This is a genomic window from Bacteroides sp. MSSM.1001136sp1_RTP21357st2_D2_RTP21359_211015 (assembly GCF_040913205.1).
Classification (GTDB): Bacteria; Bacteroidota; Bacteroidia; order Bacteroidales; family Bacteroidaceae; genus Bacteroides; species Bacteroides ovatus.
The window spans coordinates 1-57,671 of sequence record NZ_JBDFVF010000025.1 but is presented as its reverse complement, the minus strand read 5'-3'; the positions used below and the strand labels follow the sequence as shown (position 1 = coordinate 57,671).

The window sequence follows — 57,671 nt, the reverse complement described above, 5'->3', positions numbered from 1 at the left end:
CTGCTCCAGTCAGCACTGAGATACTTTCAATGTCATCCGGATTGATGTCGGCAATGCTCTCAGTCACTCCCTGTGAACCATTCTCCATACTACCGCCACCTCCGAAATTAAACATGGGAATACCGTCAATAACATACAATGCATTACTGCTTTGTTCTATCGACTTTGTACCACGCATCACCACCTTGCTAGCTCCACCTACTCCTGAAGAACTACTGTTTATATTAACTCCTGCGACTTTACCATTCAGGCTATTAATAAAGTTTGCATCCTTGACATTTGTCAACTGGTCGGATTTTACCTGTTGTACATTGTAACTCAGAGCCTTTTGTTCCCTCTTGATACCCAAGGCAGTTACAACTACTTCATTTAGCGCCTCTACGTTAGCAGACATTTGTATATTGTACACATTCTTATCTGCTATTTTTACATAAGACGAAATATAGCCAATATAAGTAAAGCTTAATATACTACCTATAGAAGCTTTTATGACGTACTTACCCTCCAAATCAGTAACAGTTCCATCATCAGTCCCTTCTACCCGTATATTTACTCCTATCAGTGGTTCATTTTTCTCATCAACAACCCTTCCTGTTACCTGTTTAACAACCACAGTTCCAGTCTTTGGTTGAGGAATAATATTAATATAATTTCTTTTAATTCCATAAGTAAATCCTGTTCCTTTAAGGATAATCGAGAGGGCTTTTTCCAAATCAATATTTTTCAAATTGAGATTGATAGCCGGTTTATCAATTAATTGCGAATCGTTATATCCTACTGAAAGCTTTGATTGCTTCTCCACTTCTTTCAGTGCTTCAATAACAGTTATATTTTCTTTTTGAATAGTAATTTTCATACCACCTTGGGCAAAAGCTGTAGCTTGTATTACAACCATAAATAAAAACAACACAAATCTTATCCCTTTTGCCTTCTTATCATTTTTCAATGTATAACTGTGTAACATGAATTTTAAGTATTAGTTTGCTAACTTTTTTATTCGCAACACATGTCTATCTGTTTTAATTTTCGATTTCATATCCAAGGCAGGAAGATTCCTGGCATAGATACTTTTTCACATATATCTTTATTATTAAGCAGTGCCTATCAACAAATGAAAGGCATCTGCAGTTTGTATATTCAGGTTAATTTATAAAAGACCGGAAGTGTCCTTCTCTGAAAGTCTATCACTTCCAGTCTTCAATTCATTCACATGGAGCGTCCTGATATCTTAATAATTCTTCGCATAGATAGTCGTCGTACGAGATACGGTCTTGCCTCCCCAAACTCTTGAAGCAAAGTTATTCATTAAGCTTGTTTGACCGGACTCGCGTAGATTGAACATCATAATGGCGCCATAGCCACTATAATTTGCAGCGCTACTTTGTATCACACCTGCACTTGGTCTACCATCCGTACAGTGTATTGACATCTTTGCCCATTTGCTATTCCCTAATCCGGCCGGAGTACTCCAATCCGCCCCGAAATCAGGCCACATGTAACTAATGGCATTCATTGTAGTCGCATCAAAATTTGTATAACCACCAAAACTGAATACTGTAATCAGTTTATCAGGCAACAACTGACGCACTCTTTTTACAAGATTTCCAAAAATCGTAGTACTTGGTGAAGGTAAATTAGAAGGTGCCTTCCAATAGTCTGCATATTCATCATCAAAATCCACACCATCTAAATTGTATTGCTTAACACAAGCGGCAATCTGTTGTGCAAAACTTTCAATCATAGCCGGTGTCAAGTTACAGAACCCCACTCCGGTGTGATCACCCAACAGCCCTAAAGAGACTCTGATACCTTTCTGTTGTAAAGGAGCGATAAGCGTACCGGCATTGGTCAATATATGAGACTGATTATTGTTATGATACAATTGAACAGTACTAGCCGCACCCCGAATATTAGAAGCAAACAGAATCACATTATCAATCACCTGCTCTTGCGGATCCGTACCTGTAAAATAGTACTCTCCTGCATTTAGAGGATTTACATCATTAGTTTCAATATAAGTAGTCAACTTCGGCATCTTGTCGCTGACGCCGCAAGTAGTTGGCGAAATACCTTGTTGTTGTGCCTCTCCCATGTAGTCATCACTACTGCAACTTATGATCAAAGTTCCTGCCACCATTGCTACAACGAGTAACAAGAAGTATTTCAAATTTTTCATATAGTATTACTTTTTATATGGTTACTATTTTGCTTAGGTAATGCGTTCTAAAAGCTTAATAATTCCTCCTTTCTCCGTTTTAGTTATTCGACATACCTTCCACCGCTTTAACTTTCTAATATCAAAATTATTTCTGCATAATATAGCATTTATCATGTTCTATCTTAAAACATAAATCTCCTGCTACATCAACAATAACATCCATAACTTCAGACAAAGGTGGATTATCTTTAAACCTGAAACTATAACGATCATTCTTTAAGCTATGCTGATTATAAAAGAACTTACAATCGTACTTACGTTCCAATATCGTTATAATCTCCGTTATAGTCTTTCGATTAAATACCAACTCACCTTTTTGCCATGCTGTCACATCTTTCATATCAGGATAAGTCAGAGTATCTTGACGGCTCTTCCTATTATACACCAATTGTTCATTTGGCTTAAGCAACTTCTTTTTGCCCAAGTCGTCAAATTCCACAAGAACACTCCCTGTTATTAGAGTTGTAAAAACATTATTATCTTCAGTATATGCGGATACATTAAACTCGGTTCCCAAAGCTGTTATTTGAAAATCATTGGTTTTGACAATAAACGGTTTGTTTTTATTAGCTTTTACTTTAAAATTAGCTTCGCCAATTAGAAAAACACTACGGTACTTTCCTGTAAATTGTTCGGGATATAATAACATACTCCTCGAATTCATGCTTACCCGACTTCCGTCAGGCAAAAAAAATGTCTTCATCTGAGTGCCCGATATGCATTGCTGAGTTATTCCTGAATCGTCTTTTTCTGCCTTACAAAGCAGATATCCTAAAGATATAGATACTATTAATAATATAACAGCTACCGATTGCCACAATCGCATAAACAGTTTTTTATCGGACTTTTGTTGAGGTTGAACATGTGTAAGATTGTTATCTAACTTCCAACGTTCCAGTGATTTCTCCAGGTCGAATACTTTTCCTTTTTTTCTTGCTTCTAGATAAAGCTCCTGTAATGCTTCATCCTTTTCTTTTTCATATTCATTATCAACCAACCACCTGTAAAACATTTGATTTGTTTGTTCCGAATAATTATGTCGGGCAAAAAGGGATAATATTTTCTGAAAATAATTCTTCATGTTATCATTATATTAGATTTTGAAATTTCATATATAACGATTGAAACATTCCAGCTACTTAAAGAAAATACAGGAAAAATAAAATTAAAATGATTCTCTTTAAAACTTGAAGCGACAAATATATCTGATGCTCTATTGTACGAACAGAAAGATGTAAGGATAATGCAATCTCCTGATTGCTCATATTATTGAAACGGCTCATCTCAAAAATCCTTCTGCGACGTTCAGGAAAGTTTTCAAGAGCCATTCTTATTATTAGTTGCATTTCTTTATAATAAAGCGAATTTAACGGATCTGAGAAGCCTAACAAATCCTTAATTGTACTTTTCTTTATTTGTTCCTCCCGATAATCATTTTCCAGTCTTTTGTGCTTGATAAAATCAAATGCAACATTTTTTGCCATAGCGTATATATACCCTTCTTTTCCATCATTATTTTGCCACGTCTCAAAATTAGTCCATAATTTGGTAAATACATCTTGAGCCAAATCTTCCGCATCTGCTTCCGATTTAAGAAACATATTGATAAAAAACTTCACTGAAGAGAAATGAGCTCTAAATATCATTTCAAACTGTTCTACTAAACAATGGTCTTGATTCATATAAGGTTACACTTTTGTTTGTGTTACCTTACAAAGATAGAGTAACTTATCTAGAATTGAAAGTAATAATGGTTTTATTTTTAATAAAATATTACTATAAATTAGATAGGGGATGATTTCTCTGTTATATCATGGCAAGCGAAGTATTACACCAATAATAGTTATAGACCATGTACTAGAAATCCATCCAATTGTTTCTTGATATTCTCAAAATCCTGATTCAGATCAAGTGTCCGGTAATATATGATATTCCCATCCCTAAATGTCGTCTGTCCATCAGGTGTTATATCTTCTTCTGTCTTGGCATACAGCAACATTCCATCCACGTTCCCAGCATGATTAACATCATAATTCATTACATAAGAATGAATTTGATACAGGTTATTAGAATGAATAGTTCTCTTGTCAAATTGACATTGCATTGATTTACTATAATATTTGGTATCAATAATCAATATTCTCTCTTTAAATGTCAACGTTATATCCGTCCGCATTATAGGAAGAATGCTGGAAGTAGACTGTTCTTTATCAATATTCCAGTCTATTTGAGTAGCCTTTGCTTTTAATTCCGGATAATGCTTTCGGTAATATTCCAAAACAAACTTCTCGTAAAGCCTACACATATGTTCATCGGAGAAATCCCTCATTTTATACGTACCCTTTTCCGTAGTCATTAACATCCCGTCGAGAATGAAATAACAAACATATAGAAGCATCTGATAAGTCTTACAATTTCTATCAAAGCGCATAGTAGTCCAGTTTATCGTCGGAATATCAATAACTTCTACATTGCTAAAGAAAAGCATAAGACGCTTCAACGAAGCTTTCCTGTCCGATTTGACATTCGGATGTTTCAGCAAGAATTGAACAGTCGTCTTTAATATCTGATTAAATTTGTTATTCTCTGATAATTCATCATACTCACAATCTATTTTCTGTTGTTTTCGCATCAAATTATTGATAGTACCATTTATATCAAGCTTGCCCTTTAACGTAGATAATGAACCATGACAGGAAATATATTCTTTATGTAACCCTTGCTTAAGTTGATACGAAATGCCACGAACTAGAATTTCGGCAAATAAATCATGAATCTCGTCAAATTCTTCACCTGCTATTTCTTCATAGTTATTCTGCTTAAGCTCTTGAAAAGCATAAGTCAACATATAATAGATATTGCGAATGAATATACCTTTGTCTATTGTCATTTTATCAGGCTCAATAATTTGTCTGTTTCTTCTTTGAATTTCTTATCATTGTCAAACCAATATTCGCGTAACATAGGGGCAATATCATATTCAATCACATTTCCAAGCCACATATCATCAATAGATTCCTGATTACAGAAATAACTATGACCGATACAAAAGCCTTTTCCGAGTGAATCATCTTTAGCAATCTCAACATTCAGAGCTTTGATGGCATCAATCACCCTATTAAAGGCGTCACAATCAAGATTCTCCTGATACTTTTTGAAACCATCCGAATCAAATCCCGGCACCATATCAAAGAAACTGAACCGACGACGTAAAGCGTAATCAATCATAGCCAGGCTACGGTCTGCCGTATTCATCATACCTATGATGTAAAGATTCTCCGGTACAAAAAAATACTCATCATTGTATGCAAGACGGATTTGATGTTTTTCGCCCCGATAATCTTTTTCAATAAGCATCAGTAACTCACCAAAAATCTTACTCATATTTCCTCTATTAATTTCATCAATAATAAAGAAATACTTCTTATCCGGATCACTTTGGGCTTTCCGGCAGAAATTATAGAATACCCCTCGTCTAAGTTCAAAACCACCATCTTCTTTTGGCTTATATCCCATCACAAAATCCTCGTAGGAATAATTCTGATGAAATTGAATGAACTCTATTTTAGTTCTATCTTCTTCCCCTATAATAGAATAAGCCAGACGCCTAGCCGAATACGTTTTACCAACACCCGGAGCGCCTTGTAATATGACATTTTTCTTTGCCAACAACAGGTTTCTCAATTTGTTATACTCTTCTGATTTTATAAATACATTATCCAAAAAATTTGTTTCGGAATATTGAGGATTATGCATAGGATTTCCGCCACGTATTAATTTCATCAATATGTTATACTCGTCTTTTGTCAGTTTGAAAAACGAGCCGTTCTTATTCTTCAGGAATTCCATGCCACTTAATCCCGGTATATCCTTTATAACTGAATAATCAACAGGATTCAATAAGCTCTCAGTCTTTTTGAAATATATTTTTTGTCCATCGGCAGATTTGGCTATTTCTGCAATAGCTACCACCTGTTTAACAGGAGTAGCTTCATAGCCAATAACAACATCTCCTTCTTTTGCATCAATAAAATTTTGGAATACCCTTCGTTGATTTCCACTATCATTATAAAGAGTATAGTCTTGTATTTCGCCAACCGGAGTTTTCGAAAAGCTCCATATTTTAGGACTTGCCACAAGCCACCAATATTGTTTTTGAGATTTATTTTCAAATAGCTTCTCCAAAGATTTCACAGAATCCGGCTGCTTGGTTATATCGGTCAAAGTCTTTTGGACATTCTTGCCTACTGTCTCCCATTCTCCGACATTCGTCCATTGCATTTTACGAACATGCTTAAAATCAGAGAAAGAATCATCAAAAGTATAGTCACTTTTCACAATACCACGCCCTATTATTTGATTCTGTCCCTTTTTGACTATAACAATATCACCCACTTGCATCTCATAAGCAAACTCCCATAATGCCAAACTATCATTTTTAAACGAGGATCCCGGCTTGCCATATATATCCTGCAATTTAGCTGCCATTTCTTTCTTAGAAGAGTATTCCAAAAGGTTACCCATATCATCCCAACCAATACACATTATGTTTTGAGATAAACACACATCCCACTTAGATGCATTTTCTCCCGGAGCGTATAACCAAATCTTATGTTCCATATTTGAACTATCTAATTCATTTACAATATTTAGTAACTCCTCATAAAATTCGAAAAGGTCTTTTTCGCCTTTCTGTTCTATCAGGAACCTTTGCAAATCAGAAATTTTAGTTTTATTTGTGACAGACATACCAAAATAACTAGCCAACTTAACCAACATATCACGCTTATATACTGGTATTAAAGTCTCATCTGAATATAAAAATGCTATTTTCCATTTGTAAGCATCGCCTAACTCATCTATTTTCTCTATTGCTTCCAATTCACCTTTGCCCGCATGTTCTGCTATTTTAAATATAGTGCTTCTGACAATAGCAAAAGCTTCATCAGCAGTCTGTTTATCATATTTGTTATACCAAGCATACTTATCATTGCTAACAATACGAGAATCATTCTTATTGGGTTTGTTTCTATATTCATAAATACCAAACTTATAAGAAGAGCCACCCCAAATAGAACCTAAATCATATGTTTTAGATTCAACCCAATAACAAAACGAATTCTGTCTTTCGAGATTTGTATATTGTGTAAGTGTCATTTTTACAAGATGTTTTTTCGGAAAAGCAGCTTGAAAATCTTGATATATCTGTCTTCTGTCAATCATACTCAAATAGTATTAGAACTTTTCTTCATTAATTCACCTTCCAATGCCTTATTTTATCATGTCCAATTCTTTCAACAATGTAATCAAAATCACCCTACAACAGAACAAACACCTTTATAAAAACAAAATCACCTGCCCGTGAATTACTTTTTAAGTCACAAAGATACAGAATAGTTATTTTAATATAGTAAACACCTGTGTTTTTTTATTGAAATATACCTACTATCTATATTACACAGAATAATATTGTCGCTATTAATAATACTCATGCAATAAACCACTTTTGTTTATTACTTTAAAACCACATAAGCCACATTATGAGAACGTGCCGTTTGAAATTCCAGATAATTGGGTGTGGACGACACTAGAAGAAATATGTTTGTTCTTATCTAGAGGTAAGTCCCCAAAGTATTCAGATACGGATAAAACCTATCCTGTATTTGCTCAAAAATGTAATCTAAAAGAAGGCGGTATATCTTTAGAGCAAGCACGCTTCTTAGACCCATCTACAATTTGTAAGTGGAGCGAGGAATACAAGCTAAAAACAGGAGATGTGCTTGTCAATTCAACAGGAACTGGAACAGTTGGACGAACAAGACTTTTCCACGAAAGCTATTTGAAGAATTATCCTTTTGTTGTGCCAGATTCTCATGTCTCAGTTATAAGGACAACAAACGAGATTAAATCTGAGTTTGTTTTTGCTTATATCTCATCGCAACTTATACAACGGCATTTGGAGGATAATCTTGCAGGAAGTACCAATCAAAAGGAATTATATATCGGGGTATTGTCGGATTTATCATTTCCGCTTCCTCCTCTTGCCGAACAACAACGTATTGTGGTAGAAATAGAGAAATGGTTTGCGTTGATTGACCAAATAGAACAAGGCAAAGCTAATTTACAAACAACTATCAAGCAAACCAAGAGCAAAATCCTCGACCTTGCTATTCATGGAAAGTTAGTACTGCAAGACCCGCATGACGAGCCTGCCATTGAGCTATTGAAGCGCATAAATCCAGACTTCACACCTTGTGATAACGGGCATAGTGAGAAGTTGCCACAAGGATGGTGTCAAACAAATTTAGGGACAATTGGAATATGGCAATCTGGTGGTACACCTAGCCGTTCAAATAAATCTTATTATGGTGGAAATATACCATGGCTTAAAACAGGAGATTTAAATGACGGATTGATTACGGATATTCCTGAAAGTATAACAGAGGAAGCCGTCTTAAATTCTTCTGCTAAAATCAATCCTACAGGGAGTGTGTTAATAGCAATGTATGGTGCAACGATTGGGAAATTAGGAATATTAACTTTCCCTGCTACCACAAATCAAGCATGTTGCGCTTGTATAGAGTTTAATGCCATTGCCCAATTATACCTCTTCTATTTTTTATTGTTTCAAAGGAGTGCTTTTATAGCAAAAGGAGGTGGCGGAGCACAACCAAATATATCTAAGGAAATAATTGTAAATACATTTATTCCTCTACCACCTATTAAAGAACAACAACGAATCGTTCAAAAAATAAAAGAGCTATTTTCTGTTCTTGACAACATTCAAAATTCCTTAGAAGTGTAGCAGAATACACTTCTAAGGGCTGATGTTGATCTACCAATTCACCACTTTATCCACAATTTTCTGCTGTTCGCTGGCTGTCCTGCGAAGATAGATACGAGTGGTTTCAATACTTTCATGTCCCATAAGGTCGGCAAGTAGAGCAAGGTCATTAAAGCGGTCGAGGAAGTTTTTGGCGAAACGGTGACGGAATGAATGAGGATAAACTACTTCCTTGTTCATTCCATATTTTTCGGCAAAATGTTTGAGTTGATATGCAATTCCACGAGTGGTAATGCGCTGTCCGAAACGGTTCAGAAAGATATAGCCGGATGTTAAGCCTTGATTCTTCAACCATTTTTCTGCTTCTGTTCGTAGATTCTTGGGAATGTATAGCCGTCGAACCTTTCCACCTTTGCTGTACAGGTCAAGATAGCCCACCTTGATATGTTCTGCTTTGATGTGGAGTAATTCGCTGACACGTGCTCCGGTAGCGGCCATAAACCACACGATAAAATACCACTCCTCGTAACCGTCAACTTTAAGCTGGGCTTTGAGAAATTTGTAATCTGCATCGCTAATAACATTTTCCAAGAAGTTCTTTTGCTGTACTTTTACGAACTTTACTTTGAGCTTTTCTTGTTTTGTAAACTCCAGATACTTGTTAATCCCCTGTAACCGTAGATTGACTGTCTGAGGTTTGAAATTCTCTACCAAATACCCTTTGTACGCCAAAAGGTTCTTCTTGTTCACCTCTCCATAATGATTAAGGAAATACTGTACCGTCCACACATATGATGTGACGGTGTTCTTGGCAAGATTCGTTTTTGCCAAATGATTTTTGAATTTTGTTACCATATTGCATTGATTTATAATGAATACAGTAACAATATAGCAAAACGTATCGGGCATTATACGCAGTTGCCTGATGGTTGGTGTACTACGACACTTAAAGATTTATGCGAAAACATCAATGGATTGTGGAAAGGAAAGCAAGAACCATTTGTCCATGTGGGTGTTATACGCAATGCAAATTTTACAAAAGACTTTAAATTGGACTATTCAAATATTGAGTATATTGATGTTGAACAACGAACTTTTTCTAAACGCCATTTAATGAATGGTGATTTAATTGTAGAGAAATCAGGCGGTAGTGATAATAATCCTGTAGGAAGAACAATACTCTATGAAGGTGAAAGTGGCGTTTTTTCATTCAGTAATTTTACAATGGTATTAAGAATAAAGCATAGCAACACCATATTAAGCAAGTTTCTGTACTATTATATTCTGGCTATATATCAGAAAGGAGCTATGAGATTGATGCAAACACAGACTACTGGGTTACACAATCTGATTCTTGATAATTTTTTATCAATACCTGTACACATACCTTCACTCTCTGAACAGGAGCGAATAGTTAACAGAATAGAATCGATTTTCACCTCTTTAGATACGATAATGGAGAGCTTATAAACTCTCCATTATCGTATCTAATTGTGCGAATATTTTACAGACTGTATAAACAATTCGTTTTTGTTCATTTATTGGAGGAATAGCGATAATTATATTTTCAATGATATTTTTACTTACTCTTTGTTGACCTACAACTCCATTAAAAGAACCTACACATTGGCTTATGAAATAATCTGATTTAAAGAAATAAAGTCCATATTGAGCATCCATAAATTGAGACCTAAATACATGGAGTTCAGTAGTGCCTACGCCAATACCATTTGGCAGACCTTTTAGAACTACTGACTTTCTATTTTCTAAACATGGAGATATTTTCGCAACTGCAATGTCTCCGTCTGCGAAATGCGTAAAACCAGTTTTGATTTTGTCCCAGCGTCTAGCCTCGTATTTAAAAGTATTATTGTAACCATCAGTGATATTGGCCATCGGAACAAAACCAGCTTCAACATTATCATCTACCTTATTTTTAGGATTGATCATGAACACCTCTTTTATCGTTGAGTAGCACCAACCATCAGGCAACTGCGTATAATGCCCGTTATCACAAGGTGTGAAGTCGGGATTTATGCGCTTCAACAGTTCAATGGCTGGCTCATCATTCGGGTCTTGTAGTACAAGTTTGCCGTGAATGGCGAGGTCAAGAATCTTGGATTTCGTTTTTGAAATGAGATTACTCATTTCGGATTCTTCACTATCAATGGCATCAACGAATGATAGCCAATAAGATACTTTTTCGATTATTCTAATCTGTTCTTTTGGGGGCGGTAATGGTATAAAGAAGTTCTTTAGAATGTCGAAAGGTGGAATGTTCTTGATTGCAGTACCCTTGCTTTCCTTTGCAGCCTCTCTTTTAAGAATGAAATCAAAGTAAAGCAAATAGAAATTAGAAATGGACTTATCAAAAAGTCTAATGGTCATAAGAGCTTGGTTAATAATACCCTCTCTAATATTGAGTGGCAGCACGTATGTTTCCCCAATCGTCCCTGCGCAACTAACAATAATGTCTTCTGGTTGAACCGCAAATCCTTTGAGTTCATCATACTTGTCTTTGTCTATAAAATAGTGTCCTAACGTAGCATCCTTACTTATGGCATTCTTTTGTTCATAAACTTTATAAGCATTAGGAGAATCTGGCACAAACATAGATTTAGTAAGACTACTGCCAAATGGTCCTTTTTTATAAAATGCTAAATCGTCCAGTTTGCACCAACACCATCCATCCGGCACCTCAAACGGCACATTCCCATAATGTGGCGTATCAGAAGAAACTGTTTTCTTACTTTTCCTTATCTTTCCCTCCTTTATCAAACGTTCTTTCTCTTCCTTAATACGTTCAAGTAAAACAGATGCAGGTTCATCATTTGGATCTTGTGGGACAAGTTTTCCTCTAATAGCGAGGTCTAATATTTTCTGTCGTAGTTTCTTTGTGTCCATTAGTCCTCGATATTTGCCATTAATTTTTGAAGTTCAGCCACCGCTTTACTTATGTTATCACTTTTCTCTTTGAGAATATCAATTAATTCTGATAATGAATAGTCTACTTCATCCCCTCCCTGTTTTATCCAAGATACATCAAGGCTGGTTTTGTCACGAGTTATTACTTCATCACAACTATATTTACGCCAACGCCCATTCGGATTAGTTTCAGCATTATATGTTTCTACACGAGCATTTATATCCTCCGCATGATAACACGAAACGAAATCATCAAGATGATGCCTTTGCATTGGATTAGTAGCCAATGTATGCTTTACATCTGTACGATAATCATAAAACCAAATATCCTTCGTACTACTACCTTTTGTAAAGAATAACACATTAGCTTTTACACCTTGAGCATAAAATATACCAGTCGGCAAACGCAAAATAGTATGTAAATTAAATTCTGAAAGTAGTTTCTTACGAATCACTTCTCCAGCTCCACCTTCAAACAGTACGTTATCAGGCAAAACAACCGCTGCACGTCCGCCTGTTTTGAGCGAAAGCATTATATGCTGTAAGAAATTCAATTGGTTATTTTTCGTTTCAACATAAAAATCACTTCGATTAATGTCGACAGAACCAGAAGGACGAGTTCCAAAAGGCGGATTAGCAAGAATGACATTCACTAGTATATTAGGTTCTTTTTCTAAAGAGTCCTGACATATGATAGGACTTCGGTCAGTACCAACACCATGAAGATACAAGTTCATCGAAGCTAATGTAACAACCAAAGGAGTATTATCCGAACCATGTAGAGCTTTATTCCGCAAAAAGTCCCGTTTGCCTTTGTCTTGTGATTGTTTTTTCATGTAGTCATAAGCAGCCAAAAGAAAACCACCAGTTCCACAAGCCGGGTCACAAACCGTTTCCCCAATCTGAGGACGAGTTACATCAACCATTGCCGATATAAGAGAACGAGGAGTAAAATACTGACCTGCTCCACTCTTTTTATCTTGTCCATTCTTCTCTAAAATACTTTCATAAATAGCCCCCTTAACATCACCATCCATTATAAGCCATTGCTCCTCATTAATCATTGTTATGACTTTCTTTAAATATACAGACTTATCTATTTTGTTTTGAGCTTTCGTATAGATAGTACCAATCAGATTATCCTGCTCACTCAGTATTCTCAATGTATTTTCATACTGACCTATCAAATCAAGACCATCCAATTCTATCAGGTTTTCCCAACGATATCCTTCAGGTATGGCTGATTCTTCGTCAAGCAATTTAACGTTTTCATCATCCATTTTCAGAAATAACAAATAAGTCAGTTGGGTTATATAATCGGTAAATCCAATACCTTGCCCCGCTAACGTAGTGGCAAGTGTCCAAACCTTTTTAGTCAGACCTTGCTCATTCGAATTTGATTTTGCCATATTAATTTTATGCTACTTTTCTATTATAAATTAAAAACTGAGATAATGAAACAATAGCCTCATTCACCGCTGCTATAGTACCAAACTTACGTATCATCTGAAGCGCTATTGTTTTATCATCTTCCTTTATTTCTTTTATTGTACAAGAACCATTCGCTACAATATAGTTCACAATCTGACGGATAGTATTCTTTTGAGCCTCAGTCATTGTACGCTGTATCTGCCCACACCACAATTCAAAACGTTGGGCAGCCATTGATGACAGGCTACGAAGTTCTGTCACCTGATGATAAGCATATCTGACTAACTGAATAATATTAGTCAAAGCTTCTTTTTCTTCTTTCGTCCCAAAATGTACTACATTGGAAGGGTTAACAATAGAGTATGTATTCCATAATTGAGAAGGAGTAAACTTGTAATTCTCCATTTTCATCCGATTCTCCAAATCCTTAAGCATTGCATAAGTGATAGATTCTCCGTTATTGTTATAAATAATGCGTAAAGCCTCTATCTCATCTCTATGTTCATTTACATATTGTTCAAACGCCTGAGTCGTGTCGTGAGCTTCCTCTATGGAAAATCCTTTCTCAATCAATGTATCTTCACCGGGCATTAAAATTGTGACAAATCCGGCGTTCAGAATACACAGATATTCACGGGCATCGGGATGAATAGCGAGAGGACGCACCAAGCCTTTCCGTTCGTTATTCGGTTCGTTTATATTCACATATTCCGGCAACAGATTATTATCCAAAGCTTCATATATACGAGATGCCATATCCCGCATATCTGTACCAGCCAATCTTATAAACTCATTCCTCTGTTCTTCATTTGCCTTATTATGTATTCTTGACAGACGGCTAGCCAACAATCGCAGATGTTCATCCGGCAGTTCACCATGAGAGATACGCTCTAAAAGTTGCCTTAAAGACAATAATGTTTCAGCATTGCTTCCCGCTCCAGAAGTTGTTACATAATGCTCATGTTCTGTTACTCCCACCGCATCGACTAAGAAAAACAAATCTTTACTATGAGCATTTGGAGTAACATTACGCAGTTGCTCATCACCAATTGTACGTACTCCCCTACCTTTCATCTGAGTATAAAGAGAGTCAGACTCGACATCACGCATAAACATCACCACTTCCAAAGGCTTCACGTCTGTTCCAGTAGCAACCAAAGTCACAGTTACAGCAATGCGGAACTCCTTATCATTACGAAAATGACGTATCAATTCATTACTATCTCCAGCCGAATAAGTGATTTTCTGCACAAACGTATCATCTTCACGTCCAAAGACTTCCTTCGCTATTTTAACAATATTACGTGCATGAGCATCATTCAAAGCAAATATTAATGTCTTAGGTAAATAGTCAAAATTAGGTTCTCTTTGGGGATCATTAAACATTTCTGTATAAACCGCATCTCTATATGTCTCTAAAATCAACTTTATTTGAGCAGGATTAATAATACTCCTATTCAGTTCTTGTCTTGTATAAGTAGTCGTTTCCTGTGTTTCGATATTTTCAGTTTTACCTGTATAGCGGGTTATTTTACGTACTTTATCCCCCTCGCGAATTGCACCGCCATCTTCGGTTACTTGTGTTTTAATACGGAACACCCTATAATCAACATTGACACCATCAACTATTGACTTTTCAAGAGTGTAGTTCACTATTAAGTTGTTATTAAAGAAGGCTAATGTTTCAACAGCAGGAGTAGCTGTTAACCCAATCATTTTTGCAGAACTAAAATATTCAAGCACACTTCGCCAACTACCATAAATAGAGCGATGGCACTCATCAATAATTATCAAATCAAAGTAATCCGGGGGCAAGTTAGGATGAACTGGCAAATTCATATTTCTAGTGCCGTCGACAACATAATCCGCTTCATTATCATCATCTATAAAATCGTCTCCGGACAATAAAGAAAATAAACGCTGTATAGTAGCGATAACAACATTGGCATCATTTGGGATTTTCGCGGTTTTCAATCTTTCTACCCCAAATATGGTATTAAACGGATCACCATTTTCTGTCAAACGGAATGTTCCAAATTCTCCTTCTGCCTGTTTTCCAAGATTATTACGGTCAACAAGAAACAAAACCCTCTTCATTGAAGTGAAAGCCAACAAACGATAGGCAGCCAAACATGCGGTATAAGTCTTTCCCGCTCCCGTAGCCAAAACCATCAATGCACGATCATGCCCGCTACGAAAACTATTTTCTAATTTTGTTATCGCTTCATACTGGCAATCCCTTAATCCTTTCCTTTTTAAAGTTGGAAGTCCTGCAAAATCATCTTTAAGTCCTAATAGTTTTACTATTTCTTTAGGAGAATGAATTTTATTCAAAGAAATATATTCAGAATCAACTTCACGGGTATCTCTGAATAACAGTTCCCTTCCATTTGACAAATAAACTAAAGGTAAAGGATTCATCCAAGCCTGACACCAATGAGGTACACCTCTAGTATATTTTTCAGCCTGGTCTGCCACAATTTCAGAATAAATTGACACAGATTCTTTCTTTGCTTCCAATACGCCAACAGCTTTACCATTTAAAAAAAGTAAATAGTCAGCTTCACGATTACCTTTCAGCAAGCCTTCTTCGACTGCTATAGCAGATACTTCAGGAGAATAATGATTTCTATCAACTACTTCCCAACCCGCATCATTAAGCATACGGTCAATTATTATTCGAGCCTTTTCTTCCGGTTTCATGTGTGTGTCTTTTTTGTAACTTCCGATAAGGCTATATTATCGGAAGTTACAAAAATAGGTAAAAATATAGAATATGAGAAAGAAATAGAGATTTTTTGATACATCACAACACAATTTCTCTATAAAAGATTCTTTGCATATTAGTAATATTTGTCCAAACACTTCCCATTCCCAAAATAAAGCCCTACTTTTGCGAAGAATATTTTCCCGTATATTAACATATTAACAACAGTATCTCACAAATAAAATAAACCCTACAAGATGAAAGAAGAATCCGACAGCCCGTCTGTCCCCTACAATTTCTCCCGGTGTTTCAACGACCAATGTCCACAAGCCTCGAAATGCTTGCGCCACGTAGTTACGCAAGATAAAATAGCCGACTATCTTTATATCTCCATCGTTAATCCGGCACGTTATCCTGCGGATGGAAACCAATGCGAATGTTTCAAGACTGCTGTCAAAGTTCATGTGGCATGGGGACTAAAACGGTTGCTCGACAGAATCCCTTATGAGGATGCAGTCAGTATCAGAATACAATTAGTGGGACACTACGGGAAAACGGGATATTATCGGTTCTATCGTGGAGAACGGGGGCTTATGCCTAAAGACCAAGCCTATATAAAACAACTGTTCCGTAATAAAGGGATAAAAGAAGAACCAACTTACCAACGTTACACAGAAGAATATATTTGGTAAGTTGCTGTCATCTGTCACAGTTTAGGAGTTAATAGTTTAGTAATGAACCGATAAGCCCGTGACAGCAAGAGGTGACAGCAGGGTGATGGCATTTTTGCCGTCACCTGGTTATTAGTCTTACGACATGATAAAGAGTACCGCTACGCGTATGTTTGGAAGGTATTTCTTGCTTTTTCAGTATTCTTCCGAAGGAATTAACCCTCTTGACAGACATCGGGATTGAACTGCCTTTTTGAATATCCTCCATAATCTCCGCTGGAGACAACCACTCCCCTTCTTCAGGCTGTGCGGCACGGAAATAACGGAAGAAAAGTTGCTCTTCCGGTGGGACTTGTTCAAATTCACGGTTGTTTTCCACCATGATCTTTTCTTCCTCCTGGTCGAACCAGTAACGTTCGCCATGTTCCAATTCGTACATAGCTTGTGCGTAAAGCTGCTCATAGTCTATCGGACGATTGGTGTCAATCACTCCGGTCACTTCGATGCAAATAAAACGACGGCTGCCGGAAGGGTCGGTCAACAAGTCTTTCTGGTTACTTGTAGCTATGAATGAGGCATAACGGCGCATTTCAAGCACGGCACTGCCATGAGGTTTCTTCACATTCAATACTGGCTTTTGCAGAATATGTTTCAGAAAGCCTTGTTGTGTCGAACTCACCTGGTCAAATTCATCGATATTGATAAGCGCAAAACGATTGAGGTAAAGTTCGGCATCTTTCTTTCGGGAAAAATCAATACTGTCGGTATAGTAGGAACGCTCGGAAGGAGGCATTATGCTCCGGCAAAAGGTGGATTTACGTGTTCCTTGCGGTCCGACGAGTAAGGGCGAAACACTGTTTGCATACTTTTTATTGCTTCCTTTCCAATGAGAAACCATATTGAGGAACCAACGGTGGAACAAATCCATCCAATACGGATTCTTACAAGGGACGGTGGCTGCCAATGCACGAATACGGTCTTTACCGTCCCATGCGGGAAGCCGGTAGAGAAAATCTTCCAACGGGTTGAATACAGGGACGCGGTTGGAGTAAATATAACGGCTAATATCCCTGTCCCACAAGGGGATGCCTTCCATTTGTGCATCCAAAGCAATGCTGTTCAACGCACGTTTGTCGAGAGGATTGAAGCGGAAACGAAAAGAAAGCCTTTCACGATATTCTACCTCACCAATTTGGGTATTATGGCGGAATTCATAGCGGCGTTTCATGAATTCTTCAGTCTGCAAGGCGAGTTGCTGCTCTTTGCTTAGGCTGATATTCTTGCCGAAGCCTTTGCACTCGGTATATATATTGCCGATCATTTGCCGAATAAGCTCTTCTTGTTTATACATATAGAAGTGGAAAACGGTACGTCTCACGACTTCTTCTTGCGGAAGTCCCGAAGCAAAACAGTTTTTAGCCAGTTGAACGACTAAAGGATGCCATGTGCCTTCACGCAATTCAAGTCCCGCTTCCCGAAGATCGGCATACGCTTTCCGAAAAGCGGCTTCGAAAAGCATCAGGAAGGCATTTTCCGCATCATATCCCGGTACGGCACGAGTCAATGGAGATTTCTCCGCCTGAACCGCTTCCCGGAAAGTGGTTTCTTCGGGCATTGATGATGGTTGAGAGAGATAAAATTGGACTGAATTCGGACGATATATGATGTCCGGATCGTGGGATAATCGCGAATATTGTTCCAGAGTCGGTTCTTTGGGAAGTATATCGAATGGGATTTGGGGCTGATAACATTTCACAGCCAGTCGATAAGCATGGGCGTGGAATAGTTCCGCTTCTTCCCGTGTTTTAGGAAGCGAGTTGTCCGGTCGGGTGAAGGTAGTCCATATTTTCACCGTTTTACCACTTGAACCCATAAAAACACAACGGGTTTGTGGTTGCTCACAGGCTTTTTGTTTCACTAAAGCGATTTCCGACTTATTGGATAAAGGACCGATGGTCAGTTCTACAATACCGTTGTAGTTTTTCATCTGTTTCTGACCGTTTACTTTACGGAATTCAGCGGAAGGAATTATCTTGGGCAGTTTATCGGCAAACATACACCGTTCATCGGAAAGGGTATATCGCAGATGCTCTCTGAATGTAGAAACAGGGCGGGATTTTATTTCTGTCTTTATCTTATTTACCAGTATATCAAGATCCATTACGCTGAGCGCTATCGTATCTTCATTCTTACGAAATTGAGTAATTTTCATTAATTTGATAATAATTTGTTTTGTCAGCGTCTTTGTGATCGTTGAGACTGCTAAATTACTCATATTATCCGGAACCGACAAGGGAAACAATACTTTAATTTAGAAAATTATTGATATGTCAAGTATTTCTTTGGGGGAAAGAAACAGGTTCGCCTACACGCAGTTACGCTTCAAGTTAGTTTCCTTTGCTTGAAACTAAAGTTTCAGCTAAGAGAAACTGTAGTTTCATCGGTAAGAAACCAATGGTTTCAAGTAATTGAAACTAGAGTTTCAAGCGTATGAAACTAAAGTTTCAAACCGCAGAACCAACAGTTTCGCACCTTGAAACCGTTGGCTTCAAGGCAGGACACAACTCATAATGTACGGGGATAATAAATAGAACGCCTTATCTTTCTATGGCTGATACTATCAAATTCCAAACAGTATCTTTGATTTTTTCTTTGTTTTTGGGTGACAGCATTATTGCTATCACACTGCTATCACCTTGTGCTGTCACACCATTAAGCACTCATACTCTGGAAGTTAATTTATAAATTGTGACAGATGACAGATATATTTCGTTTTTTCATTTCATAGGACCCTGAAGCTGAATTCAAGTTATAAATGCGACACCTACTTATTTCACAGGGGACAATTATTCCGCCATCGTATCATATTCCGCAATTTTCTCCTTACACAGACGTTCAGTTATATCTTTCAAAATACCTATGCGAGAAATAAGGTATTCCAGTTGTTCTTGCGAGATACTGAAATCTTTGTTATAGTGAGCTTCAATGTAAGAACGGCATAATAAATCAAAACATTCTTTCTCTGCGTCCGTATTTTGAAGAAAGACTGCAGTTAATTCCATAGAAAAACGTTTCACCATCCCACCAAGTTCTTTGATTTTATGACTCTTTGGGCGATAGTTCGTAAAGACCATCAGGATACAATTATAAAGTTTCTCACACGTCTGATGAAGAAGAAAAGCAGAAATCTTAGTTTGTTTCTTAGGCAAATAATATTCTTTCACCCCTTCTAAAAGCCCGCAAGCATATGGATATAATTCATTAAATTCTTTTTGTGCAATATCTCGAATCTCCCTAAAACTCAACTTCCGTGGTTTAGCCAATTCATGTTTGCCACTATTATAAAGCATAATCCCCTCCTTTACTATATCCGTAAAGAAATACTGGCTGACTTCCAAGTTACGGTTTACAGTATTAATATGCTCTACTATAAATTGCGGAAAAGCATGACGACGATCTGCAAACAAGTCATGATATTTATTCGTAATACGGTGTAATTTCTCTTCCACTTGCTTAGCCGGTCCGGTTATGACCACAAGAATATCATAATCACTCTGATACGAAGTATGAACACCGAATTCTATATTACTATCCCATAAAACATAGTTTCCCCTTGCATAACTTCCGAACAGGATAACCATCTGACAATTCCCGATGCTTTTACGCACTAAATCCAGCAAGACTGTCAATTCTTCCTGCGTTCGCTTGGGTAAACGTTTTATAGACTTTTTCATAATCATGCTTATTTGAAAACTTTACAAAGATACGAACTTTATAAGGTCAATTATTCCTTCCACAACACTTTTTATACTTCTTCCCGCTTCCACAGGGACAAGGATCGTTCCTTCCGACCGTGTGTCCGGAAGGCATACCACGAAACAGATTGTCTATCCCAGCCTGCATTTCCGGAGTAATGTCCATACCGGCAGCTTTCATATTCGGGCCTGCAACAACGCGGGGAGGATTCTTTCTAAATTTGTCTTTTTGAAATAAAACGAATGTTTCATCCGAAGAATAACCTTTCAGGAACCAACGGGGACAATGATTCACATAATCCATAAATAGTTCAATAGCCTCTTGCAGCTCCTGCATGGAAGAAAGTTTATGGCTAATCATTGAAGTAATAATAGACATTGAATTTTCTTCCGTTTGAGCAGTAAGCCACAAATATGCCAAACTGCTATCCGCTTTTTCCTCCGTATATCCCAGTTTCTTCATCATATATACCTTCAATTCATCCCAACACGGATTAGGAATAACGACTAACGGCATCATTCCTGCCGCAAAAGCTTCTTCTTTGGAAAACTTCTTCCTATTTGTTATTTCACGACGAGCATACATTTTTTCTTCCAAATCATCTAAATCGTCCAAAAATGGAGACTGTATACAAATAGTAGAGTTATAACCATCCACCGCCTCAAAGGTTAGCCGCTGTATCAATGCCGAATTAGCCAAACTATCGGCTATTTCTCTTTTCGTCACCGAATCCTGCAAATAGTCAACCAGCATACTTAACAGATCGAAATAAGACAGATAACCATATAAATTTATGATTCCATAAGCATACTGCTCTACCATAAAACGGATTGCCTGCTTTTCCGAAGTCAAATAATTATTTAAATAAGGAGCTACGGCTTCACGCAATTCATCACAAATCATGTAGCGGACTTTACTTTCTTCCAAGTGACAAGTATCCGTCGCTACGAAAGACAGAATTTCCAACGTACTCACCATAAATGAATTTGTAGTTTCTACATACGTATCGGTTCCCGCTTTCACCAACTTATCAAGCAAAGTCAGCTCATACTGTGTCAATCGGGGAAGCCACATATCAGGGCAAGCCAAAACTGCTTCTGCAAAGTAGGTTGCATATTCATCTTTGCGCAGTTTTGTGGGAACAGGTAGACATAATATTTTCGCCATCTGCTTTAAATCTTCTTTTGTATTCATCTTCAATCCATCTACTAATTTTACCGATGATTGAAATAATTCCGACTGACATCTTATCATAATATCTACTCATTAATTGATTGATTCACAAAAGTAGGAATTTCTTATCCGACATCACTATTTTTGAATGAGAATTTGCAAAGGCAATTACTATTTATACCTTTGTGACTTCAACAGAAAATATGATTTCAATAGAGAATTAGTAACCCGTTAAAAGAGAAATTGATTATGCGTTCATTCATAGTATTTCTTTGTCTGGTCCCCACCCTCCTGTTTGCCCGACAAACTCAACTTGAGACACAGTTGAAAGAAGCCATCAAAGGAAAGAAGGCCGAAATAGGAATAGCCGTCATCATTGATGGAAAAGATACGGTAACTGTCAATAATGATATTCACTATCCACTGATGAGCGTATTCAAGTTTCATCAGGCATTAGCATTGGCAGATTATATGGGAAAACAGAAGCAATCGCTGGAAACCCGGTTACCCATTAAGAAATCGGATTTAAAGCCGGACACTTATAGTCCGCTTCGAGATAAATATCCGCAAGGAGGAATTGAAATGAGTATTGCCGACCTCCTAAGATACACACTTCAGCAGAGTGATAACAATGCTTGCGATATTCTTTTCAACTATCAGGGTGGTCCGGATGCTGTGAATAAGTATATCCATTCACTAGGAATTCGGGAATGTGCCATCGTCGGTACAGAAACTGCCATGCACGAAGACTTGAACCTATGTTATGAAAACTGGACTACTCCGTTAGCCGCAGCCGAATTAGTGGAAATATTCCGTAAGAAGCCATTGTTTCCCAAAGTGTACAAAGACTTCATATTTCAAACAATGGTAGAATGTCAAACCGGGCAAGACCGTCTGGTTGCTCCGTTGCTCGACAAAAAAGTAACCGTAGGTCATAAAACCGGAACGGGAGATCTTAATGCGAAAGGACAACAAATCGGTTGTAATGACATCGGTTTCGTTCTTTTGCCCGGTGGACGTACTTATAGTATAGCTGTCTTCGTGAAGGATTCTGAAGAAAATAATCAAGCGAACAATAAAATTATCGCTGATATTTCCCGTATCGTTTACGAATATGTAATGCAGCATTAAGATGGAGACAAAGTACATTCGGTACGAATGAAGATTGAAACAAAGTAATAGAAATTAGAAAATTCATTTATATGAAACTACATCATATCGCTATCTGGACTTTTCGTCTGGAAGAACTAAAAGAGTTCTATGTCCGCTTCTTCGGAGGAAAAAGCAACGAAAAATATATCAATCCCAAGAAAGGATTCGAGTCCTATTTTATCTCTTTTGGAGAGGGAACAGACTTGGAACTGATGAGTCGTACAGATGTACAGAACACTCCCATTGAAGAAAACAGGGTTGGACTGACACACTTTGCTTTCACCTTTCCCAGCCAGGAAGAAGTATTACGCTTCACCGAACAAATGCGTTCGGAAGGATATACCATCGCCGGCGAACCGCGTACTTCGGGAGACGGATACTTTGAAAGTGTAGTCCTCGATCCTGACGGAAACCGGATTGAGTGCGTATATCGGAGAACTGCAAACGAATCGAAAAACAAAGCAAGACAGGAAACTGAAACAGAAAGTATTCCCCCCGTGACGCTCCATACAGAACGTTTATTTCTCCGCCCTTTCGAAGAAAGAGATGCTGAAGCGTTCTTTGCTTGTTGCCAGAACCCGAATTTGGGAAACAATGCCGGATGGCCACCCCATCGTACGTTGGATGAATCCCGCCGGATACTTCATTCCACATTTATCAACCAAGAGGGAATATGGGCAGTGATACTAAAAGATACAAAACAGCTAATCGGTTCGGTAGGAATTATCCCCGACCCTAAACGCGAAAATCTACAAGTGAGAATGTTGGGTTACTGGCTCGACGAATCATATTGGGGCAAAGGATACATGACCGAAGCAGTGCAGGGTGTCCTCAACTATGGCTTTGAAGAATTGCGGCTTAGCCTCATCACAGCGACCTGTTATCCGCACAATAAACGTTCGCAGAAAGTACTGAAAAAGAACGGTTTCATCTATGAAGGTACACTTCATCAGGCAGAACTGACTTACAACGGAAACATCTACGACCACCAGTGCTACTACCTGCCCGGCATCTCCCAACCTACTCCGGAAGACTATGATGAAATCCTCCATGTATGGGAAATGTCCGTTCGCCACACGCATGATTTCCTGACGGAAGAACATATCCAGTTCTATAAACCACTGGTGCGGAAGCATTATCTACCCGCTGTTGAACTTTTTGTTATCCGGAATGCCAACGGAAAGATTGCCGCCTTCATGGGATTGAGCGACGAACTGATCGAAATGGTATTCGTACACCCCGACGAACAGAGAAAAGGATATGGCAAACGATTAATGGAATATGCAAGAGACAAAAAGCAGATGGATAAGGTGGACGTAAACGAGCAGAATGAAAAAGCACTCCAGTTCTATCTCCATTTGGGATTCCAAGTCATCGGCAGAGATGAAACGGACAGCATGGGTAAACCTTTCCCTATTCTTCATTTGCAACTGCCGGAAGCTGATTCCACTAATAGAGATTAATTTCCCAAAAACGAAAGAAACATGAACTTACGTGCCAGATTATCCGAACGTGTACACATTGAAGATATCAGAGAAGTACTCCATTTCATACAGGACGACGAGCGTCTTAGAGAAGAAGTCTACCAGCTGATATTCGACAAAGACCACATTGTTTCCTATCAGGCATTGTGGGTATGTACTCATTTCTCCAAGGCAGATGTAGAATGGTTGAGCCGGAAACAAGAAGAATTGATTGACGCTGCCATGACCTGCCCACACTCGGGAAAACGGAGAATGATCCTGAACCTGATATGCCAGCAACCTGCCGCCGATCCGCCACGAGTGGATTTCCTTGATTTCTGCATGGAACGCATGATATCCCGCGAGGAACCACCGGGCGTGCAATCGCTCTGCATGAAACTGGCTTATCAACTGACACGCTCCATCCCGGAACTGCAACAGGAATTACGCACAATACTGGAAATCATGGAGCCCGACTTACTGGTTCCCGCTATCCGTTCCGTACGAAAAAACACCCTGAAAGCCATGAAAGCAAAGAAAAACAGATAATTTCTATTGCTTTTATCTCACCGTTCAATTAGAGTATATTCAGATGGAATATCTGGGATATACCCGTCACCGAAATCTGAATACCGATGCAGAAAGTGAAAAAAGCAACAAGCTTATTAATAATTTGATTTCCCACCGGTCCCAACCTCTGAATAAACCTCTGTCCTTGTGAAAGGAATACATAAAAGATGGCCGCCATACAAATAATAACAAGCGCAATGACCAAATAATTAATCCCAGTTTGCAACAATTTACCTTTAACACTGGCAGACGCCATCAAAGTAAAGATAACCGATATACTGCCCGGTCCGATACTGATAGGAAACGTGATGGGATAAAATATCTTCTGCTCGATGTTTTTCCATCTGAAGCCGTCTACATTCTTGCTGGCTTCTTCTTTATCAGACGAACCTGAATCGCCCAACAGCTCCATTGCCGTCTTACAAATCAGTATTCCACCTCCTAACTGAATAACAGGAATAGCCAAACCGAAAATCAATAGAAACAGATGTCCTATCACCAATGTCCCTACACCGATCATTATAAAATTGAGCGTCAGCTTCTGAATGGCTGCTTTCCGTTGTTGAGGATCGAGGTCTGTAAAGAATCCATTGACGACAAAACCATTCCCCAAAGGGTTTATCACCGGAAACAGCGCCATAAACGATGACGAAAATATGATGAGAAGATTACTTAATGACATAATTCCTGTTTTTTGATACTTTATTAATATCTGATACTTATCTAAAACATAAATGGAACGTTATTGTTTTCAGAATACGCTTTTGCGGAATGAATTCGCATCCGTTGGATTCCCTGTAAAAGCAGCTTATAATAAACCTTTAACTAGAAATTAAAATTATGTGTACAAGAGTCGTTTATTCGGGAAAGAATGGAATGGTGGCAACCGGCCGGTCTATGGACTGGAAAACAGAAATGCACAGCAATCTTTGGGTATTTCCCAAAGGTATGGAAAGAAATGGAGAAACGGGAGCCAACTCCCTGAAATGGACGTCCAAGTATGGCAGTGTGGTAACTTCGGCTTTCGAGATTGCCAGCACAGACGGGATGAATGAGAAAGGTTTGGTTGCCAATCTGTTATGGTTGCCCGAAACGGAGTATCCGGTCAGAGATCAAAGTAAACCGGGACTTGCCATTACTGCATGGGTGCAATATATGCTGGATAACTTCGCCACCGTAGACGAGGCTGTCGCTTTCATTGATGAAAACACTTTCCAAGTGGTATCGGACCTGATGCCGGATGGTTCCCGCCTGGCAACCTTGCATTTATCTATTTCCGACGCAACGGGCGATTGTGCAATATTCGAATATACGAGTGGAAAGCTGACTGTTTACCACAGCAAGGAGTACAAAGTAATGACCAACTCCCCTACCTACAACAAGCAACTGGCACTAAACGAATACTGGAAATCAATAGGAGGATTGAGCTTCCTGCCCGGAACCAACCGTCCGTCCGACCGTTTTGCAAGAGCCAGTTTTTATATCAATGCCCTGCCCCAAACAGATGATGTGAGAATAGCCATAGCAAGCGTATTCAGCGTTATCCGTAATACTTCTGTTCCTTATGGCATATCCACTCCCGAATTTCCAGAAATTTCCACCACACAATGGAGAACGGTATCGGATAGTAAGAATTTGCTCTACTTCTTCGAATCAAGTCTGACACCTAATACATTCTGGGTAAACTTACGGGAAACAGACTTGTCGGAAGGAGCTCCGGTACTCAAATTATCTATCGCAAACGGTGAAACTTATCATGGAAATGCAACGAAAGAGTTTAAACCGGCACAGCCGTTCAGATTTATGGGAGTAAAAGGATAAAATTATCCCCGGAAACGATCCATCTGAAGCACATCCCAAAAGTTTTTGTATCTAACTTTTGAGACGTATTTCGATCATTTCCGGGGATAAAATCTGTTTCTTTAACAGCTTGCCATTAATTGAAATAATAAAGGAATACAGCAATTCCTTCCAGCGCCTTCTTTGGTTGGTCTTTTATTTCGATAGCAAACTTGATTTCCGCTTTTGCCACACCACGCAGATTAGTCAGCGAGTGCAAAGTAGTCACCAGACGGATGCTCTGTCCTGACAATACAGCCTGACCGAATTTCATTTTGTCCATACCGTAGTTAATCATCATTTTCAGGTTATTCACCTGGATAATCTGATTCCACAAATAAGGAAGCATAGACAATGTCAGGTAGCCATGAGCAATCGTGCTATGATAAGGGCTATCTACTTTCGCACGTTCCGTATCTACATGAATCCATTGATGATCCAGCGTTGCATCAGCAAAAAGATTGATACGTTCCTGCGAGAGTTCCACATAATCGGAAACACCTATCTGTTGGCCTACTAGTTTTTCGAATTCTTCGTACGAATTGATAATTACTTTTTCCATAAGTCTTATCGTTTTTATGGGGGTTATTTACTATTAAATTGGGGACAAAAATAGGAAAAATAAACTGATATGCCACCAAATTTATAAATAAAAGCAAGGAATGAAGTATTTAGGTATGTTTTACAAACTGGAAGCCTGTTTCAGTGCTTCTGTCAGAATACTGTACCCCTTACCATTCAAATGTAAATCGTCGAGAGTCAACTCCGGATTCAGCCTGCCATCCTGCAATAAACGATTGAATACGTCCAGATAGACAATATCTGTTCCCTGCAATTTTTCGTGTATCTTCCGGTTAAGGATCTGGATAAATTTATTCACAGCCGTACTGTAATCATCGTAATCATTACGCGGAAAAATACAGAAAAGATATGTTTTCAGTGAAGGGACGGCAAGAACCGCTTTTACATAACGCTCTACATATTCATCTATATTTTCATCGTTCAACTGATAAATATCATTGGTTCCGAATTGAACGACGACCTGGCAATCGGAAGTGTCTACCGCAAAAGACTCCACATAGGCCAGCCCTTCACCGGGAGCACCATAGTTCAGACATTCCCATTGTGGGAAATAGATATCTAGCGCCCAAAAAGCCATGTGACTGTTACCAAGAAAGGCAAATTTTGTTTTTTCTTCTATCCTATCCATACAATTTCATTCAAACGTCCACGTTATCTCACTCAAACTCTCAAACAAATATAGAATAAAATTCGCGGATTTACGTTACTTTTGCAAAGGTAATCACATTCATTCATATATATAAACCGATGATACATTTTTTCAAGAAACCCGTTTCTCACCTTGCGTTGCCGGAGAAATTCACTTATCCTTTCCATTATACACCTCATCCATTGTGTGTGTTGGCTGCGGAAGAAGTGAAAGAATATATTGCAAGCCGGAAAGAATGGCAAGAGGAATTGGCTTCCGGAAAGATGTTTGGAGTGTTGATTGTGCAAACGGACAACGGAATAACAAACAACGAAGAAAATCAGATTGGTTATCTTGCAGCTTTCTCCGGCAATCTGGCCGGAAAGAATCTGCATCCTTATTTCGTTCCTCCTGTTTATGACCTATTACAACCAGAGGGATTCTTCAAAATCGAAGAAGAACAGATTTCTGCCATTAATATCCGTATTCGTGAACTGGAAAACAGTAGTTCTTATCTCGATTCAAAAGAGAAATGGAAGATAGAAACGGAACAGGCTAAAGCTGTTTTGAATCAAGCAAAAGCGGAGCTTAAAATGGCAAAGGAGGCGAGAGAGATTCGCCGCCAGTCATCTCCGGAGCTTTCCGAAGAAGAACAAGCCTCCCTGATTCGGGAAAGCCAATACCAAAAAGCGGAATACAAACGACTGGAAAAGGAATGGAAGAAACGATTGGAAGAGCTCGAAACGGAAGTCAGGCACTTCGATATTGAAATAGAGCGATTGAAAACCGAACGAAAAGAACGTTCAGCAGCTTTACAAAGAAAGTTATTCGAGCAATTCCGGATGCTAAATGCCCAAGGAGAGGTGAAAGATTTATATACTATTTTCGAGCAAACGGTTCAGAAAGTTCCTCCTGCCGGTGCGGGTGAATGTGCTTTGCCTAAGTTATTGCAATATGCGTATCTTCATCAATTAAAGCCATTGGCTATGGCTGAATTCTGGTGGGGCGACTCTCCTAAAAACGAAATCCGGCATCACGGATATTATTATCCTTCCTGCAAAGGGAAGTGCGAACCGATTCTGCAACACATGTTGCAAGGATTGGAGGTAGACGAAAATCCACTGCTGAATCCTGTTCATGAAGAGGAAGAACTGGAAATCGTGTTTGAAGATGAATGGTTGCTGGTAGTCAATAAACCGGCAGGGATGTTGTCCGTTCCGGGAAAAGCGGAGGACAGAGATTCAGTCTATCATCGTTTGAAGAAAAAATATCCCGAAGCTACCGGTCCCATGATTGTACATCGGCTCGATATGGCTACTTCAGGATTATTGCTCGTTGCCAAAACAAAAGAGGTACATCAGGATTTACAGGCGCAATTTGCAAACAGAAGTATTAAGAAACGCTATGTGGCTGTGCTGGATGGGGCGATAATAAAAACAGAGAAAGAGAAAGAGAAAGAGACAAAGCCAATAGCAGAGAAAGCTATATTAATAGCAAAGGAAACTGTATTAACGAAAAAAACAGCAAAAGCAGAAAGAACAGGAAATACAGGAAGAATCGAACTCCCTCTTTGTCTGAATCCTCTCGACCGTCCTCGGCAAATGGTTAGTAGCGAACACGGGAAAGAAGCGATTACAGAATATCAGATCATCAGTGAGTCTGAAAGAATTACCAGTGAATCTGAAAACACTTTCAACGAATCAAACAGGATTGATGAATCAGAACGGAGTATCAATGAGTCAAGAAAATACACCCGGATTATCTTCTATCCATTGACCGGACGCACACATCAGTTAAGAGTACACGCCGCCCATCCGGAAGGCTTGGGATGCCCCATACTTGGAGACGAACTCTACGGAAAGAAAGCAGACAGACTATACCTCCATGCCGAATATATAGAGTTCCGCCATCCCATATACGGAGACATTCTCTGCATACAGAAAGAGGCCGATTTCCATAAAAAAATATGATTAAGCCATGAACCAAATTCTTTTTGAAATGTATATAGGGGTAATTACTAATTTTCAAAAAGAACCTGACTATGGACATCAAATTCCGCATTACAAAGTATTTAGCCGTATCTGCTTTAGCAATGCTGCTACTGGGAGCCTGCTCCAAAAACAATATCTACATCAACTATCCTGACGAAGAAAACAACGGAGGCTCATCCGGCTCCGGCAATGATGACAACAACGGTAATCCGGCCAAAGAGAATGCGCTGATTACTTTCAGTGCTTCCGTAGAAGGACGAAACATCACACGAGCCATGTCCCCCATGGGAAAAGGACTTCAAAGCTGGTTGTGTGCCTATACAGCCAACACATCGAACAATATCACAGGCGCTCCCGTTGCTCAAGGCAACTATGTCACCTCCTCCCCCGGTGTACTGACAGGAAATCTAGGATATAAAATGTATTTGAGCAATGCTATCTATAGCTTTTATGCCGTATCATGCAATTCCACCAGCCCGGCGCCTACTTTCACCAACGGACTATCCGAACCTTTATCCAACGGAGTAGATTATCTTTGGTGGCACGCAGTTCATCAGGACATCGCCAGTTCACAGATAAATATCCCCATAACCTACCAACACGCAGCCACGCAAGTAGTTGTAGCGATCGCCGGAGGAGAAAATATCACTTTAAACAAGATACTTTCCGCTACCATCACCCCACCGAAACCGGGCGCAATCATGGATTTGTCAACAGGTATCATCACTTCGGAAGTCAGCTATGACAAAGCAGCCGATATGGGAATCAACGACTTCACCGTACAATATATCATGTTACCCGTAAAGAGCTCCTCTCCCATGACTTTGACACTGGAGCTGATGGTAAACGGAGAAAGCTTTTCACGTACCTACACCACTCCGCTCACTCCACCCAACAACCTCCTGTCAGCCGGAAATTCATACCTTTTCCGGGCAGTTATCAATGAAAACTCCATCTCATTCGCCAATGTCAGTGTGAAAGAATGGACAGAGGTAGACGAAAGCGGAAACCCGCTATACCCTGTACAAGATTAAAATATCCGAAATAAAATCAAAGCAAACCAGGTTACGCAAGCCACAAACCGGGTTATGCAAACTGCAAGTCGGGTTACGCAAGCCACAAACCGGCAATCATGCCACCGTTTGCGTAACCTGACTATTCGTAAATACCTGCTTCTTCAACCTGCGATAAACATAGATAAAGGCCGGCACGAGGAATAAGTCTGCCGCTATCCAAGCCATCGGATCACCGTAGCAGACAGCAATAAAGCCGAATGCAGGCACAGCGTAAATGCTGACAAGGATACGCGCAATCATCTCCGCCACTCCCGAAAACATGGCAAGATTGGTATATCCCACTCCCTGAATCGTGTAGCGCAGGATACACAACAATCCAAGCATCGGGAAGAACATACAGGAGATATGCAGGAATAACTCGGTATCCAACAGAATTTCCGTTTCCGACGGATCAACAAAGATCAATGCAAAATATTTGGCTCCCACCATCAGAAGAACGAACGTAAATGCCGCATAAACGATCATCATCAAAGCACTCGCCTTAATTCCCAACCAGACACGCTCCGGTTTTCCTGCCCCATAATTCTGTCCGCTATACGTAGCCATCGCAATTCCCAGACTCTCGAACGTGCAGATAAAGAACATCTTGATGCGCATAGCAGACGTAAAAGCTGCCACACACGCCGTTCCCAATGCATTATTCGCACTCTGAAGCATGATGCTGCCGATAGCCGTGATAGAAAACTGCAATCCCATAGGCACACCAATGTAAAGCAGTGTCTTAGCCAGTTTCGACTGGAACCGGCGTTCTTTCGGAGTACCTTGCAATATTTCAAACTTCCGGTACATATAAATGTAGCAGAGAACAGCCGACAATCCTTGCGAAAAGACAGTAGCAATAGCAGCTCCCGCCACTCCCCAGCCAAGTACCAAAATACAGAACAAATCAAGAATGATATTCAGAACAGCCGCAAACAGCAGAAACCAAAAAGGCGTCTTACTGTCTCCCAACGCACGGATAATGCTCGAAAGAAGATTATAGAAGAAAGTACACGGCACACCAATAAACGTGACAAGCAAATAAGCATACGCCCCTTCGAAAATATTCTCCGGCGTACGCATGATCCGAAGAATATCCTCACATAAAATACAGGTGAGAAGAGCAATCACCACAGACATTCCCGCAGCCAGTTTCAGACTGACGGCCACATAACTGCGCATCGTACTGTAATCCCGCGCCCCAAACTTCTGCGCAACGGGTATTCCGAAACCTCCGCAACATCCATTGCAGAACCCGAGAATAAGAAACACCACCGATGTGCTAGCTCCAACAGAAGCTAACGCGTTAATTCCTAAAAACTTTCCTACAATTGCAGCATCAACAAGCGAATACGTTTGTTGCAACAGATTGCCGAGTAAAAGCGGCAGCGTAAACTTTAAAATGAGAGGTAATGCCGGCCCTGCCGTCATTTCTTTAGAAGTTGCCATACGTCTATGTTCTAAAATCGGATGCAAAGATACGGAAAATTCAATGAATTAGTTCTTGATTTGCGTTCCTCTTTTAGTTGACATAAATCAAAAAAATCAGTATGAGAGCATGAGTCTCCCGGTCTATCGTTTCACCAACCGTTTAGGTGAACCATGCCACGAGCATCCCAGGCAGAAGACTTCTGTCAAATCGAACCCCTCCATCGAATCTTCCGGATATTTGGGAACAACTTCACCATCTTCGAGCACATAAACCAGCAGCCTGTCACCCTGTTCATTCTTCACATACATAGCTGCAATCTTGCATTGCGGACACAATAACTTTTTCATGCTGCAAAGATACAGATTGTTTCCGTCAACCACAAACTCTTCCAACGATGTTTCAGAAGCCCGTTCATGATTTACAGTTTATCTATTCTTCCAGAATCCCGGATAAAACAACAGGAGTACACTAAACAATTCCAGACGTCCCACCAGCATCAGAAAAGAAAGTATCCACTTTGCCAGATCAGGTAAAGAATTCCACGAATATGCAGGCCCGCAAGTTCCCAATCCCGGACCGACATTGCCTATACTCGAAATAACCGTACTGACGGACTCGGAAAAGCCAACTCCCAAAAACAAAAGAGCCGTCCACCCAATCAGGATCAGAACCAGATAAAAAGCAAAGAAAATCAATACGGTAGTTACGATAGAAGAAGACACCGTCTGCTTATTGATACGTACGGGAAGCACGGCATTCGGGTGGAGCAGATGTTTGAACTCATTCCGGATGGCACGCGCCACAATCAGCAACCGCATATTCTTGATACCTCCACTGGTAGAACCCGTACACCCTCCCGAAAGCATCGCAATGAACAACAGTAACCACGTGAAAGGAGGCCACATATTATAATCATCCGTAGCAAAACCGCAGGAAGTATGCACCGTAGACACCTGGAACAATGCTTTCCGGAAAGCCAGTTCCCAGTCATAATGATTTTGAAAGACGAGCGCCAACGTGATAAGAAAAGTCAAGATACCCACTGACGCCAGAAACCAGTGCAGCTCTTCATCTTTGAATAAACGACCGACTTTTCCTTTCAAACACATCAGAAACAAAGAGAAGTTGATACTGGAAACAATCATAAAGATAGCCACCACATATTCTATATACGGAGAATTCCAGTAAGATATACTGTTCTGCTTGGTAGAATATCCGCCCGTAGCAGTAGTGGCAAACGACTGGCAAATGGCATCAAACAAGCTCATGCCCCCAAACATCAATAAGACAGTTTCCGAAACTGTCAATACCAGATAAATTGTCCACAACCACTTGGCCATGACATTGATTTTCGGATGGGTACGGTCGTGCGTCACTCCCGTAGATTCAGCAGAGAAGAGTTGCACTCCTCCCGTGGTAAAGATAGGAAGAATGGCAATCGTGAAAAACACAATCCCCAAACCACCGATCCACTGCGTCAGGCTTCGCCAGAAAAGCATACCGTGGGAAAGGGATTCAATATCATCGAGAATAGTAGCTCCTGTAGTGGTAAACCCGGACATGGTTTCGAAAAAGGCATTGGTTATCGTATCAATGCTTCCGCTAAAATAAAAAGGAAGCATGCCGAAAAAGGTAAAAAACACCCATGAAAGAGTGACCACACAATATCCGTCTCTCCGGCTCATCTTATTCTCCGCTCCCCGTCCGTAGAGCAGTAACAATCCGCCTACCACAGCATTGATGATACAGGTGTAAAGAAAGTATTTATAATCACTTTCCCCGTAACCAGCCGACACTCCGGCACAAAGTAAGAACATCCCCAATTCGATAAATAGCAACATACCCAACACGCGCCCTATCATCTTCCGGTTAATCATGCTATTATTCTTACTCCGAATATACAGACTGTTATCTGAAATGTACTCTTCCATAACTCATGAATCATTTTGTATGTTCCCCTCATAGCCAAGAGTATGCCAAAATGAAAAGGATTCTGATAATTAGCTTGTAATCAATGCAATATTTTTTTCATTTTGAAAAAGTAATCTCTAAATACCCTACCAAAATGAAAGGGTGCTTTTCAAAATAGAAAAAAGAAGAAGGTGTATTTTAACAGAATACGCCTGCATTTCTGCATAATCTTCGCTATCTTTGTCATTCCAAAGTGTAAAAAAGAAAGAGATGAAAGCATCACGCATTGCGCACGAAAAGAAAACGGTAGAGTTGATGATCCGCCTCTATTGCCGGAAAAAAGAAAAAAATACAATTCTTTGTGCCGACTGTGAAGAGTTGCTCCGCTATGCCCACGCACGTCTCGACCATTGTCCGTTTGGAGAGAAGAAGAGTGCATGCAAGGAATGCACCGTACATTGTTACAAACCCGTCATGCGCGAACGAATGCGACAGGTGATGCGTTTCTCCGGACCGAGGATGTTGCTTTATGCACCCTGGCAGGCCATACGACATTTATTGAACCTATAACTTACTAAAAAAATCAGTAATGAAAAAAGCCATTATCATTGGCGCTACCTCCGGCATCGGACAAGAAGTTGCAAAATGTCTGTTACTGGATGGATGGCAAATCGGAGTAGCCGGCAGACGGCAATCTGCTCTCGAAAACCTGCAACGGGCAGCACCGGATCAGATTCAAATTCAAACGTTGGACGTAACCCAGGAAGATGCAGGCGAGAAATTGAATATGCTCATCGACAAGGTGGGCGGCATGGATTTGTTTCTTCTTAGTTCGGGCATCGGTTTCCAGAACACGAATCTGAACATGGAGGTGGAGCTGAACACAGCATACACGAATGTAGAGGGATTTATCCGCATGGTGGATACCGCTTTCATCTATTTCAGGAAAAGCGGAGGCGGCCACCTGGCAGTCATCAGTTCCATCGCGGGAACGAAAGGACTTGGAGTGGCTCCTGCCTACTCTGCCACCAAACGCTTCCAGAACACTTACATAGATGCTCTCGAACAACTTTCATATTTACAAAAACTGAATATCCGTTTTACTGATATCCGTCCCGGATTTGTTGCCACCGACTTGCTCAACGACGGGAAACATTATCCGCTATTAATGGATGCAGCGAAAGTGGGACGTCACATCGCCTGGTCACTGGAGCGGAAACAACGGATAGTAGTGATCGACTGGCGCTACCGGATACTGGTCTTTTTCTGGAAAATGATTCCCCGTTGGATGTGGAAACGGCTGCCCGTGAAAACCAATTAACACCAAAAGCAAACCAGGAAAGAAATAAATGAATAAATAGCAAGACCGGATTACTTCTTTTCCAATATTTCTACTTACATTTGTCTTGTAACATAAACTTATAATCTAACAAAAAAAGATGGAACAAAAATTTTGTCAAAGTTGCGGTATGCCGATAGACGACTCAACTTTTGGAAAAGAAACGGACGGTAGCAAGAACGAAGATTATTGCCACTATTGCTATGCGGACGGACATTTCACGAAAGAGTGTACCATGGACGAGATGATCGAGCTTAATCTGAATTATCTGGATGAGTTCAATAAAGACTCGGAAGTGAAATACACAGTGGAGGAAGCACGGAAAACGATGAAGGAGTACTTTCCACAGTTGAAGAGGTGGAAACAGTAATTGAGAAATAAAAGGAGCTTTCAGGCATGAATACATATTCAGACCTGAAAGCTTATCTACTTATTTTCTTTTATAAAATCCGTAAAGTTCGACCAGTCTTCTACACGAAACGCACGAAGATCACAAACTGACGCCTGAAACCAAGGAATACGTTTCAATGCGTCAATTGCACGAAAAAGATTTGCCATATCAGTTTTCTCTGTTAGATATACACTACCCTGCGTATTATAAAACTCATACTGACGCAACACTTTATTTATTTCAAAATAGGCATTGTTATAAGGCTCTCCATAATTGGCACGTAGGTCTGTAATGACCATATCAAAGGCTATTGCATACATACATTATCCTCATTTACAGGAATAAAATATTTCTGCTCACCAAAGAAAATACGGTTAAATTTATCACGAATCGCTATAACTAAGCCTTTGAACGGATTATGTTCAATATCAATTACTGTACCCTCTATCCATTCATCGAGTCCCGTTAATCTAGGATCCACTTTTACCTTTTCACCTTCTTTTATCATAACACTATTTTTCTTCATTGATTTCCAATTACAAAGATAATATTATTTCCTTTTCCGACGAATCAAAAGCGAGTATTTAACCATTTATTTCCGGGTGTCTTTCCAACCACTTCACTGCATAAGAGCACGTTGCTTTCGGCTTCATCCCGTTAGCTAATGCATAGGCGTAAGCAGCTTTTACCAAAGCAGCGGCAATCCCCCGCCCTTCAATGGGTTGTGGCACAATTGTGTGGATAATATCAAGAGAATCACCTATCAGGCGATATTGTACAAAGGCGGTGCGACCGTCTACTTCTGTCTTGAACAATTTTTGTTCGGGCTGATGAATAATTTCGTAATCCATAATTTCTGTTGTTTTAAAGTTGGTTTATCGTCCGTTAAATACTTTCGCTAAACAATCTTATATTATTTATTAGGTGCGGATTGCATAAACTGATATATGTATATGCCTGCGATCAGAGTTGCTCGATCCACTTCAACTGGCTCGTATCGTATCCACGACGTTCGGCAGCGGTGACGAGTTTCTTCTTGATTTCTTCCGGCAGTTGGGGTGTACGGCTTAGTATCCAGAGATATTTATCAGTACTGCTGCCTACCAGGGCATAATTGTAATTCTCTTCATCCAGTTCCAAGACATAATAATCAGAATAGAAACTAAGGAAGAAAGACACTTTCAGTTTGCCCGGCTGTGTGGGATCGGGTATTTTGGCGTGTCCGTTGGCAGTCTTGCAGATGTCGTAAGGAGAATTACGTTTGCATCCCCGGTTCTCCACACGAATCATGCCGTCGGGACGGAGCGTGTAAGTAGCCGTGACGTCTACAAGTCCGTATTCAAAACGATTCTCGTAGCGGGCTATTTCATACCAAAGTCCCATATACCGGTGCAAATCGAGAGAGGTAACCGTACTATGGTCCGTGCCTCTGAAAAGACGTCCGACATTGGGAATGGAGAAATGAAATCCCGCCTCCGTCAGACGCGTTGAGCGAACTCTCTGGCCAGCAGTCAGGAAAGATGCCGCTTCACCATATAAGATACGGAAAATTCGTTGCGGAGCTACCATCGTTGTCCATGCCCGATAAGCCTTTCCCATCGCACGGGTGAAAGCATATTGCGAGATCTGCTGCGGAGCAACCAGGTTATATACCCCATGTGTCTCTTCGTGAGTGATAAAGAACTCCATTGCACGGCAAAGATCCCGTATCGATATCCACGGAAAAACCTGTGTACCGGGACCGATGGCGGTGGCTATCTTGGTGGCTTGCAAAGGGCGAAGCATCTGCTGCATCGCTCCCCCGTCCGGAGAAAGCACTACGCCGAAGCGTGTAATAACGAGCCTTGTAGGTTCGGGACAGTGTTTCGCCTCTTTTTCCCACGCATAGCAAAGATCGGACAGAAAACCTTCTCCACGGGTACGGGTATATTCGTCCACCTCCGCTTCCGAAGGATAATAACCTACGGCAGAAGCCGAAATCATCAGTTTCGGTTTCGTTTTGACTGCGTTCAAAGCGCGGATAATACGATTGGTTACAACAATACGACTGTTGAAAAGCTCCTGTTTATATTCCGGTGTCCAACGTTTATTGATAGGTGCACCTGCCAGGTTGATGACAACATCACAATGGGTCAGTGTCTGAATCAAATAACCGGACATACCTTCGCGAAACATCGACCTTCCTAGAGGAATGATCCGATGTCCGCCCTTTTCTGTAAGATAATTAGAAAGATGTTTACCTATATATCCGGTAGCTCCGGTCATTGCTATATTCATCTTGATTCGTTGTTTATTTTAACTCTATTAGAAAAACGTATAAAATGCAAGAAAAGTTCTTTGAAAAAAGCAAAATGAGGTTATCTTTGCAAGATAGACGTAAACATTGAAGCATCCAAAAAGGTTATAAAATGAAAAGACAAATGAAAATCAACTATATTCTTACACTTATATTAGTATTTTGCATCGGTGCTTCCATCCCAATATTGACAGGCAGCAGCCAAGTGAACGAACAACATTCCGCCAAATCGGAAGTGCCTTATTGTGTCACTCCGCCTACTGTTCCCGCACAGGTCACCTTCGACGGGGAAACGATCGACCTCCGGCGCTATGACCGCCGCGAACGGATGGACCGCGAGATGATGGCCTTCACCTATATGCACTCCACCACCATGTTATTAATCAAGCGTGCCAACCGTTACTTCCCCATCATCGAACCGATACTGAAAGCAAACGGTATTCCTGATGACTTCAAATACCTGATGGTCATCGAGAGCAATCTGAATAACATCGCACGCTCTCCGGCAGGAGCAGCAGGTCTATGGCAATTTATGCCTGCCACCGGACGGGAATTCGGGCTGGAAGTGAACGATAACGTAGACGAACGCTATCATATTGAAAAAGCAACCGTTGCCGCCTGCAAATACTTCAAACAAGCGTATGCCAAATATGGCGATTGGATGGCTGTCTCCGCCGCCTATAACGCCGGACAGGGACGTATCTCCTCCCAACTTGAAAAGCAGTTGGCAAGTCATGCCATGGACTTATGGCTGGTAGAGGAAACTTCCCGCTACATGTTCCGCCTGCTGGCAGCCAAAGAGATATTCAATAACCCGCAACGTTACGGATTCCTCTTGAAACAGGAACATCTGTATCCGCCTATTCCTTATAAAGAGGTAACCGTCAACACTTCTATCGACGATCTGAACGACTACGCAAAATCACAGGGAATCACCTATGCCCAACTTCGTGATGCCAACCCCTGGCTGCGCGACACTTCATTGAAGAACAAGACCGGAAAGACATACATTCTCTATATTCCTACACAAGAGGGAATGTATTACAACCCGCAAAAGACCGTTGCCTACAATAAACAGTGGGTCATCGACTAAAAAGACTTTTTCTTTAATTCCGGCCAAGCACTATTGATATGAAACTGAAAGAAAGAATCCATCGTTTTTTGCATGACGAGAAACTGAAACGAAAGTTATACGTCATCATCTTCGAATCGGACACCCCTGCCGGGAAATTGTTCGACGTGATTCTTATCGCCTGTATTCTGGTCAGCGTATTGCTCGTCATCATCGAAAGCCTGAAAGGACTTCCCACCTATCTGACGACTCCGTTCGTCATTATGGAATTCCTTTTCACCGGCTTCTTTACTTTCGAATACCTGACGAGAATCTACTGTTCACCCCGTCCCCGGAAATACATATTCAGCTTTTTCGGTATCGTAGACTTACTGGCCACATTGCCTCTTTACATCGGTCTGCTCTTTCCGGGCGCCCGCTATCTACTCATCATCCGTGCCTTCCGCCTGATACGTGTGTTCCGCGTCTTCAAGCTTTTCAACTTTCTGAATGAGGGGGAACGGCTGCTCACCGCCTTGCGTGAAAGTAGTAAGAAGATTGCAGTGTTCTTCCTGTTTGTCGTCATTCTGGTGACTTCCATCGGAACGCTAATGTATATGATTGAAGGAACGCAACCCAACTCCCAGTTCAACAATATCCCGAACAGCATCTATTGGGCTATCGTCACCATGACTACCGTAGGTTATGGAGATATTACTCCCGCCACCGGCCTCGGAAAATTCCTTTCCGCCTGTGTCATGCTGATCGGTTACACGATTATTGCCGTACCCACAGGTATCGTATCTGCCTCCATGATGAAAGAGTATAAACGCAGGAGAGACAAAGAATGTCCCAACTGCCATCGCTCCGGACACGAAGATAATGCAGAGTTTTGCAAATATTGCGGCCATCCGTTAAATAGTGACTGAATAAGCTCTATTCCCTTTTCTGCAAAGAAAAAGACATTCACTATTTTCGTGAATTATAAATAAAACACTATATTTGCAGAAACAAATGGAATATGATTATAGAGTACGAAAAAGAGTATCTAAGGAGTTGTATGAGGATGGTAAGTGTAAAAGCAAAAAATATCGTTTTGACGCAGCTGTTATCAAAAAGTACCAGAAACGTATCGATACTTTAATTGCCGCTACGCGGATAGAAGATTTATTCGTCTTTAATTCTCTAAACTTCGAAGCTCTTCAAGGCCGTGCAGACTATTTTTCCATCCGTATAGACTATCACTACCGGCTGGAGTTTAGAACCCGCACCGAAGGTACTGAAACTATATTAACCATTTGTATAGTAACTGACATAACCAATCATTACCAATAAAAAATCAAGTATGAATACAATAAAAAGATTACCTACACACCCAGGTGATGTGTTAAAAGAAGAATTGGAATGCCGCAAAATCTCTCAAAAGAAATTCTCGGAAATTCTTGGGGTTCCTTATACAATGCTTAATGAAATATTGAATGGAAAAAGACCTATTACCAGTGATTTTGCATTGATGGTGGAAGCAGCTCTAGACATTAATCCAGAGTTACTTATCAATATGCAATCACGATATAACATGGCTTTGGCCCGTGAAAAGAAAGCCCTTTCAAACCGACTCAACGAAATACGTAAAATGTGCGCCTCACTGTTATGAGTGTTTGCAAATACGCTCGAATAAGACAATGAAAACGCATCCCACAGCATAGCAGGCAATATCTCCCCAATCGAACGTAGAACCCAGCACAATTCGGGCTACGCGGTTCGTAATGCCCAATGTTTCCACCAGCTGGAAGTATTGCAACACTTCTACGAAACAGGCAAAAAGAAAGACATAAAACGGCATCCGCGGAATCCCCATCGGTAGAAAGATACGTACAAAGCTATATACCAGCACTACAACCAGCATATCTCCGACATAGGGACGTATGAAACGGTCGCGCACATACAAAGCTATCAACACCTCCATACAGAAGATCACCAGAAAGCTGATTATATAAAAAATTCTTTTCTTCATTATTTGCTCGGTCGCGGGATTAAACATTTATTTGAATCTGCGAATATACGATAAAATGAATTGGATACGTTCAAATATTACTAAATGATTGATACAAAAAGGGGAAATAATTGTATATTTATGGTCCTAAGCATTTTTCCACAAACAATAAAAAACAGAAAGGAGATTGAACACATGATGTTGAATATGGATTTTGTAATCCGTTTATTGGTCGCCGGAATATTGGGAACCATCATCGGACTGGATCGTGAATACCGTGCCAAAGAAGCCGGATACCGCACTCATTTTCTCGTGTCGCTAGGTAGTGCTTTGATTATGATTGTTTCCCAATACGGATTTCAGGAAATTATAAAAGAAAGTAGTGTCACACTCGATCCCAGTCGGGTGGCGGCACAGGTTGTCAGCGGTATCGGATTTATCGGTGCAGGAACCATCATCTTTCAAAAACAGATTGTACGCGGACTGACTACCGCCGCAGGAATCTGGGCAACAGCAGGTATCGGCTTGGCGGTAGGTGCAGGAATGTACACCATCGGTATTGCCGCCACGGTGTTAACCCTCGTCGGACTGGAACTACTTAGCTATCTATTTAAAAGCATCGGAATGAAAAGCTCGATGGTTTCTTTCTCAACTCCCAACAAAGACATACTGAAACAGATAGCGGACAGATTCAACTCTAAAGACTACCTGATAGTCTCTTACGAGATGGAAACGCAACACACGGGTGAAACAGAATATTATCAGGTTACGATGGTTATCAAGTCGAAGCGAAATAATGATGAAGGGCATCTGCTTTCGCTGATACAGGAATTTCCGGATGTAACGGTGCAAAGGATTGAATAAGAGAAAAGTACATATAACCCCTTTAAAAAAAACATCTCGAATGTTTCCATATATAGAACTATTTTCAGTACCTTTGCTACGTAAAAAATAAATCCATGGAGGCAAAAGCGAAATTTAAAATAGTATATTCAGAAGAAGCGGACAATTTTCTTAACCAATTGCCCCCCAAAAGTAAAAGACAAAATTATCTACAACATAGCAAAGTCTAAATTTGTTATAGCCCCGGAACTCTTTAAAAAATTAGACAATACAGATATATGGGAGTTCAGGACACTCTATAACAAAAACCAATATAGACTATTAGCTTTTTGGGATAAAGTGGATGGAGTAGATACTTTAGTCATTGCTACCCATGGATTTATAAAGAAAACCCAGAAGACTCCTTCCAAAGAAATAACAAAAGCGGAAGAGATAAGAAAAATATATTTTAATTCTAAAAAATAAGAATATGGAAAAGATGAAGTTTTATACAGAAGAAGAAATTATAGATAAACATATAGGAAAGAAGGGAACTCTTGCACGTGATAAATTTGAAGAGGGCTTACAATCTTTCCTTATTGGAGAAGCCATAAAAAAAGCCAGACAATCCAAAAATCTCACTCAAGAAGAACTAGGAAATCTGATAGGCGTACAAAGAGCCCAAATCTCCCGCATAGAAAGCGGGAAAAACTTAACTCTTTCCACGCTAGCTAAAGTCTTTAAAGCGATGGGTATAAGTGCCAAATTAGAAATAGACAATTTAGGGAAAGTTGCCTTATGGTGATTTTCACTTTTGCTTCTCCGTCAAATACTTCCAATAACGTACAGGCATATCCTGCCTGTGCTTTCTCGGATTCATGCGTTCTTTGATACAAATAGCCTTGAAATATGTCTTCCAAAGTTGTTGGAAAAGCTTCTCATCCTTGTCCATCAGGCTTTCGTCCAGCATCCCCGTAATCAAATGGGATTCACGACTGTCATCATCAAACGAGATAGTCGTCACCTTCTGCAAATCATAATAAAATCCGTAACGGCGTTTCATGTCGTAAATAATCCACTTCTGATCGGCAAAACGGTCTTTGAAATGGTGAACGGTCAGCGGGAGTGCATTATACTGTGGTTCGAAAGCGGCAAAGAATGTACCGTCGGCAGCTTTCTGGAAACGGACAAATTGCATCAGGTGTACGCGTTCGCCATCCACCTTCTTCCATATTTGCGCTAATTGCAAAACGTCCGGATCACCAAAATTGGTTTCAATAGAGCGGGGGGCATCGATTGCTTTACGGATATATCGAAAAATAAGTATTCCTATTTCCGGAAGTTCCGACAGCCAACTTTGCGTGAGGCAACCCAAAGCAGAAGAGGAAACTTTCTTCTGCAATCCCCGCCACACACGCCCGGCCTTTTCTTCATCGGTCACTACCGTATGCAGCTCATCACAAAATAAAGGCAAAGCATCTCCTTCCGACAACAAAGCATCGGGAAAAGTCTTGCGGAAATAGGCGTCGAACACAGCCGTCAGCAGCCCATCAAAGGTTTTATCGTAAATATAAACATTCATAAAAAACACCAAGCATATTTACTATTCGCCAAAATCAAGCAACAGCTGACGTTCATCCACTTTCTTTTTCGGTTTCGGCAACAATAAGCTGCGCACCCGTTGCGGAGAAAGTTCGTTCAGTGTCTGCATCTGGAGAGGCAGTTCTTTGCAAGTGATGAAATATTGCGCTTTCTTCATCACCACTCCTATCTTCTTCAGTTCATAAAATCCCAGCCGCGAAAAACGACGGGAAGCAACAATCAGTTTCGCCGACTTCACCCCTACTCCCGGCACACGGAGCAACATTTCGTAGTCTGCCTTATTGATGTCGACAGGAAACTGTTCGGGATGGCGCAAAGCCCACGAAAGTTTCGGGTCTATTTCGAGATCGAGATCCGGATAGGAATCATCCACAATTTCATCTACCTTGAATTGATAAAAACGCAATAACCAGTCAGCCTGATAGAGCCGGTTTTCACGTACCAGAGGCGGCTGTTTCAATGCCGGAAGGCGCTTATCATACGTATTCACGGAAACGTAGCCCGAGTAATAGACACGTTTCATGGTGGGGCGCCCATAAAGTGCCGATGAAAGAAAAAGAATATCTTTATCCGATTCGGAGGTAGCTCCCACAATCACCTGGGTACTTTGTCCCGCAGGTGCGAAACGCGGTGCGTGGCGAAACTTCTGCCGTTCTTCTTTACTCTCCAACACGCCTTGTTGAATGTATTTCATCGGAGCAAATACACTTTTATGGTCTTTTTCCGGTGCAAGCAGTTTCAAATTTTCTTCTTTGGGAATTTCGACGTTGACGCTAAGACGATCGGCATACAATCCGGCTTCATTCACTAATTCGCGACTGGCTCCGGGAATACTCTTGAGATGGATATAACCGTTAAAACGGTACACTTGCCGCAAATCTTTGGCTACACGCACAAGTCTCTCCATTGTATAGTCCGGATTACGGACCACTCCGGAGCTAAGAAACAGCCCTTCGATATAGTTACGACGGTAGAATTCCATCGTCAGCTCCACCAATTCCGAAACGGAAAAGGTAGCGCGGGGAAGATCGTTGCTACGACGGTTGACGCAATAGGCACAATCGTAAATGCAATAATTGGTAAGCATGATTTTCAATAGCGAGATACATCGACCGTCCTCGGCAAAACTGTGGCATATCCCCCATCCTCCCACAGTGTTTCCCAGCGTTCCCGGCTTATTGGAACGCACCGTACCACTGGAAGAACAGGAAACATCGTACTTGGCAGATTCTGCAAGTATCTTCAGTTTAGCTAAGACGTTTTCGTTCATCATTCCCGATCTTGATTCTTTTCGCAAATATACGATTAAATTTGAGATGCGTATAGAAGAAAAAAGTTTGCCCCCCTACAAATTGCAAATAAATCATTTAAAAGAACCACAAAAATATAAAAAGCCCGGACTTACATCTTGGGAGACATCTCTTTTCTAAAAAAGCGATTCACCCAAACGAACCGCTTTTTATGCTATAAATAATTGCCACTATCCGTACTAAAACAATAAAAAGTCATTCCGCATTAAAACAAAAAGAGGGCATATCGCTTCACGATATGCCCTCTTTTTCAATATCCTAGTAGTCTTCTAAATTATTTTTTAGAAGCTTCCAAAGATGCTTTACGGAATTCTTTCATTGCTTTTTCGATTTCCAAAGAAGCTTTACGAGCGCGAGTTCCTGCTGCTTTGTTACCGTTTTCGATCTGTGCGTTAGCATCTTTTGAGAAGTCAGCATAAAGAGCTGCTACCTTTTCTACCAATTCTTTCATAATCCTTTTATTTTTTTCGTTAATAATGTGCCGCAAAAATACACTGTTTCCCGAAATAAAAGCATAAAATCAATATTTTTTTTGAGATAATCTTCGAAAAATATCTAAAAAAGGGGCTTTTTACCTTTTTTACCTACCTTTGTAGCCATGAAACTGCTTACAGATACCGATTATATACATGCACTGATTGCTGAAGGAGAGCACCAGCAACAGGACTTTAAATTCGAAATTTCCGACGCACGCAAAATAGCCAAAACACTTTCGGCTTTTGCCAACACGAACGGAGGACGATTACTTATTGGCGTTAAAGACAATGGTAAAATCGCAGGAGTACGCTCCGAAGAAGAAAAATATATGATTGAAGCCACCGCACAACTTTATTGCGTGCCGGAAGTGGAATATTCTCTGCAAACATACATAGTGGAAGGACGACAAGTGTTAGTGGCAACCATCGAAGAAACTCCACATAAACCGGTTTACGCCAAGGACGAAACCGGAAAGCCCCTAGCCTATCTCCGCATCAAGGACGAAAATATTCTGGCAACTCCCATACATCTCCGTGTATGGCAACAGAGCGATAGCCCCCGTGGAGAACTCATCCGCTACACCGAACGTGAACAGCTCCTGCTCGATCAACTGGAGCACGGAACTTTACTCTCACTCAACCGTTACTGTCGACAAACCGGACTTTCACGACGTGCCGCTGAACATCTGCTCGCCAAATTTGTTCGTTATGATATTGTGGAACCTGTATTCGAAAATCATAAATTTTACTTCCGAATAAAAGACGAATAACCACAAACAATGCTTTATACTTAATACTTAACTATGACTTTTATCAACGAGATTAATGACATACTTTGGACGTATATTCTAATTATTATGTTATTAGGATGTGCTGTCTGGTTCAGCCTACGGACACGCTTTGTACAATTTCGCATGATCCGGGAAATGATCGTGCTGTTAAGCGAATCCGCCGGCAAAGGAAAACAGGGAGAGAAACATGTATCTTCTTTTCAGGCATTCGCTATTTCTATCGCCAGCCGTGTGGGTACGGGGAATCTTGCGGGAGTGGCTACTGCCATTGCCATCGGAGGTCCCGGGGCTATTTTCTGGATGTGGGTCATCGCACTGTTAGGGGCTTCGAGTGCTTTCATAGAGTCTACTTTGGGACAATTATACAAAATACGCGGAAAGGATTCGTTCATCGGAGGACCTGCTTATTATATGAAGAAAGGGTTGAAACAACCGTGGATGGGAATGCTTTTTGCCGTATTAATAAGCATTACTTTCGGGTTTGCTTTCAATTCTGTACAGAGTAATACGATCTGTGCTGCGGCAGAGCATGCTTTTGGGTTCAATCATATTATATTGGGAGGTGTGCTGACTTTGCTGACATTGCTTATCATCTTTGGAGGTATTCAACGCATTGCCCGCGTCAGTAGTATTATCGTGCCTGTTATGGCTTTGGGATATGTAGGGCTGGCACTGGTTATTGTTGCACTCAATATCACTCATTTACCGGGTGTTATCGCACTGATTGTCAGCCATGCTTTCGGTTGGGAGCAGGCATTGGCAGGAGGAGTTGGTATGGCATTAATGCAGGGCATCAAGAGAGGACTTTTCAGCAATGAGGCCGGTATGGGTTCGGCCCCGAATGCGGCTGCCACGGCTCATGTCAGCCATCCCGTAAAACAAGGGTTGATACAGACTTTGGCGGTATTTACAGATACATTATTGATATGTACCTGTACGGCTTTTATCATCCTCTTTAGTGGGGCTCCTCTGGATGGTTCGGCTAATGGAGTGCAGCTGACTCAACAGGCGTTGACAAACGAAATAGGTTCTTCGGGCAGTATCTTCGTTGCCGTAGCTCTTTTCTTTTTTGCTTTCAGCAGTATTCTGGGGAATTATTATTATGGTGAGGCTAATATCCGTTTTATCACTCACCGGAAATGGGTACTTCATGGTTACAGGATATTGGTGGGTGGTATGGTGCTCTTCGGTTCACTTGCCACATTGGATATGGTATGGAGCCTGGCAGATGTCACGATGGCGTTAATGGCTATCTGTAATCTGATTGCTATCCTTTTCCTCGGAAAATATGCTATCCGTCTGCTAAATGATTACCGGGCGCAAAAGAAAGCTGGCATCCAAAGCCCTGTTTTTAAGAAAGAGACAATGCCGGACATCGAAAAGGACTTGGAATGTTGGTGAAAACCAACTGTTTTTGTACCTTTGCACGCAAATTGACAGATGGTAGTTATTTTATATACCTTCCACACGCTCAAATAGTAAATTGTAAATAATAAAATTGTAGAGATAACAATGGGCTTATTTGGTTTATTCAAGAAAAAATCCGATGAAACGAAAGTCGGCAATGTAGAAGATTTCATATCACTGACACGGGTGTATTTCCAGTCAGTTATCGCCACAAACCTCGGTATCACTAATATCCGCTTCTTGCCGGACGTAGCTAACTTCAAACGTTTGTTTAAAGTTCCTACTCAAAACGGTAAACTGGGATTGGCCGAAAAATCTGCTGCGCGCAAAATGCTGATGCAGGATTATGGGTTGAACGAGAACTTCTTTAAGGAAATCGACTCTTCCGTGAAACGTAACTGCCGCACTCAAAATGATATTCAATCTTATTTGTTCATGTATCAGGGATTTTCCAATGATCTGATGATGTTGATGGGAAATCTGATGCAGTGGAGGTTTCGTATGCCGTCGATCTTTAAGAAGGCTTTGTATGGTATGACACAGAAAACGGTACACGATGTTTGTACCAAGACAGTGTGGAAGGCTGATGATGTGCATAAAACGGCTGCGACTGTTCGCCAGTACAAAGAGCGTTTGGGATACTCTGAACAGTGGATGACGGATTATGTGTATAATATTGTTCTTCTTGCCAAGAAGGAGCCGAAACGGAAGAATGACGACACGGAAACGAAAAAATAAGTCGCTTTAAATGTTAGAAAATCGTAAAGATTAATAGGATAGAAAAAGCGGGGGTTTTGTACCTCCGCTTTTTTTGTTATCTTTATGTACTTTTTTCTTTTGTCTTGATACAAAAGAAAAAGTACCCAAAAGAAAAAATCAAGGCTGCGCCTGCCCGGCTACTCCGGTTTCATTCCCGTCTAAAGGGTAGAAACTCGCTTCGCTCAAACAGTCTGCCCTTCTTAACGCCGGTAATAAAACCTTCGCTTGACGCCGTGCAGACGAGGCCGGAGGGGGACTATGCGGTGTGGTAGTATATTATAATAATTAAAAAATAGAGAGATTGCTTATGAAACAAAAGAAAATGCTTGCGCTTACTTTTTCACAGTTGAAACAAATCTATAATCAAGAAATTCCTGAAGCGGTGGAGATAGCTGATAAGAGCTCTTCTGTGGAAGAGTTCAAGGCTGGGATGCTGCGTTTTTTGGAAATTTGCAGGATAGAAAATGAGGCTGCGGAGGAGGCGAGGGAGCAAATTCGACTCTTACTCGATTATGATGGACAGAATGTCCATGAACTGTCTACTGGACAGGATATGTCAGTACAGACGATTCGGTTGCTTTATGAGTTTCTGACGGGAACGTTGGAAAATATGGAGATACCGACGGATTTGTTTATTGAAATTTTCCAGATGTTTAAACGGTTGAAGGGAGAGGTTGTGCCTTTACCATCGCCACAGCGTATCAAAAGCAGGAATGACCGGTGGGAAACGGGATTGGATGAAGAGGTACGTGAAGTGCGGGATGAGAATAAGGAGCGGATGTTGCACTTGTTGATTCAGAAGATTGAAAACAGGAAGTCGAAGCCTTCGGTGCGTTTTCACTTTGAGGAGGGAATGAGTTATGAAGAAAAATACAGGTTGGTCAATGAGTGGTGGAACGATTTCCGCTTTCATTTGGCAATGGCTGTGAAAAGTCCGGGCGAGTTGAATCGATTCCTGGGAAATTCACTTTCGTCAGAGACTATGTATTTGCTTTATCGTGCCCGGAAGAAGGGTATGCCGTTCTTTGCAACTCCTTATTATTTATCGTTGCTTAATGTAACGGGATATGGGTATAATGACGAGGCTATTCGGAGTTATATTCTGTATTCTCCACGTTTGGTGGAGACGTATGGAAATATTCGCGCGTGGGAGAAAGAGGATATTGTAGAAGCCGGGAAGCCTAATGCTGCGGGATGGCTTTTGCCGGACGGGCATAACATTCATCGGCGGTATCCGGAGGTGGCTATTCTCATTCCTGACACTATGGGACGGGCTTGCGGAGGACTTTGTGCTTCCTGTCAGCGTATGTATGATTTTCAGAGCGAGCGGTTGAATTTCGAATTTGAGTCTTTACGCCCGAAGGAATCATGGGATCGTAAGTTGCGTCGGTTAATGGCTTATTTTGAAGAGGATACGCAATTGCGGGATATTCTTATTACAGGAGGCGATGCGCTGATGAGTCAAAATAAAACGCTTCAGAATATTCTGGATGCGGTGTATCGGATGGCGGCACGCAAACAAAGGGCGAATCTTGAACGCAAGGATGGAGAGAAATATGCGGAATTGCAACGGGTACGGTTGGGGTCACGTCTGTTGGCTTATTTGCCGATGCGTATCAACGACGGGCTGGTTGATGTTCTGCGGGAATTCAAGGAGAAAGCATCGGCTATCGGTGTGAAACAGTTTATTATACAGACTCATTTCCAGACACCGCTGGAGGTTACTCCTGAAGCTAAAGAAGCGATCCGGAAGATTCTTTCTGCGGGATGGATTATTACGAATCAGTTGGTATATACGGTGGCTGCTTCACGTAGAGGGCATACGACCCGGCTTCGTCAGGTGCTCAATTCGTTGGGGGTGGTATGTTATTACACTTTCTCGGTAAAGGGATTCAATGAGAATTATGCAGTATTTGCACCCAACAGTCGTTCAATGCAGGAGCAACAGGAGGAAAAGATTTATGGCCGTATGACACCGGAACAGGCAGAGGAGTTATATAAGATATTAGAGACGAAAGTAGGAACAGAAGAGGAGCCTAAAGAGGATGTTGCCAAGCAATTAAGACGCTTCATGAGAAAGCATCATTTACCTTTCCTTGCCACTGATCGCAGCGTATTGAATTTACCGGCTATCGGTAAAAGCATGACTTTCCAGTTGGTGGGACTAACTGAAGAAGGAAAACGAATTCTACGCTTCGAACATGACGGTACTCGTCATCATAGCCCGATTATCGATCAGATGGGGCAGATTTATATTGTAGAGAATAAATCGCTAGCTGCTTACCTGCGCCAGTTAGCCAAGATGGGAGAAGATCCGGAAGACTATGCTTCTATATGGAATTATACGAAAGGAGAAACCGAACCTCGTTTCAGTCTTTACGAGTATCCTGATTTCCCCTTCCGCACAACAGATAAAATGAGTAATTTAAGTATTAAGAATTAGGTATTAAGTATTAATCGACAAGCATCAACTAACAAGTATTAATCAACGCCTATCAAGTATAAACCAGCGGCTTCGGTAATACTTATTACTTAATACTTGTTTCTACTACTTGTTTCCTACTCTTTTACCCGTATTACTATATTTGCAATAATTGCAGTTAGGCCTCCGGTGGTAATCCCTGAAGAGAAGATACTTCGAATTGCTTCCGGGGCTTGTTGTAATACGTCCGGCATTAGTTCTACCCCTAAGCCTAAGGAGAGGCTGACTGCTAATACCAAAGTTTCTTTACGGCCTATTTCTTGTGAGGAGACAATACGGATTCCCGCCGCTGCTACTGTGCCGAACATTAGTAAGGTTGCACCGCCCAGTACAGGATCGGGCATTAAGGAAAATACGGCACCTACGATGGGAAATAAACCCAAAAGGACGAGCATTGCTGCGATATAATAACCAACATAACGGCTGGCTACTCCGGTCAGTTGGATAATACCGTTGTTTTGTGCAAAGATGGAGTTTGGAAAAGAGTTGAATACACCGGCGAGAAAGGAGTTGAATCCATCTGCCATTACTCCACCGGAAACCCGTTTCAAATAGGAATCTCCTTCAATGGGAAGTCCGGAAATCATAGAGTTGGCAGTTACATCACCTGTTGCTTCAATGGCAGTTATCAAGTAAACCAGACCAATGGCTATAAAAGAAGACACATTGAAATCAACACCATATTTAAAAGGCTGGGGAATATTAAAACTCATCAGCATTTCCACATTCAACGCACTCATATCCACTTTTCCCAGAGCAAATGCCAAACCATAGCCAAGGCAAAGTCCGAGTACAATGGAACTCATACGCAGGTATTTGTTCCCGCAACGGTTGAAAAACAAGACGCTAAGAAGTACCAGTGCTGCAATAGACAGGTTTTCCCACGTAGCAAACGTACCATTATCCATAGCTGCATATCCGCCTCCGCAAGATACGATACCTACCTTTATCAGACTCAATCCGATAAGCAGCACGACAATACCGGAAACCAGCGGAGTGATAATATTACGCAGATATTTGAATGTGCGGCTGACAATCATTTCGATAGGCGCAGCAGCCATACAGGAACCGAAAATTAACGGTAATCCGCCTACCATCCCTGTGGCAATGATAGGGCCGATAAAAGAAAAACTGGTTCCCTGGATGCAGAGCAGTCTTGCTCCTATCACACCAAAGCGGCGGCATTGTATAAAGGTAGATACTCCCGAAGCAAAAAGAGACATGGAAACCAGAAAGCTTGTCTTTTCTACATCAAGTTTCAAGGCACTTGCGATGATAAGCGGAGGTGTAATGATCGCTACGAAAATAGCCAAAAGATGTTGTAAAGCCGCAAACAAGGCGTCTTTAAAAGGGGGACGGTCTTCTACGCCGTAGATTAAATCAGTTTTCATTTAACAGGGTTTCTATATATTTTTTTAAGTTCCGCAGAGGGATAAACAGAGATTATTCTGAAGTCCGGCTTCTTTTAGTCCGACTTTTTTTAATTCTATTTCTTATAATCCGTTTTTTAGTTCAGCGTCCATTTCAGAGCGAGTGTCGGGATAACATAAAAGCCATCACGACCGCCGAAGTTATTACTCAATTCGACTTCGGAGCCAATACTAAGATTGAAATTTTTATTTACGCCTTTGATTTTGTTCAGGTTCACCCAGAATTGTGGTTCGGAGAGGAAGATAGTCTTTCCGTAGTTGGTTTCTTCACGCCACCAATCGGCAAAGCCGGAGAAAGTGAGCAGATTGCGGCAGAAATTTACGTACCACGTACCTGTCAGCTGGAAGTTGTTGGGCGATTGGTGTTTCTGAATATACTTATACATAGCAGTCAGCGTGAAGCCTTTGGAAAAGGAAGCATTATTAAAAGTGTAGGTAGCTCCTGCCAGATAAGCATTTTTATAAGACATGCCTTTCGATAATCCACCGTTATATTCAAGATGTGCAGAGAAAGGACCTTTCCAGAATTTTATCTCACGTGCTATTTCCCAATAAGCGGAAGCGACACCCTCTGAGGTGTAATCCATATCAACAAAGAAATAAGTGCTTCCCCAAGTATCAGGATGAAACTTCTCCACAGTGGAGGTGAACAGCGGGCGACCTTGCAAATCTTTATCATACAAAGAACGTCCGAAATCATAATGTAGCTGAATGTTTTGCGCCTGCAATCCCGGTATGCCAGAGAGCAACATACAGAGGAAAAGAGCAGAGATAATTTGTTTCATAAGTAAATGTGTTTAAATGAAGATGCAAAAATAGTTAAAGCTACACATATAAACACATTACTTCTGTTTTTTTTATTCCAGGTTATTATTTCCCGTATCCCACCAGAGTCTTGTACCTCCATGGTCATCTCCGCCTAAAGCCTTGACAAGAGCAGAATATTGCTCCGGGTCTTCTGTCTGCAATGTACCTGGGAAATTAAGACGGCGCACCATGATCTCCGTGTCGATGCATCCGCTCCTACTATGATTGAATCGAACGGGAAATAAACGGGGATATCCCGTTCGTCTTTGTTCGGCCCAAGCTTCGCAACCTTCCGGGAACATGGCAATCCACTTCTGCGTGATAATCTTCTCCAGTTTGGTCTCCTTATCATCCTGCGGATTCCATTTGGGAGTGACTTTACAACGCGCTTCTATATTATTTTCTTCATCATAAGTGTCTATAAAGTCGGAAGCTGTCAACTCACTTTTCAGGTAATCCTCCACCCCATAAATTCCCCATTGATGAAAAGAGGTAGTTACACCGTTCCGGTAACAAGCTTCTTCATCTTCATCGGTCCACCCGCGCAAAGCGGCTTCGGCACGCAGAAACCAGACTTCCGAGGCAGTCATCAGAGGCGCATCGGTGCTTTGCAGGACAAACAGCTTCGACAATCCGGAATAATGACTATGAGCAAAACATGTCCCTTGACGAATTCCACGATATTGTCCTTTCAAAGCTTCATCCGTACAGTGTTCGAAATAAGCTCCAAGACGAGGATCATCATATCCGACCAAGATTGATTCCATGTTAGCACTCATGTAAGTTTCATTCCACACACGGTTAAGTTCTCCCAATGGATTGGTATATCCAGATTTGGTAGAAACGATTGCTCCGCCTGTTTCCGCTTCAAAGAAGCCATAATCGTTTTCTTTTATTTTCTGTATTTCAGCACAAGCCTTATCGGGAGCAACAGAGGCAATACGCATTGCCAACCGCAAACGCAACGAATTGGCAAACTTCACCCAGGAAGCGTATTTCCCATCCAACAAAATATCAAAACGTGCAAATCCATTGGATTCCGGTTTCTCATCTATATAGTTGGTGAGAGCAACTACAGCAGAATCGAGTTCATTGAAAAACTCATAATAGACATCCTCTTGTTTATCCGGACGGTAATGTTTTTCGGCATTAGCAAAATTCTTATAAATGATAGGACCATAATAATCCGTCACACGATGCATCGCTTCCACCTTTAATATTTTCGTTATCCCGAACAGAGCAGGATGTGTATTTCGGGTAGCATTCTCCGACTGATATATCTGTGGGAAAATATAAGAATACATGTGTGTCCACATGGCGCTATTCCAGCCGTCCTGCATATTATAATCGGAATTATGCGAGCCCCCGTTCAGAGGTTTGCCGTCATGCATATACCCACTGAACATGTCCGCGTTCAGATTCTGTATCAGCTGGAAAGGCCAGTTCTTTCCTTTTCCGTAGTCGTAATTAAAATAAATACCTTGCTGAATAATTCCCAAACGGATTCCATAGCCATTGTCATCAATAATCAAGTCATCATCCGTGATACCGGACAAATCGGTATTGTAATCACGGAAATTACCGGTACAAGCTACAGAGAACAGCAATAACCCCAACAAATATAGATATACATATTTTCTCTTCATTTCTCTCTCCTGCCTTTAAAATTCACATTTCAGAGTAAAGCCCAGACTACGGGTCGTAGGCATTCCGAACACTTCAATTCCTTGATTATCATTTCCGGTAGAAAGTACCAGATCCGGATCAAAAGGAGCTTTCTTATACAAGAAACATAGATTGCGAGCTACAAACGAAAGCTGAACATCTTTCAGTACCTTCGTTTTCTGTATCCACTTCTTGGAGAAATTATAGCTCAATGATACTTCACGCAACCGTAAATTCGTAGCATCATACATATAATATTCCGTCACCCCGGCACGCCCGCCTACTATTTTATAGAATCCTTTCACATTGTCTATACGCTGACCGTCGAGCATTACATATCCCCTGTCACGCGCATCGGCCGTTATTTCAGATACTCCATAAAGATCCATTTCCGCCTGTGTCTGCGAAAGGACTTCACCTCCGTAGCGCCAATCAAGCAGAAAATAAAGGGTGAAGCCTTTGTAAGAGAATGTATGATCCCATCCCATCATAAAGACAGGGTTGGCATTTCCTACTTTCACCGTATTCCCATCGCCCTCCACCAATGGAAGTCCTTTATTATCACCCTCTGTTTCGTAAACGATATTGCCTGCATCATCACGCACAAAAGCCTTACCATATATATCACCGATAGAACCGCCTTTAATAAGTTTCATGGCATAGCTGGAAGAAAAACTGGTAGGCCCGTAAATCATTTCTTTCAGATCTTCGTGCAACTTCACTATCTTATTCTTATTGGTAGAGAAGTTTACAGAAGTTTTCCAGTTGAAATCAGGAGTTAATACGGGAGTTCCATTCAGTGTCAATTCCCATCCCCGATTCTGGATATTTCCGGCATTTACATATCGGTAAGCATACTTATCGCCTGCAAGTGCGGGAAGTTTGAAGAACTGATTATAAGTATTGGTACGATAATAAGTCAGATTAACCCCTAAACGGTGTTGAAAGAATCGCCATTCAGTTCCAAATTCGATGGCATGAGTCATTTCCGGCTCCATTTCCTTGAAAGGTGCGGCGTCATTCGCCTGTATCTCGCCACCGGCATTGATCTGCGAAGAGGGATTAGTGATAAATGGAGGAATATCATTCCCTACTTTACTATAAGCGCCACGCAATTTTGCGAAAGAAACCCATTCGGGCAACTTCACCCATTTATCAAGCAGCATGGAAAGCCCTACAGAAGGATAAGCGAATCCGGATTTTTCATGTTTGGTATATGACAAGGTTGACGCCCAGTCATTACGGGCCGTCAAATCAAGAAACAATTTTTCCTTATAACCGATCTGTGCCGTACCGAATATAGATTGCAACTGACGGCGTTGATCTATTCGCTGGTCAATACTGGCAGAACTGTTCATGACGATATTGGCAATATTAAACACATTAGCAAACTTCAAAGATGCATTTTTCGAATCATATCGGGTAGAATTAACGACTTTATCATTTATACTACCACCAATCGCCGCATCCAGTGTAAAATCCCCCCAGGTTTTCTTCACCATCGCCATGACATCACCATACATCTGGGTTTCCTGATAATCCATCTCGATATATCGTCCGTTCGCTCCACACAGGGCGGTGGCAGTAGACGCATAGAATTTCTGGCGTAACTTGTCCGCCCAGTAATCCATGTTTCCACGGGCTTGAATCGTCAGCCAGTCATTTACCTTAAAGTTTGCTGAAAGAGAAAGGATAACGCGCGTACGTGTTTCTTTACTTTGTATGCGGTTCGTTATCCAATATGGATTCTGTTCGAAGTCTTCGGTAAACGTATGCCAATTCTGCACACCCAGTTTCCGTTCTTCGTCATAGGTTTCAAAATGATCTTTATAATAAGACAAATCCTCTCCACGAGGGAAACGGTAGAGCCCTACCAATGGATTCATATAGAAACCTCCCGATACCGGCTTATTCTCAACGGTCTGTTTCATGACATTCACACTACCGTCCAGTTTCAGACGTTTGTCGAACATGGTAGCCGTCTCGCGCAAGTTTATATTATGCTTTCTCAGTTTATTCTTGTCGATAATCCCCTTTCCGGTAGTATTGGCATAGGAGAAATAAGTTTGCAGGTTTTCGTTTCCATAACTGATAGATACGGAAGTCATCGATGTCAATCCGGTACGGAAAAAATCATCCAGATTATCATAAGCCATCAGATTCTCTTTCTCTCCCCAACTGTCTACCACATCACTGACACCATAACGATTCTGCATTTTAGGCATACTGAATGCTTTCTCGAAAGTGAGTCCTGTAGAGAAATTAATATTCCTTTGTCCGACAGAGTTGCCTTTTTTAGTCGTAATAAGAATCACTCCGTTAGCAGCCATGCTACCATATAAAGCGGCAGCAGGAGCACCTTTCAAAATACTGATGCTTTCTACATCTTCCGGATTCAGATTAGAGATTCCGTCTCCTCCATCACGATTCCCTGCATTCGCCGTACCACCAATAGCCGAATAAGCCTGTTCGGAAGAGGTGTTCGACATCGGCACTCCATCTATTACATAAAGCGGTTGATTATCACCGGATACAGAACGGATTCCCCGGAGACTAACTTTTGCGGAACCACCCATACCGGAAGAGTTTTTGTTGATTTGCACACCGGCAGCTTTTCCTGCCAGGGCAGCAATCATATTTACTTCTTTGACACGGTTCAGTTCTTCTCCCTTGATTTTTTGCACAGAATAGGCCAATGTAGCTTCATCCTTTTCAAGTCCCAAGGCCGTTACGATGACATGTTCAAGCATCACCGCATCTTC

Annotated in this window: 52 protein-coding genes and 2 pseudogenes (1 of these 54 running past the window's edge); 23 read left to right on the top strand and 31 right to left on the bottom strand. The window is 40.9% G+C overall.

What is annotated here, in order from left to right; genetic code table 11:
* The 6 genes from AB5217_RS16285 to AB5217_RS16260 all read right to left on the bottom strand — a co-directional run.
* Nucleotides 1-964: the 5' portion of a TonB-dependent receptor gene (locus AB5217_RS16285; protein WP_004310974.1), read on the bottom strand. The gene continues 2,378 nt to the left of window position 1, outside the view; only the first 964 of its 3,342 coding nucleotides appear in the window; it begins with the start codon at nt 962-964; its stop codon lies beyond the left edge, outside the window.
* Between the two features lie 264 nt (nt 965-1,228).
* Complete coding sequence (locus tag AB5217_RS16280) at nt 1,229-2,176, bottom strand: glycosyl hydrolase family 18 protein (protein ID WP_032845179.1); 948 nt, start codon at nt 2,174-2,176, stop codon at nt 1,229-1,231.
* A gap of 127 nt (nt 2,177-2,303) precedes the next feature.
* Nucleotides 2,304-3,299, bottom strand: a complete 996-nt coding sequence (locus tag AB5217_RS16275) for a FecR family protein (RefSeq protein ID WP_004310976.1) — start codon at nt 3,297-3,299, stop codon at nt 2,304-2,306.
* Between the two features lie 58 nt (nt 3,300-3,357).
* Nucleotides 3,358-3,900, bottom strand: coding sequence for an RNA polymerase sigma-70 factor (locus tag AB5217_RS16270; RefSeq protein ID WP_008651269.1), 543 nt, complete (start codon nt 3,898-3,900; stop codon nt 3,358-3,360).
* A 161-nt stretch (nt 3,901-4,061) separates the two neighbouring features.
* Nucleotides 4,062-5,108 carry a 5-methylcytosine-specific restriction endonuclease system specificity protein McrC gene (gene mcrC / locus AB5217_RS16265; RefSeq protein WP_032854623.1) on the bottom strand — a complete coding sequence of 349 codons (1,047 nt, stop codon included), beginning with the start codon at nt 5,106-5,108 and terminating at the stop codon, nt 4,062-4,064.
* Nucleotides 5,105-7,375 carry an AAA family ATPase gene (locus AB5217_RS16260; protein ID WP_229115811.1) on the bottom strand — a complete coding sequence of 757 codons (2,271 nt, stop codon included), beginning with the start codon at nt 7,373-7,375 and terminating at the stop codon, nt 5,105-5,107. Before AB5217_RS16260 ends, mcrC begins: the two co-directional genes overlap by 4 nt.
* 349 nt (nt 7,376-7,724) lie before the next feature.
* Here AB5217_RS16260 and AB5217_RS16255 point away from each other — a divergent pair, with 349 nt between their 5' ends.
* Nucleotides 7,725-9,023 (top strand): restriction endonuclease subunit S, encoded by a 1,299-nt coding sequence (locus tag AB5217_RS16255; protein WP_080706971.1) that lies wholly within the window; start codon nt 7,725-7,727, stop codon nt 9,021-9,023.
* 30 nt (nt 9,024-9,053) lie between these two features.
* On the opposite strand, the gene AB5217_RS16250 is transcribed toward AB5217_RS16255, so the two are convergent.
* Nucleotides 9,054-9,857 carry a tyrosine-type recombinase/integrase gene (locus tag AB5217_RS16250; protein WP_032844963.1) on the bottom strand — a complete coding sequence of 268 codons (804 nt, stop codon included), beginning with the start codon at nt 9,855-9,857 and terminating at the stop codon, nt 9,054-9,056.
* On the opposite strand from AB5217_RS16250, the gene AB5217_RS16245 reads away from it, so the two are divergent.
* Nucleotides 9,834-10,472, top strand: coding sequence for a restriction endonuclease subunit S (locus tag AB5217_RS16245; protein ID WP_234153970.1), 639 nt, complete (start codon nt 9,834-9,836; stop codon nt 10,470-10,472). The genes AB5217_RS16250 and AB5217_RS16245 overlap by 24 nt on opposite strands.
* On the opposite strand, the gene AB5217_RS16240 is transcribed toward AB5217_RS16245, so the two are convergent.
* The 3 genes from AB5217_RS16240 to AB5217_RS16230 are packed head-to-tail and all read right to left on the bottom strand — an operon-like array spanning nt 10,467 to nt 16,061.
* Nucleotides 10,467-11,906, bottom strand: a complete 1,440-nt coding sequence (locus tag AB5217_RS16240; protein WP_258908189.1) for a restriction endonuclease subunit S — start codon at nt 11,904-11,906, stop codon at nt 10,467-10,469. The genes AB5217_RS16245 and AB5217_RS16240 overlap by 6 nt on opposite strands.
* The gene (locus AB5217_RS16235) at nt 11,906-13,336 is read right to left on the bottom strand and encodes a class I SAM-dependent DNA methyltransferase (RefSeq protein WP_032844961.1); all 1,431 of its coding nucleotides are present in this window, start codon (nt 13,334-13,336) and stop codon (nt 11,906-11,908) included. The genes AB5217_RS16240 and AB5217_RS16235 overlap by 1 nt, the downstream gene beginning before the upstream one ends.
* Nucleotides 13,337-13,343: 7 nt before the next feature.
* The gene (locus AB5217_RS16230) at nt 13,344-16,061 is read right to left on the bottom strand and encodes a DEAD/DEAH box helicase family protein (RefSeq protein ID WP_032844960.1); all 2,718 of its coding nucleotides are present in this window, start codon (nt 16,059-16,061) and stop codon (nt 13,344-13,346) included.
* A gap of 261 nt (nt 16,062-16,322) precedes the next feature.
* Here AB5217_RS16230 and AB5217_RS16225 point away from each other — a divergent pair, with 261 nt between their 5' ends.
* On the top strand, nt 16,323-16,757 hold the full coding sequence (locus AB5217_RS16225; RefSeq protein ID WP_008651257.1) for a DUF6078 family protein: 435 nt from the start codon (nt 16,323-16,325) through the stop codon (nt 16,755-16,757).
* A gap of 100 nt (nt 16,758-16,857) precedes the next feature.
* On the opposite strand, the gene AB5217_RS16220 is transcribed toward AB5217_RS16225, so the two are convergent.
* The 3 genes and pseudogenes from AB5217_RS16220 to AB5217_RS24960 all read right to left on the bottom strand — a co-directional run.
* On the bottom strand, nt 16,858-18,948 hold the full coding sequence (locus tag AB5217_RS16220; protein WP_070782614.1) for a BT4734/BF3469 family protein: 2,091 nt from the start codon (nt 18,946-18,948) through the stop codon (nt 16,858-16,860).
* A gap of 634 nt (nt 18,949-19,582) precedes the next feature.
* The gene (locus AB5217_RS16215) at nt 19,583-20,470 is read right to left on the bottom strand and encodes a HEPN domain-containing protein (protein WP_032846011.1); all 888 of its coding nucleotides are present in this window, start codon (nt 20,468-20,470) and stop codon (nt 19,583-19,585) included.
* A gap of 46 nt (nt 20,471-20,516) precedes the next feature.
* Nucleotides 20,517-20,594: pseudogene (locus AB5217_RS24960) on the bottom strand (SEC-C metal-binding domain-containing protein); the annotation flags it as partial.
* Between the two features lie 1,320 nt (nt 20,595-21,914).
* Here AB5217_RS24960 and bla point away from each other — a divergent pair.
* The 3 genes from bla to AB5217_RS16195 all read left to right on the top strand — a co-directional run bounded on the left by bla (nt 21,915) and on the right by AB5217_RS16195 (nt 24,829).
* Complete coding sequence (gene bla / locus AB5217_RS16205) at nt 21,915-22,796, top strand: class A beta-lactamase, subclass A2 (RefSeq protein ID WP_032846009.1); 882 nt, start codon at nt 21,915-21,917, stop codon at nt 22,794-22,796.
* Nucleotides 22,797-22,867: 71 nt separating this feature from the next.
* Nucleotides 22,868-24,280, top strand: a complete 1,413-nt coding sequence (locus AB5217_RS16200; RefSeq protein ID WP_032846008.1) for a GNAT family N-acetyltransferase — start codon at nt 22,868-22,870, stop codon at nt 24,278-24,280.
* Nucleotides 24,281-24,301: 21 nt separating this feature from the next.
* The gene (locus AB5217_RS16195; protein WP_004325104.1) at nt 24,302-24,829 is read left to right on the top strand and encodes a hypothetical protein; all 528 of its coding nucleotides are present in this window, start codon (nt 24,302-24,304) and stop codon (nt 24,827-24,829) included.
* Nucleotides 24,830-24,857: 28 nt separating this feature from the next.
* Here the strand turns inward: AB5217_RS16195 and AB5217_RS16190 are convergent, their stop codons facing one another.
* A complete protein-coding gene (locus AB5217_RS16190; RefSeq protein ID WP_004304823.1) occupies nt 24,858-25,532 on the bottom strand; it encodes a MarC family protein in 675 nt (224 codons plus the stop codon).
* 158 nt (nt 25,533-25,690) lie between these two features.
* Between AB5217_RS16190 and AB5217_RS16185 the strand changes: the two genes are divergently transcribed.
* Nucleotides 25,691-26,671 (top strand): linear amide C-N hydrolase, encoded by a 981-nt coding sequence (locus tag AB5217_RS16185; protein WP_022200041.1) that lies wholly within the window; start codon nt 25,691-25,693, stop codon nt 26,669-26,671.
* A 115-nt stretch (nt 26,672-26,786) separates the two neighbouring features.
* Here AB5217_RS16185 and AB5217_RS16180 read toward each other — a convergent pair whose 3' ends face one another.
* Nucleotides 26,787-27,251: a MaoC family dehydratase gene (locus tag AB5217_RS16180; protein ID WP_004308264.1), complete on the bottom strand. Its 465-nt coding sequence runs from the start codon at nt 27,249-27,251 to the stop codon at nt 26,787-26,789.
* A gap of 120 nt (nt 27,252-27,371) precedes the next feature.
* Entirely contained in the window at nt 27,372-27,899 is a 528-nt protein-coding gene (locus AB5217_RS16175; protein WP_032846007.1) for an SGNH/GDSL hydrolase family protein, read from the bottom strand.
* Nucleotides 27,900-28,018: 119 nt separating this feature from the next.
* Between AB5217_RS16175 and AB5217_RS16170 the strand changes: the two genes are divergently transcribed.
* Both AB5217_RS16170 and AB5217_RS16165 read left to right on the top strand, forming a co-directional pair.
* Nucleotides 28,019-29,869, top strand: a complete 1,851-nt coding sequence (locus AB5217_RS16170) for an RluA family pseudouridine synthase (protein ID WP_070782608.1) — start codon at nt 28,019-28,021, stop codon at nt 29,867-29,869.
* Nucleotides 29,870-29,940: 71 nt separating this feature from the next.
* Complete coding sequence (locus AB5217_RS16165) at nt 29,941-30,924, top strand: fimbrillin family protein (RefSeq protein ID WP_004304818.1); 984 nt, start codon at nt 29,941-29,943, stop codon at nt 30,922-30,924.
* Nucleotides 30,925-31,020: 96 nt separating this feature from the next.
* On the opposite strand, the gene AB5217_RS16160 is transcribed toward AB5217_RS16165, so the two are convergent.
* The 3 genes from AB5217_RS16160 to AB5217_RS16150 all read right to left on the bottom strand — a co-directional run bounded on the left by AB5217_RS16160 (nt 31,021) and on the right by AB5217_RS16150 (nt 34,308).
* On the bottom strand, nt 31,021-32,394 hold the full coding sequence (locus AB5217_RS16160) for an MATE family efflux transporter (RefSeq protein ID WP_032846003.1): 1,374 nt from the start codon (nt 32,392-32,394) through the stop codon (nt 31,021-31,023).
* Between the two features lie 123 nt (nt 32,395-32,517).
* Nucleotides 32,518-32,724, bottom strand: coding sequence for a hypothetical protein (locus AB5217_RS16155; protein WP_007750505.1), 207 nt, complete (start codon nt 32,722-32,724; stop codon nt 32,518-32,520).
* 78 nt (nt 32,725-32,802) lie between these two features.
* Complete coding sequence (locus AB5217_RS16150) at nt 32,803-34,308, bottom strand: TrkH family potassium uptake protein (RefSeq protein WP_004301980.1); 1,506 nt, start codon at nt 34,306-34,308, stop codon at nt 32,803-32,805.
* Between the two features lie 250 nt (nt 34,309-34,558).
* On the opposite strand from AB5217_RS16150, the gene AB5217_RS16145 reads away from it, so the two are divergent.
* From AB5217_RS16145 to AB5217_RS16135, 3 genes are all read left to right on the top strand, one after another.
* Nucleotides 34,559-34,858: a nitrous oxide-stimulated promoter family protein gene (locus tag AB5217_RS16145; protein ID WP_004304816.1), complete on the top strand. Its 300-nt coding sequence runs from the start codon at nt 34,559-34,561 to the stop codon at nt 34,856-34,858.
* 19 nt (nt 34,859-34,877) lie between these two features.
* Nucleotides 34,878-35,609: an SDR family NAD(P)-dependent oxidoreductase gene (locus tag AB5217_RS16140; protein ID WP_004308271.1), complete on the top strand. Its 732-nt coding sequence runs from the start codon at nt 34,878-34,880 to the stop codon at nt 35,607-35,609.
* A gap of 118 nt (nt 35,610-35,727) precedes the next feature.
* A complete protein-coding gene (locus AB5217_RS16135; protein WP_004320675.1) occupies nt 35,728-35,997 on the top strand; it encodes a zinc ribbon domain-containing protein in 270 nt (89 codons plus the stop codon).
* A 56-nt stretch (nt 35,998-36,053) separates the two neighbouring features.
* Here AB5217_RS16135 and AB5217_RS16130 read toward each other — a convergent pair whose 3' ends face one another.
* The 4 genes from AB5217_RS16130 to AB5217_RS16115 all read right to left on the bottom strand — a co-directional run bounded on the left by AB5217_RS16130 (nt 36,054) and on the right by AB5217_RS16115 (nt 38,295).
* Nucleotides 36,054-36,338, bottom strand: coding sequence for an endoribonuclease VapD (locus AB5217_RS16130; RefSeq protein ID WP_032845999.1), 285 nt, complete (start codon nt 36,336-36,338; stop codon nt 36,054-36,056).
* Nucleotides 36,326-36,544: a hypothetical protein gene (locus AB5217_RS16125; RefSeq protein WP_004301974.1), complete on the bottom strand. Its 219-nt coding sequence runs from the start codon at nt 36,542-36,544 to the stop codon at nt 36,326-36,328. The genes AB5217_RS16130 and AB5217_RS16125 overlap by 13 nt, the downstream gene beginning before the upstream one ends.
* Nucleotides 36,545-36,602: 58 nt before the next feature.
* Nucleotides 36,603-36,869, bottom strand: coding sequence for a GNAT family N-acetyltransferase (locus AB5217_RS16120; RefSeq protein ID WP_004301973.1), 267 nt, complete (start codon nt 36,867-36,869; stop codon nt 36,603-36,605).
* 112 nt (nt 36,870-36,981) lie between these two features.
* Nucleotides 36,982-38,295: a TIGR01777 family oxidoreductase gene (locus tag AB5217_RS16115; protein ID WP_004301972.1), complete on the bottom strand. Its 1,314-nt coding sequence runs from the start codon at nt 38,293-38,295 to the stop codon at nt 36,982-36,984.
* A gap of 131 nt (nt 38,296-38,426) precedes the next feature.
* Between AB5217_RS16115 and AB5217_RS16110 the strand changes: the two genes are divergently transcribed.
* The 4 genes from AB5217_RS16110 (at nt 38,427) to AB5217_RS16095 (ending at nt 41,019) form a co-directional block, all read left to right on the top strand.
* Nucleotides 38,427-39,407, top strand: a complete 981-nt coding sequence (locus tag AB5217_RS16110) for a lytic transglycosylase domain-containing protein (RefSeq protein ID WP_032854786.1) — start codon at nt 38,427-38,429, stop codon at nt 39,405-39,407.
* Nucleotides 39,408-39,445: 38 nt separating this feature from the next.
* Nucleotides 39,446-40,294 carry an ion transporter gene (locus tag AB5217_RS16105; protein WP_032845995.1) on the top strand — a complete coding sequence of 283 codons (849 nt, stop codon included), beginning with the start codon at nt 39,446-39,448 and terminating at the stop codon, nt 40,292-40,294.
* A gap of 73 nt (nt 40,295-40,367) precedes the next feature.
* Entirely contained in the window at nt 40,368-40,700 is a 333-nt protein-coding gene (locus AB5217_RS16100) for a type II toxin-antitoxin system RelE/ParE family toxin (protein WP_229115822.1), read from the top strand.
* A 10-nt stretch (nt 40,701-40,710) separates the two neighbouring features.
* Nucleotides 40,711-41,019, top strand: coding sequence for a HigA family addiction module antitoxin (locus tag AB5217_RS16095; protein WP_008651217.1), 309 nt, complete (start codon nt 40,711-40,713; stop codon nt 41,017-41,019).
* Here the strand turns inward: AB5217_RS16095 and AB5217_RS16090 are convergent.
* A complete protein-coding gene (locus tag AB5217_RS16090) occupies nt 41,014-41,379 on the bottom strand; it encodes a DUF2809 domain-containing protein (protein ID WP_032845993.1) in 366 nt (121 codons plus the stop codon). The two genes, AB5217_RS16095 and AB5217_RS16090, sit on opposite strands and share 6 nt — an antisense overlap.
* A 174-nt stretch (nt 41,380-41,553) precedes the next feature.
* On the opposite strand from AB5217_RS16090, the gene AB5217_RS16085 reads away from it, so the two are divergent.
* The 3 genes and pseudogenes from AB5217_RS16085 (at nt 41,554) to AB5217_RS16075 (ending at nt 42,985) form a co-directional block, all read left to right on the top strand.
* Nucleotides 41,554-42,222 (top strand): MgtC/SapB family protein, encoded by a 669-nt coding sequence (locus AB5217_RS16085; protein ID WP_004308274.1) that lies wholly within the window; start codon nt 41,554-41,556, stop codon nt 42,220-42,222.
* A 95-nt stretch (nt 42,223-42,317) separates the two neighbouring features.
* Nucleotides 42,318-42,666: pseudogene (locus AB5217_RS16080) on the top strand (type II toxin-antitoxin system RelE/ParE family toxin).
* Between the two features lie 4 nt (nt 42,667-42,670).
* Nucleotides 42,671-42,985 carry a helix-turn-helix domain-containing protein gene (locus AB5217_RS16075; RefSeq protein WP_032854784.1) on the top strand — a complete coding sequence of 105 codons (315 nt, stop codon included), beginning with the start codon at nt 42,671-42,673 and terminating at the stop codon, nt 42,983-42,985.
* Nucleotides 42,986-42,988: 3 nt separating this feature from the next.
* Here the strand turns inward: AB5217_RS16075 and AB5217_RS16070 are convergent, their stop codons facing one another.
* The 3 genes from AB5217_RS16070 to AB5217_RS16060 all read right to left on the bottom strand — a co-directional run bounded on the left by AB5217_RS16070 (nt 42,989) and on the right by AB5217_RS16060 (nt 45,543).
* Nucleotides 42,989-43,762, bottom strand: coding sequence for a TIGR03915 family putative DNA repair protein (locus AB5217_RS16070; RefSeq protein ID WP_032843965.1), 774 nt, complete (start codon nt 43,760-43,762; stop codon nt 42,989-42,991).
* 21 nt (nt 43,763-43,783) lie between these two features.
* Nucleotides 43,784-45,052: a putative DNA modification/repair radical SAM protein gene (locus tag AB5217_RS16065; protein ID WP_032843970.1), complete on the bottom strand. Its 1,269-nt coding sequence runs from the start codon at nt 45,050-45,052 to the stop codon at nt 43,784-43,786.
* Between the two features lie 314 nt (nt 45,053-45,366).
* On the bottom strand, nt 45,367-45,543 hold the full coding sequence (locus AB5217_RS16060; RefSeq protein ID WP_004301965.1) for a histone H1: 177 nt from the start codon (nt 45,541-45,543) through the stop codon (nt 45,367-45,369).
* A 147-nt stretch (nt 45,544-45,690) separates the two neighbouring features.
* Between AB5217_RS16060 and AB5217_RS16055 the strand changes: the two genes are divergently transcribed.
* The 4 genes from AB5217_RS16055 to AB5217_RS16040 all read left to right on the top strand — a co-directional run bounded on the left by AB5217_RS16055 (nt 45,691) and on the right by AB5217_RS16040 (nt 50,968).
* Nucleotides 45,691-46,338 carry a helix-turn-helix domain-containing protein gene (locus tag AB5217_RS16055; RefSeq protein ID WP_032843964.1) on the top strand — a complete coding sequence of 216 codons (648 nt, stop codon included), beginning with the start codon at nt 45,691-45,693 and terminating at the stop codon, nt 46,336-46,338.
* A 33-nt stretch (nt 46,339-46,371) separates the two neighbouring features.
* Nucleotides 46,372-47,760, top strand: a complete 1,389-nt coding sequence (locus AB5217_RS16050; RefSeq protein WP_032854783.1) for an alanine/glycine:cation symporter family protein — start codon at nt 46,372-46,374, stop codon at nt 47,758-47,760.
* A 111-nt stretch (nt 47,761-47,871) separates the two neighbouring features.
* On the top strand, nt 47,872-48,504 hold the full coding sequence (locus tag AB5217_RS16045) for a hypothetical protein (protein ID WP_032843962.1): 633 nt from the start codon (nt 47,872-47,874) through the stop codon (nt 48,502-48,504).
* A gap of 328 nt (nt 48,505-48,832) precedes the next feature.
* Nucleotides 48,833-50,968, top strand: coding sequence for a KamA family radical SAM protein (locus AB5217_RS16040; protein ID WP_032843961.1), 2,136 nt, complete (start codon nt 48,833-48,835; stop codon nt 50,966-50,968).
* Between the two features lie 116 nt (nt 50,969-51,084).
* On the opposite strand, the gene AB5217_RS16035 is transcribed toward AB5217_RS16040, so the two are convergent.
* The 4 genes from AB5217_RS16035 to AB5217_RS16020 all read right to left on the bottom strand — a co-directional run.
* Complete coding sequence (locus AB5217_RS16035) at nt 51,085-52,398, bottom strand: nucleobase:cation symporter-2 family protein (protein WP_004304803.1); 1,314 nt, start codon at nt 52,396-52,398, stop codon at nt 51,085-51,087.
* A gap of 116 nt (nt 52,399-52,514) precedes the next feature.
* Entirely contained in the window at nt 52,515-53,222 is a 708-nt protein-coding gene (locus tag AB5217_RS16030; protein WP_032843960.1) for a DUF5020 family protein, read from the bottom strand.
* A gap of 72 nt (nt 53,223-53,294) precedes the next feature.
* The gene (locus tag AB5217_RS16025) at nt 53,295-54,890 is read right to left on the bottom strand and encodes a SusD/RagB family nutrient-binding outer membrane lipoprotein (protein WP_032843959.1); all 1,596 of its coding nucleotides are present in this window, start codon (nt 54,888-54,890) and stop codon (nt 53,295-53,297) included.
* 15 nt (nt 54,891-54,905) lie between these two features.
* The coding region (locus AB5217_RS16020; protein WP_368117372.1) for a SusC/RagA family TonB-linked outer membrane protein at nt 54,906-57,671 on the bottom strand (2,766 nt) is incomplete at its 5' end.

Bases quoted from the DNA above. Each gene is read 5' to 3' on its own strand.
- AB5217_RS16280 (WP_032845179.1), bottom strand. From the start codon at position 2,176: ATGAAAAATTTGAAATACTTCTTGTTACTCGTTGTAGCAATGGTGGCA.
- AB5217_RS16275 (WP_004310976.1), bottom strand. From the start codon at position 3,299: ATGAAGAATTATTTTCAGAAAATATTATCCCTTTTTGCCCGACATAAT.
- AB5217_RS16270 (WP_008651269.1), bottom strand. From the start codon at position 3,900: ATGAATCAAGACCATTGTTTAGTAGAACAGTTTGAAATGATATTTAGA.
- mcrC (WP_032854623.1), bottom strand. From the start codon at position 5,108: ATGACAATAGACAAAGGTATATTCATTCGCAATATCTATTATATGTTG.
- AB5217_RS16260 (WP_229115811.1), bottom strand. From the start codon at position 7,375: ATGACACTTACACAATATACAAATCTCGAAAGACAGAATTCGTTTTGT.
- AB5217_RS16245 (WP_234153970.1), top strand. From the start codon at position 9,834: ATGATTTTTGAATTTTGTTACCATATTGCATTGATTTATAATGAATAC.
- AB5217_RS16250 (WP_032844963.1), bottom strand. From the start codon at position 9,857: ATGGTAACAAAATTCAAAAATCATTTGGCAAAAACGAATCTTGCCAAG.
- AB5217_RS16240 (WP_258908189.1), bottom strand. From the start codon at position 11,906: ATGGACACAAAGAAACTACGACAGAAAATATTAGACCTCGCTATTAGA.
- AB5217_RS16235 (WP_032844961.1), bottom strand. From the start codon at position 13,336: ATGGCAAAATCAAATTCGAATGAGCAAGGTCTGACTAAAAAGGTTTGG.
- AB5217_RS16230 (WP_032844960.1), bottom strand. From the start codon at position 16,061: ATGAAACCGGAAGAAAAGGCTCGAATAATAATTGACCGTATGCTTAAT.
- AB5217_RS16225 (WP_008651257.1), top strand. From the start codon at position 16,323: ATGAAAGAAGAATCCGACAGCCCGTCTGTCCCCTACAATTTCTCCCGG.
- AB5217_RS16220 (WP_070782614.1), bottom strand. From the start codon at position 18,948: ATGAAAATTACTCAATTTCGTAAGAATGAAGATACGATAGCGCTCAGC.
- AB5217_RS16215 (WP_032846011.1), bottom strand. From the start codon at position 20,470: ATGAAAAAGTCTATAAAACGTTTACCCAAGCGAACGCAGGAAGAATTG.
- bla (WP_032846009.1), top strand. From the start codon at position 21,915: ATGCGTTCATTCATAGTATTTCTTTGTCTGGTCCCCACCCTCCTGTTT.
- AB5217_RS16200 (WP_032846008.1), top strand. From the start codon at position 22,868: ATGAAACTACATCATATCGCTATCTGGACTTTTCGTCTGGAAGAACTA.
- AB5217_RS16195 (WP_004325104.1), top strand. From the start codon at position 24,302: ATGAACTTACGTGCCAGATTATCCGAACGTGTACACATTGAAGATATC.
- AB5217_RS16190 (WP_004304823.1), bottom strand. From the start codon at position 25,532: ATGTCATTAAGTAATCTTCTCATCATATTTTCGTCATCGTTTATGGCG.
- AB5217_RS16185 (WP_022200041.1), top strand. From the start codon at position 25,691: ATGTGTACAAGAGTCGTTTATTCGGGAAAGAATGGAATGGTGGCAACC.
- AB5217_RS16180 (WP_004308264.1), bottom strand. From the start codon at position 27,251: ATGGAAAAAGTAATTATCAATTCGTACGAAGAATTCGAAAAACTAGTA.
- AB5217_RS16175 (WP_032846007.1), bottom strand. From the start codon at position 27,899: ATGGATAGGATAGAAGAAAAAACAAAATTTGCCTTTCTTGGTAACAGT.
- AB5217_RS16170 (WP_070782608.1), top strand. From the start codon at position 28,019: ATGATACATTTTTTCAAGAAACCCGTTTCTCACCTTGCGTTGCCGGAG.
- AB5217_RS16165 (WP_004304818.1), top strand. From the start codon at position 29,941: ATGGACATCAAATTCCGCATTACAAAGTATTTAGCCGTATCTGCTTTA.
- AB5217_RS16160 (WP_032846003.1), bottom strand. From the start codon at position 32,394: ATGGCAACTTCTAAAGAAATGACGGCAGGGCCGGCATTACCTCTCATT.
- AB5217_RS16155 (WP_007750505.1), bottom strand. From the start codon at position 32,724: ATGAAAAAGTTATTGTGTCCGCAATGCAAGATTGCAGCTATGTATGTG.
- AB5217_RS16150 (WP_004301980.1), bottom strand. From the start codon at position 34,308: ATGGAAGAGTACATTTCAGATAACAGTCTGTATATTCGGAGTAAGAAT.
- AB5217_RS16145 (WP_004304816.1), top strand. From the start codon at position 34,559: ATGAAAGCATCACGCATTGCGCACGAAAAGAAAACGGTAGAGTTGATG.
- AB5217_RS16140 (WP_004308271.1), top strand. From the start codon at position 34,878: ATGAAAAAAGCCATTATCATTGGCGCTACCTCCGGCATCGGACAAGAA.
- AB5217_RS16135 (WP_004320675.1), top strand. From the start codon at position 35,728: ATGGAACAAAAATTTTGTCAAAGTTGCGGTATGCCGATAGACGACTCA.
- AB5217_RS16130 (WP_032845999.1), bottom strand. From the start codon at position 36,338: ATGTATGCAATAGCCTTTGATATGGTCATTACAGACCTACGTGCCAAT.
- AB5217_RS16125 (WP_004301974.1), bottom strand. From the start codon at position 36,544: ATGAAGAAAAATAGTGTTATGATAAAAGAAGGTGAAAAGGTAAAAGTG.
- AB5217_RS16120 (WP_004301973.1), bottom strand. From the start codon at position 36,869: ATGGATTACGAAATTATTCATCAGCCCGAACAAAAATTGTTCAAGACA.
- AB5217_RS16115 (WP_004301972.1), bottom strand. From the start codon at position 38,295: ATGAATATAGCAATGACCGGAGCTACCGGATATATAGGTAAACATCTT.
- AB5217_RS16110 (WP_032854786.1), top strand. From the start codon at position 38,427: ATGAAAAGACAAATGAAAATCAACTATATTCTTACACTTATATTAGTA.
- AB5217_RS16105 (WP_032845995.1), top strand. From the start codon at position 39,446: ATGAAACTGAAAGAAAGAATCCATCGTTTTTTGCATGACGAGAAACTG.
- AB5217_RS16095 (WP_008651217.1), top strand. From the start codon at position 40,711: ATGAATACAATAAAAAGATTACCTACACACCCAGGTGATGTGTTAAAA.
- AB5217_RS16090 (WP_032845993.1), bottom strand. From the start codon at position 41,379: ATGAAGAAAAGAATTTTTTATATAATCAGCTTTCTGGTGATCTTCTGT.
- AB5217_RS16085 (WP_004308274.1), top strand. From the start codon at position 41,554: ATGATGTTGAATATGGATTTTGTAATCCGTTTATTGGTCGCCGGAATA.
- AB5217_RS16075 (WP_032854784.1), top strand. From the start codon at position 42,671: ATGGAAAAGATGAAGTTTTATACAGAAGAAGAAATTATAGATAAACAT.
- AB5217_RS16070 (WP_032843965.1), bottom strand. From the start codon at position 43,762: ATGAATGTTTATATTTACGATAAAACCTTTGATGGGCTGCTGACGGCT.
- AB5217_RS16065 (WP_032843970.1), bottom strand. From the start codon at position 45,052: ATGAACGAAAACGTCTTAGCTAAACTGAAGATACTTGCAGAATCTGCC.
- AB5217_RS16060 (WP_004301965.1), bottom strand. From the start codon at position 45,543: ATGAAAGAATTGGTAGAAAAGGTAGCAGCTCTTTATGCTGACTTCTCA.
- AB5217_RS16055 (WP_032843964.1), top strand. From the start codon at position 45,691: ATGAAACTGCTTACAGATACCGATTATATACATGCACTGATTGCTGAA.
- AB5217_RS16050 (WP_032854783.1), top strand. From the start codon at position 46,372: ATGACTTTTATCAACGAGATTAATGACATACTTTGGACGTATATTCTA.
- AB5217_RS16045 (WP_032843962.1), top strand. From the start codon at position 47,872: ATGGGCTTATTTGGTTTATTCAAGAAAAAATCCGATGAAACGAAAGTC.
- AB5217_RS16040 (WP_032843961.1), top strand. From the start codon at position 48,833: ATGAAACAAAAGAAAATGCTTGCGCTTACTTTTTCACAGTTGAAACAA.
- AB5217_RS16035 (WP_004304803.1), bottom strand. From the start codon at position 52,398: ATGAAAACTGATTTAATCTACGGCGTAGAAGACCGTCCCCCTTTTAAA.
- AB5217_RS16030 (WP_032843960.1), bottom strand. From the start codon at position 53,222: ATGAAACAAATTATCTCTGCTCTTTTCCTCTGTATGTTGCTCTCTGGC.
- AB5217_RS16025 (WP_032843959.1), bottom strand. From the start codon at position 54,890: ATGAAGAGAAAATATGTATATCTATATTTGTTGGGGTTATTGCTGTTC.